A 52,923-nucleotide genomic window follows, 5' to 3' on the forward strand; every position below is an offset into this window, starting at 1 on the left:
TCCACCAGTCACCGGTCGGCTCGACCGCATCAGGCGCGTAGCCGTGGGCAACCTGCAGCGCCTCGTTCCAGAGCACGTGGTTGGTGGCGAGGTTCCAGTCCCAGATCGCATCGTTGGTGGCGCGCGAGGCGAGGCGGTAGCGCTCCTCGGTTTCGCGCAGAACCTGCTCCGCGCGCCGGCTCCCGGTGACATCGCGCGCGGTGCCGATGAGACGCACCGGTCGTCCGCCCTCAAAGAGGGTCTGACCCTTGGCAGACACCCAGCGCTCGGTCCCGTCCTCCGGGGCCACCGTGCGATAGGTGATGTCGTAGATGCCGTCGCCGGCCGGATCGATCGCGGCGCGCACCGCTTCATCCGCCTTGGCATGGTCGTCCGGGTGCACGCGAGCCAGGTGCACGGCCAGGTTGACGGGAGCGTCCGGCGCTAGGCCGTAGAACGAACGGATGCGGTTGTCCCACTTCAGCTCGTCCGAGACGAGGTCATAGTCGAACACGCCCGTCTCGGTCGCCTCGACGGCAAGGCGCAACTGCTCCTGCGCGCTGCGGAGGGCAATCTCAGCCTCCTTGCGGTCGTGGATGTCGATGGCGATGCCGATCCAGCAATCCGGTACGCCGGCAGCATCGCTTATGGGTTTGCCGCGCGCCAGGAACCAGCGGTACTGGCCATCGCTGGCTCGGCGGAACGGGATCTCGACCTCGTAGGGTCCCTCGGTCTCAACCGCATGCCTCCAGACCTCCAGCACACGTTCCTGGTGGTCTGGGTGGATCACGCTGGCCCAGTTTGTGTCACCTGACGGTAGCCCCGTGAACTCGTACCAGATCGGGTTGCAGTAGGTGATGTTGCCGGCGGCATCACCGAACCAGACCACCTGAGGGCTGACCTCGACGAGCGAGCGGAAGCGCAGCTCGCTGGCGTTACGCTCTGCTGCTTCGACGCGCTGTTGGGTGCGATCGCGCAGGATCTTGAGAAAGCCCTGCACGGTGCCGTTCTCGGCTTTGAGAGGCATCAGCTCACCGGTCGCCCAGAACCGCTGACCGCCCTTGCGCAGGTGCCAACGCTCGTCCGGCGCGAAGCCGTCCCGCAGCGCCAGCGCCATCTCGGTCTCCGGTCGACCAGCTTCCCGATCCTCAGGCGTGAAGAACACGTGGGCGGGATCGCCCAGCATCTCCTCTTCACGCCAGCCGAGGATCCGCTCGGCCCCGGCATTCCAGCGGGTGACGCGCCCGCTCCGATCCATCGCAATGATCGCGTAGTCTGTTGCGCTGTCGAGGATGCGCTCGTGCAGGATCCGTTGCGCGCGGTGCGCCCGGGCTGCGCTCCGCACCTCGAGCAGCGTCACCGTCTGGCGGGCCAGGCTCCGCAGACAGTCCTCTTGGACCTGCGTCAGGCCGTCCGGGCGCGCCGCCGGGTCAAACACGGACAGTACGCCCAGGACCGTCCCATCCGCCGATTGCAGAGGAACGGCCGCATAGAAGCGTACCTGTGAACCCTCCGCGAGCCGCGGCAAGCCCTGCCGCTCCGGATCCTCTTGCAGGTCCGGGACAATGAGCAGTTCTTCCGGCACGGCAGCATCAGCGCACACGTCCGGATCCAGCGCTGTGGAGCTACCAGCAGCACTGTAGGAGGCATGCACTTGCAGTCGCTCTCCAGCCTGCAAACAGGTCACTGCATGCGCGACCTGGCAGAGTTCGGCAGCCAGACGCACGACATCATCGAAGCTTTGCTTCGACACAGTGTCGAGGGGATCGTCGGACCAGGGCATCTTCTCTTCAGACTGACATTAGGGTGAGATTACCTTCAGGATTGGAACACCTAAACAGCTTGACACAGTTGTGTGCCTTCCGCGGGCGTCGAGCGAAGCGACACCAAGGTGCCGCTGGCGTTGTAGACGGCGCCCAATACCGCCTCGAAGTGCCGCTTGACTGCGCCATGGCACTCGCAGCTTGCTTCTTCCATCGCCGGACGGCTCTTGATGATGATGCGCCCGCGCCGGATCTGGATCAGGCCCTGCTCCTGCAGGGTCCGGAGCGTGCGCGTCAGGTAGGAGCGCTGCACGCCCAGCAGTTCCGCCAGCACTTCATGTGTGACGGGCAGGACGTCGCTACCGATGCGGTCTTGCAAGCTCAGGAGCCAACGAACACAGCGGGCCTCGATGGTGTGGCTGGCGTTGCAGGCGACCGACTGCAGCACCTGGGCGAGCAGGCAATCCGAGTAGCGGGTCATCAGATTGCGCAGGCCCGGAGAGGTCTGTTTGATCTGCTGCAGCACTGCCGCCTCGATGCGCAGCACCGAGCCGGGAACTTGGACAACAGCCCGGCTGAACGCGGGCAGCGAGCCCTGGCTCACCACACCACCGATCGCTCCCTCGTGGCCAACCGTGGCGGTCTCGACCGCGCGCCCGTCCTGCAGCCCGATGACGAGGGCCGCCACGCACTGGCCGAGCGGAAAAGAGATGAAGCAAACGTCCTCGCCGGCCTCAAACAGCAGTTCGCCGCGCTGGAGCTCTCGCAGCTCTAGGTGGGGCTTCAGCAGCGCCTGATCCGACAGGCGCAGGGCGCTGAGGAGCAGGTTGCCGCGAAGCAGGGCGTCGATGTCGGGGAGCATAACAGGCGGCAGGGAGTTGTCTTGGGTTGCGTTTGCCCCAACCCTTATCGCGACGCTTATCCGCCTGTCTGTCCACAATTGCACAGATGCTGAGAAATTCAGCGGAATTCATTGGGTTGGGTTACCTCATCCCGGATGTGGGCTAGGGCATGCAACCATCTGCATCTGAAGCGCTTCTAGGTTTGTGAAGACCAACATGCTCCAGCGCGCACATTGTCATGCCTCGCTATTTTCTCGATTTTCAGGATGGTGCACTGTGGCTGAAGGACGAGGAAGGCCAGGAGTACGAGAGCCTGCAGGCCGCGCGTGACGCGGCCATTGCGGCGTTGCCGGATGTTGGGCGGGAGGCTCCGCCTCGCGACGGCAAGCGCGATTTCATAGCGTTTGTCCGCGATGAGCACGGAACAGAACTCTGTACCGTACGGCTGGACCTAGCTGCCGAGTGTCACCCCGAACGTCAGACTTCGGAGCTCTGAACTCAGCTGCACGGGCGCTACTCGCCGTCTCCAGCGGCTTCATGATCTCCAGCTTTGAGCACAGCTAGGTTAGCGCGGAGCTCCATGCCTATGACCCGGCGACGGCGGCTCATCGTCCGAAGCATGTCTGCAGTTGCATGATGGCCGTCCTGCGCGAGATCGTGCGCCATCTCAGCGATGTCTCGCGCCATGCCTTCCTGTTCGACGATTTCAAGGATGGTCGCGTCCATACGCTGCCTGCGCCGATCGGGCATCTGTCGCCATCTAAGGGAGTGAGGTGTGTTGGAGGTGGCGATGACTGCCCCTTTCACAAGAGGATGGCTGTTGCGCCCACCTCAACTTGGGTTTTCTCTATTTGCACAACAACTTAGCAGTATCCTGCTGGCGCTGGCCGGTTGGTTCGGCTGACGAGCCCGAGATAACGGTAACGTGTTTGCGGTCAGGAGCATGCGGAGGCACGACGATGACAGACGACGAGTTCCTCGCGCAGTTGGGACGCCTGATCCGGGCCAGCGAGATCCGCGTCTCGGCGCGGATCCAGACGGTACTTTCCCTAACCGGAGCGGGCTTCGACACGAGCGAGGCCGAGCTCACGATGTGGCGTGAGTTGGAAGCGCTGACAGCCTTGCGTCGCCAGAAGCTACGGATCGATCCGTTGGGAAAGCTGTGAGCACCCTGATAATGACGGTGATGGAAGATGACGCCGCGGCGCATTTGGAATGCCAGTTCAGAACGAAGCCAGAGAACCCTTCCCCTTGAAGCGTCAGGCCCCGTCCTGACCTTCTGCTCGTCGGCGAGACCGGGGGTGGCGTAGGTCCCAGGGGAGGGGGATCACCCGCCTGCAGGCGCTTTGCCGAAGGCAGGGGACACCCCTTGACCGCAGCCGGGGGCAGCGCCCCAACCAGAACTCAGTCATACTCCCGGCGTAGACGATCGCGCTCCTCAATCAGGACCTCGTAGATGCGCCGGAACTCAGCCTCCTCGTCACCACGCAGAGGCGTCCGGCCAACCGAGAACGTCCGCCCTCTGATCACATCCAGAATGCGGATTTCAGAGAGGGGCACACTGGGAAGCGCTTGGCTGAGCAGCCAAAGGGCGATCCGCGCCGAGTCGTCGTTGAGCGCAGGCTCTTTAGCAAAATAGGGGTAGATGAAGCGGCATGTGCCAGCCCCATCGGTCACGGACAGGACGTTTTCGACCTTGACCGTTGCGGCAAGCCCCGGGACGCTAAAGCTGGCCCTTTGGACGTCTCCAGCCTGAACCGGCGCGTTGGTTAGCCGCCGCCGCTCGTCCCACCACTGCAGAAAGCCATCCCTAAGCCGTGGGTAAAGAGCAGCTCGTCCCCCATTAGCAGCGATGCGCTCCCGAACGGCCTGCCGTAGATCCCTGGTACCAAGGGCATGTGCCTTGGCGTCCGCCCAGAACGGCACGTAGAAGTCACCGCCACCGCTATCTGCCTGCGCTTCTCGGGCAATTTCCTGTCTGATGTCCGCCCGCAGCTCAGACCTACGCCGGCTTGCATTGGAAAATCCGACTTTGAGGAACTTACGAAGGTGGATGTTCTGGAGCGGCAAGGCCAACCCTCCTGATGAACAAACCTTCAACGTAGGCAGCAACCTTTAGCACAAAAGTGCCAATCAGCGCCTGGCATGCGACTTCCTGTTGAAAACTTCCGCCCCTTCCACCGAAGTCAGATCCCGCACCCTCATCCGCAACGCGGACTGCCCTTTTCCTTGTGACGGCGGCCTTCGTCGCCCTTTGGGGCGTCGAAACCGATGGCAGCCCACCGCCGGACGGCTGGGACGGGGTCAAGGCCAAAGAGCGCAGCGTGCCTTGAGGCCGGCACGGGCGGCTGGCCCTTCGCTAGAGCACTGGAACCGCTACGGTACACAATCAACCATCACATAATCGTATTTTTGGTTTTACAGAAATCTACGTGATGCGGCAGTCGGCTCGCCGAGTGCAATAAGCATGATAGGATGATCGTTCCGACATCCCCGCAACCGGCTTTGAACCGCCTGGACGACTATGCTTGAACTGTCTCCCGAAGAGGTCGAAGCATACCTCCGATTTTTCCCCCGATTTGAAGAAGCGGTGCAAAAAGGCTGGGCGGCGCGCAACCCTCGCGCTAGCAAACCAATCTCAGCTCTTAAGGCACTCGAAACACTCGATGTTTCAGTCAAACGTGAGTACGAGAGAGCACGTGCCGGAGAGGTTTGGTTCAACATCGGCCTATATGGCCGCATTAAGCAAGAATTGAATTTTGCAAATCTTGATTCAGAACTCCAAGCAGATGTTGAACTTGCAGCGATCGCTCATAACCGTATCAGCAAAAACTTCAAATATGGCCGTAATCAGAGCTGGGGCGCAGCATCCTTCTCGAGAGCGGCCAGAAAGGCCAGATCCGATGGCCTTTTCGGGAAAGAGGATCGAAAAGAGCTGTTCTCTGATAAAGTTTTGTTTGAGAATTTTGCTAGCAGGACGATAAATAGAACAGCTAGCGGCGGCAACCAGGGCGAGGCAATCAATAACGCCTACATCCTTGCCGAGTATATGAGTGAGGAAAGAGGCAAGTCTCTCAGCTTTCTCTCTCCATCTGCTTTTGCGGATCGCCTGTTACGGATCACCCGCGCAGGCGCATGGGTATCTCAATCCGTTGGGCAGTGGTATCGTTTCTCCTACTTTAAAAGCAAAACAGAAAAGCTGGTCGCCGAAAACCATGCTCAAGCTGGGATTGTCCAGCTTGAGCATGCAAGACACTGGGAACGACGCAACCGACTGATCAACAATGCGCCGGACTTTGGCTCGGCCAGCAAAGCTCTTGCACTGGCCATAGAACAGTATGGCGCCACTTCCGATCTCATCGATCCGGTTCTGTACCTGAATGCCGCCGATGAATTTCTAGACCGTGGTTACCGGACTACTACGTCCCTAAAGGACCTCGGGGGTATGAATATGAAGGAGCTGCTAGGTGAGGCGGACGCTCGCCTGAGATCTGCGGAATACAACCTCGGATTGGACATGTCCCGGCGGACGCTGACTGCGTCTCGCCTCATGAATGATGGTGATTACCAGGGGGCAGAGCGCCAAATTGCCGAAGCAATTCTCAAGCTCCCCCCCGATTTGTCCGGCGGTGCTGGTCAGATCCATCGAGGCCTGCGCCTAGTGCGCGGAAAAATTGCCCTATTGAGGGGCGAGATTGATAATGAATATTTGGAGAGTTCGCGCCAGATCTGCCTTTCAATGGGCGCCTTTCACAAGGTGCGGGAAATCGACCGCCTGAGGCAGCTTGGAGACATAGAAAGACCCTCCTGAGAGGGTCAATCTGATCGATCGGCAGGTTACTTCCGTACGTTCCCCATGCAGTGCACAGCCACATACGCTTCATTAGCAGCGTTGATCAGCTTTTCGCCGTACATTGCCTTCAACATCGGCATTGAACGGTCGCGAGCAAACTGCATCTGATTGTTAAAGGCAGGTCCGTTCTGATCGAACTCTACCGAGAGTCCGTCCCACATATATCCCAGCACCTGCCTCTCAAACCGATAGGCCTGATAAGCGATCTTGAAGGCGTTCCGCGGCTTCCTTGAAGGGACTCGCCCGGTCCGCATAATCTTCTTCATTCGACGAAAAGACCTGTTGAGATCACGCTCCATCTTAGGGTTGATTGATAAATTCATTGAGATGCTCCAGCTTAATGCTGGTTTTATTGTTGTACTCCGTTTCTATTATTTCAATGCTCTCATACTTCTATTTGAAACCCCTCGCATACCCACGCGAATCAATCCAGGCAGAAGCTTGGTCTTTGTCAATGCCAAAGATTTCCACCGAGTCTTTGGGATCGAACGGCACGCAGGGCTCTGGAACAAGTCTGTCACCCCTGAACGACTGGGATGGCAGACGTCATGAAGACCTCGAAGGCATTCATCCTCGCCCACACCAGCCTGCTCGATGAGCTGCGACTGCCCTATCGGGTCGAAAGGACTCGCAAGCACATCAAGCTGCATGTGCTGCTGCAGACCGGCTGGTGGTTCCTGCTGACCGGATCGACACCGTCGGATCGGCGCGCCCTGAACAACAGCCTGGCCCTGCTGCGCCGGAAGATCCGCAGCGCAGCCGCTCCGACGTGCGTGGCAGCCTGATCCGCGATGCTTGAGGGCTCCCTCGCATGATGACCCGTCATCCATCACCGCTCAAGAGTGCCGCCGCACCCCGGCTGCAGCCGATGCCCTGGGCAGCTCTTGTGGCCCTTGGGGTGATGTCCATCAGCTGCGGCGGCCTGCTGAACGCCCCCGCCGTGGAGCGCCCGCTCACAGCTTCCGAGCACGCGCTGCGCAACGCAGCCTACCGGCAGGCAGGCACGGTTGTTCTCCCTCCGGTTGCGCCCGAGGAACGTGTGGAGGCACTGCTTTCCATGAACCGGCAGGAGCAGCCGCGTGACTTGGTCTGGCTCACGCTCTGGGACGACTGCGCCGAAGATGGAGACATCGTGTCCATCCTCACCGACGAGTTCAGCATCAGCGTTCCGCTGACCCGCCAGCCGATGCGTCTGGCCGTCCCCAGGCCCACGCACAACCTGCTGAGTGTGCATGGTGTGTTCGACGGCGGCGGCGGGATCACCGTGGCGCTGGCGACCGCGTACGGCCCTGTGCCGCTCCCCGTGATGGCGCCTGGCCAGACCGTCGATGTGCCCGTGCGCTGATGGACTGGGAGCTCATCGGCACCGCGGCCCTCTTCACTCTTCTGACCCTGCTCGGTCTCGCGCCTCTGAGAGCCGCGGGACTGGTGAAAGACCACCAACTTCCGGAGCCCCTTGTGAAGATCCTCGATCAGATGACCGACCCCGCGCGGCTGCGTGAGCTGCTCGCGCAGCGGCAGCCCAACCAGAAGATCAAGCCCATCGATGCCGCGACGCTGGCTGAACAGGTCAACAGCCGCGTGATCGGTCAGGAGGCAGTCGTAAACGAGCTCGCTGCCCTGATCGCCAGCCGGTCCGCCAAGGTGCATCGCCGCCGGCCGATCGGCGTCTTCCTGGTCTCGGGGCCGCCCGGAACCGGTAAGTCCGAACTGGGCAAGGCCATCGGAGATGCGTTGCCCGGTTGGGGCGGCCACTACCTGGTCGAGATGAACAAGCTGAAGGACGCTGCATCGCTCAACAGCCTGTTCGGCGCTGCGCCGGGGTTTGTTGGCTCCGACCGGAAGGCTGGTTTGATGAACCACCTGTTGGACAACCCAAACACGGTGATCATCCTCGACGAGTTCGAGAAGGCCTGCCTCGACGCACAGAACGCCTTCCTGGCGGCTTGGCAGGAGGGCTACATCCGCGAGACGACCCAGTCGACCTTAGTCAGCACGACCGACGCCATCTTCATCCTGACGTCCAACGCGAAGGAAAAGGAGATCGCGGCCCTTGCCGCCTATCAGCGCCAGGCGTCCGGGAACCAGAACGCAGGCCTGCTGACCAGCGAGGAGCTGTCCGAGCGTTGCCGGGCGATCCTGCGGCAGGAGCTGCCCTCTCCGGTGCTGTCCCGGATCGATCGGGTCTTCGCCTTCGCCCCTCTCAGCCCGGAAGCCCTGGCCGCGATCACGCTCAAGATCCTGACCGAGGAAGTCGCCGACTACGGCCTGACGCTGAGGCCGGTGCCGCCGCAGATCCTGCTGTCGTACGTCGACCAGTACGACCGCCCGGGCTTCGACACTCGTGACCTCTATCGGCACATCGAGCGCGATTTCGGCACTGCTGCGAGCACGCTCAAGGCAGAGGGCGTGCGGGAGATCGAGATCATCTACGACGCGAAGACGACGGAGATGACCGTGCGTGCGGTGTCCGACAAGTCTCAGGCACCCAAAGCAGCGCCGCGGACCAAGGGAGGCGCGTAGGCACGCCGATGTGGCTGTCGGTGCTCCGCGAGGCGACCGTCGCGATGAGTGCAGCCCACAGCCGCCTGCTGAAAGCCTTCAGCGTCCTGAACCGCTGGTGGTACATCACGGCACTGGTCGTCGCGGGACTCGTCTACGTCCTCTGGTTCCCCAAGCCGGGCCCCTCGCCAAGCCAGGGGCAATACCAGACAGGCCCGCCCCCGGCGCCTCCAGCCAGCAGCAATCCCCCAACCGCGCAACTGCCTCCCAGGCGGGCTCCCTCCCCCTCCCTGCCACCTCAACGTCCGCCGGACAGGATCCGGGTCATTCAGCCTGAGACCTTCCCGGAGCTGGACGGTCTCAAGCCGCCACCTCCAGGCCCCCCTCCCCTCGCCACGCCGCCCTTCGCTACCGTGCGGGGCTACCGGCCGCCATTAATGGATCGCTAACCATGAACGGTATCACGATGCGTGTCGCGAGCCTTGGACTCGCGTTGATGTCCGCCACCTCAGCCACGGCCGAGGCACCAGCGGCACAGCCTGATAACGCTGCGATCATGCGTGCACTCGAGGCCCTGAACCGCCGCCTGGATCAGCTGGAGAGCAAGGAGCGGAAGAGCCCGAACACCAGCGTGGCTGCGCTGCCGGCCGCGAAGCCCGCCGCCCCCAAGGGCAAGGCCGTCCCGGGTTGGTTTGTTCGGCTCATTCCCTGGAGCCAGGACGGCAACAGCGAGGCCGTTGCCGGCTTTCCCGGGCCCATGTTCGACTTCAATTTCGACATGCACTCACGCTACATCACGGGCCAGAACCGCTTCATCTACAACGGCGTCAGCATTCTGAATGCCAAGGAGGACGGGATCTACGTCTTCTCGATGGTCCTGGACCCGGTGCTGACCATCGATCCGCTGTTCCTGTATGGCGCCCTTTGGTTCAACTGCTCCGGGTCGTTCTACGTCGGCGGCAACCGGCTGATCACGGGCACTACGGCGTTCGGTTCGGACCGCCGCCCGGAACGGGATGTGTATCGCTCACAGAGCTACTTTGGCTCGGTGCGGCTGACGCCTGGAACCCACCGGGTCGAGTTCAAGGTCGACTGCGGAATGACGCAGGAGAAGAACCTCGCCGTGTTCGACCAGTGGCTGCCGTACTGGAAGAAGAACCGCTTCAAGGTGATGCTCAAGACGCCCTCGGACACGGCTCCCCGCCCCTTCCTGCCGGAAGAGCTCTACTACGTAGGCCTGCCTCAATAGTGGCGTAAATACGGTTTTACGATTTTACGCCTTTAAGTCAGGCGTCGTGACCGCGCTGTCCTTGCTCCTGACGCCGAATGAGCTCGTACTCGGCATTCCATTGCTGAATATAGCGGTCGTTGGGGTGAAGTCGCTCCACATCTTTGATGAGCTCTGACCAGCTCTGTGGCACCGGCTCACGGCTGAACCAAACAATCCATAGGTCATAAATAAAACTCAACATCCCAACAGTATAGGGCAGATCATTCATGTCCGCAGCTGAAAACGCATCGGCCCCGCCTGGTGGCATCCCGCATGACTACGATGTCCTCGAGCGTGATCTGCGTCTCGGCATCGGCCTGGCGGAGGCCCGTGCTCAGCGGCTGATGGGCGAGATTTTCGTTTACCCGCATCTGGCTGCGCAGGCGTTCCGTAAGCTGAGCCGCCGGCGCGGGTTCGTCCATGCGATTGCGGTGTTTGAGGAGACAGTCCTTCGCCGCGAGCTAACGTTCGGTGTGTTCCGCACGGGGTTCCTGGGCTGGCGCCGCCGGGCGGTCGCTGCGGCAGTCGGTGAACTGCCAGAGGCCCTGCGTGACCTGAAGCACCTCAGTGAGCGGCTTGGCGATGTGCGGAACGCTCGTGCCCACCTGGCGCAGCAGCACCGTCTTCCCCCTCCCGAGCGTGAAATCCGCATTCAGACGCGGACGCAGGGGCGCGGACGCTGAGCACATTTGTGATGCAACAACAGTCACTTAGCTTCTGATTAAACCCACTTTGGAGTAGGCTATGCGCGTGCTTTGGCTGCTCGTCCGTGTTGTGTTCCGCGTGCTCAGGTGGGCCGCTTGGCTGCTGGCTTTCCTGCTCAAGCACGGGTTCCGCCAGGGCCGGAAGGCCTTGCGGTCACGGCCGACGTCGCATGGGTCGGCACGCTGGGCCGGCTTCTATGACCTGGTGCGCGGCGACGCCTTAGGCGGCAGCAAGGGGCTGATCGTCGGCATGGCCTACGGCCAGTTCATCCGCTTCAAGGGCGACGGTGCGGTGCTGTGCGTAGCTCCTCAGGGCAAGGGGAAGGGCGTCGGCGTGGTCGTGCCCAATCTCCTGGACCACAAGGGTTCGGTGATCGTCACTGACCCGAAGGGTGAAAACTTCGCAGTGACGCAGCGGCATCGCTCAACCCTGGGCCCGGTCTGGCGCCTGGACGCGATCCATCCCGAGGAGAGCGACTTCTTCAACCCGCTCTCCATGATCCGCAAGGGCACCTTCCACGAGGACACCGACACGGCGCAGCTGGCCAGCTTTCTGGTCATCCCGGAAAGCCGGGAGGGGCACTGGGACACCAGCGCCAAGAACGTCCTCACGGCGGTGATCCGCCACGTCCTGCACGCGTACCCCGAGGAGCAGCAGACGCTCTCATTAGTGCGCGAGTTGATCGCCGCCGAGGGCGAGACCCTGCGCGGGCTGTTCGAGGAGATGGCCAGCAGCCGGATTCCTTCGATTGCCGAGCAGGGCCGCATCACGCTCAACGGCCTGGAACACCCGGAAACCCAGTCGGTGCTGAACAACACGGCCAAGGGCATGGCGTTCTGGAGCAAGGACCGGGTCGGGGGATGGATCACCCAGGCCTCGGACTTCCGGATGGAGGATCTCAGCCGGGAAGGGATGTCCGTCTACCTGATGGTGCCGGACGACAAGATCGATATCTTCACGCCGTTCCTGCGGGTGATGATGGGCTGTGCCGTCGCCGCGCTGATGCGCAGCAAGGACCGCCCGCCGCCGGCACACAAGCCGATGCTGCTGATCGATGAGGCCAAGGCCCTCGGTCGCCTCGACATTCTGGCCACCGGTATGGGCATGCTCAGGGCTTACTGCCAGACGGTCATCATTTTTCAGGACCTCGGCCAGCTGCGCGCGCTCTATGGTCAGGAGACCGCGACCACGTTCATCGCCGGATCCGGCGCCCAGGTGATGTTCGGGGTGTCCGACACGCGGACGGCCCGTGAGGTAGCCGAAGGCATCGGCCGTCAGACGGTGATGTCGAGCTCCTACGGCACTGCCGCCGGCAATTTGAGCCTGGTCCGGGCGCAGCATCAGGACGGCCAGTCGGAAACCGGCCGGGATCTGCTGGATGCTGCTGAGGTGCGGTTCATGAACCCGAACCAGTGCATCATTATGATGCCCGACCAGGTCGGTGCGCCGATCAAGGGCACCAAGGTCCGCTACTACAAGGAGTGGCGCTGGCGTGGCCTCTACGATGCGTGGCGGCAGGCTGAAGGTGTGGTGGTGACTCTGCCCACCAGCAGGTGGTTCGGTGATGACGACGACATGCCGGACGCACCTACCACAGCAGGTCCCGGCTACGCCCGGGCCGGAGGTTCACGCGCACGCTCGCGTTAGCCCGCGGCAACAGCCGATCCGTGAGGATGCGGCTTCGTCCAAACGCGCGATCCTGCACCTGAAACAGGCCGCTAAGGATCGTGTCGGTCCGCCCCAACAGCAACCGCAGCAGCTGGAGCCGACGCAGTAGATGGGCACGACGATTCAACATGAGGGCCAGGCGATTGGCGCGTTGCGCCGGATCACCCGAGCGCCGGAAGCCTCCACGTTCGCGCGGCAGGTCGCGCAGGCCTTCCTTGGTTGCCCGCAGTGCCTTGAGGTAGCGCCCTTCGATCAGCCTCAGCCGCGCCGTGCGCGCCCGGACGGTTTCGACGTGGCGGGAGACTGCGGCCGCGGCAAGGGCGCCGCGGCGCGCGTTGTAGGCAGCCCGGGAGCCTCGATCGATCTGTGGGTAGGTGATATCGCGCTGCCGGTTCCCGCCAGCCTTCGCGGAGCGCCAGGCGCCGCCTTGGGGGCGGGCGGTCAGATCAGTCCGCGGCAGGCTCTTCGGCTTAGCCCCACGCCTCGCCGCGTTCTGCGCCCGCGGGCCTACGTGGATTTCCGGCGGCCGGTCAAGACTTGCGGCAGCCAGTCGGTCGCCGCGGTTCCGGGCATCCGCCTGCTGAACCGCAAGTGTGCGGTGATCAACCCGCGCTTCATGCTGGCCACGGGCAAGGTAGTGGTTCTGCCAAGTCGCCCAGCTTTCACGCCAGGTGTTGAGCAGAGCGTCCGAGTTCCACTCCCGGGTTTTGACCCGGTACAGACCCGTCGGCGTGGCCTTCCGCAGGGTGAGCATCACGTGGGCGTGATGGTTGCGCGGATCGTTATCGGTCGGTGCGTGGATGGCGAAGTCCGCGACCATGCCGCGGTCGGTGAACGCGGTGCGGATGAAGTTACGCAACAAGGCCAGCCGCTCCTCGGCTGGGAGTTCATGCGGCAGGGCCAGATTGATCTCGCGGGCGAGTTGAGCGTCGCGGCGAGTCTCGATCTGGTGGACGTGGTTCCAGAGGTTCTGTCGGTCGGCCAGCCAGGGTGCAGCCCCGTCTGGCAGCATGATCTCGGTGTGCACGACGCCCTGACGGCGAGTGAAGTCGTGTTCCGCGCCGGTCTGATCGTCTCTCAGCCGTTCGCCAGCACGGTACGCCGCAGCGGCGATTGCCGACCGCCCCTTCGCCCTTCCGATGACCTGGGCCGAGAAGTGGAAAGATGCCACTGCGCCCTCCGTTGCCACCGCAACGCCCACGGCCTGTGGCCGGGGCGCACCTATGTTGGATACCCAATGTATAAGTGCGCCATTACAAAACGCTAGACCTTCTTTTGCAGCTGCCTGTGTCCGCAGCACCCATTCAGCCAACACCCATGCAGAAGGCTCACCTCATGCGCAGCCGTTCCCTCGACGATGATCTGGTCAGTGGCTTGGCCCTGTTTGTGATCGCTGGGGGTACGGTTGCCGGACTGCACTGGCTCGGGTTCGACACCGGGGTCCCGCGTTGGCTCGCCTGCTCGATTGGGCACCCGATCATCAACAGCCTCGGGCCGGGGCTGAGCCAGCTGTTGATGGTGCTTGGAGTCTTCCTCGCCATTTTCCCGTGGACGCGGCCGACCGGAGTGGGCCTGATCTTCGGCGGAATCGGCGGCATGGTTGCCGTGCAGGTGTGGACGGACACTGCAGGGGGTTACTGCGGTTTCACGGGCGCCGTTGGTTTCACGCCCTAAAAAACGATCGCCCCGCTGCGCGGGGCGATGCGGTCGCGCCTACGGCGCGAGCCTTTCCACGCGCTACGCGCGCGGGGGCCTCATTACCGGCCCCCGTACCCCCGCTAGGATTTTCTCGAAGGGATCGGTTTTTTGTGTCAGCATGATCTCACGGTACAGCCAGGGATGGCGATGACCGTGAAGGGATCGGCAGCCATTTCACCTGTGGGATGGCTGTCACCGTTGATGCCATTATATCCACGCCATCCGTGATTACCGCACGCGCGTATGGTCCTTAGCGGCCAATCGGCACCGCTCAACCTCTACCCCATTAGCCATCTCGCACACATAATTCTGCAAATCCTGCAAATCGGATTTACAGAAATACGATTTTGCGGGCGCCCATGTAGAACCTTAGGTGGCACCCGGTTGGTTGGTCTGACCTCCCCAACCTATCGGCCAAGCGCATTGATGATGTACGGTTTTGACAAAACCGGCTGCCAGAACATGGGCCCCCTGGTCCGGTCCTGCGCCGATGTCTCCAGCTTCCTCCATCTCGAGTCAGGCTGGTTCAGCGGTCGCAGAGCGACCGCACCATCATCCTCCCCGCGCAAGGCGCGGGACAAAGCCTCTCAGGAGGGCTGTAGCGGGTTTTTCAAGCCTCTTGCCGCTCTCTGTCGGCTGAGCAGCCCAAAACGTCTCCAGGGGCCACTGAGGTCGATCTGCCACCCACAGTCCCGGCAGCCCCTCTTGTTCGCCGTTAGGCGGACCCATTTTGGAATCAGCCGCCGGAGGCGGCTTCCGCATTGGGTGGGGGAGCGGGTTTTTGGCGGAGCCAAAAAGGGGCGGGCTTTCCGTTGCACTGGATTTGCCAGATAGGTCGAATCGGGCTGCTGCACCAGTTTTCGTAACGGTGCAACCCCGAAGTTATCCACAGAACCGGTGTTTTAGAGTGTTTTAAAAGACTTTAAGAGTTTTAGGCATTAGCGACCTGCCCCTCTGACAAAAAACATTGGTTAAAATCAGTGACTTGAGGCCATCCTTGATTGGCGAAGTACGGCCCTCAGATTTATGATGTACGGCTTGTCATAGGCGAAGTACGGTTTGACATTTATGATGTACGGTTTTTGGTTGATGAAGTACGGCATTGACAAGAATTATCCACAGCGCGGCTGTGGCCTTCGGCCCGCTGCTGCCCCGATTGGCGAAGTACGGTTTTGACAAAAATCGCTGACAAAAACGGAGTCAGTCGAACGGAAGCTCGGGGGCGACCACGGCACCTGCGTGCAAGGTTTCGGTGCCGCGCGCCCGCATGACAAGCACGTCTTCGCGTTTGCCGGGGATGATCTCTAGGTCGTATTCGGGCAACGGCGCGATCTTGGTGCTTTCAACGAATTTGCGCACCTGATGGGCAAACTGCGGCAGAGCTTGTTTGGAGCCGCTGCGCTTGTGGATTTCGGTCATTCCGTAGCGGGCGACGGTTTTGCCGGCAGCACGCTTGGACAGCCGATAAAGGTAGCGGCCAAGCCCCTGTGAAATCAGGAAGTAGTCGGCGTTCAAGGTCAGGATCTGCGGGTTTCCCTTCTGGCGCACCACGCCATCGTAGACCCAATCGGGGATCTCGATTTCGACCTGGTCGACGTTGCCTGTCGTGGTGCGGCTGACTGTCCGGTAGTCCTGGATCAGCGACATCGAGATCATCTCACGGCGATTGCCGTTGCCGAGATTGACCACCTTGACGCTGGTGCCCTTGAGTCGGTCCAGCGCGGCCTCGAGGTCCTTGTACTGTTTGCCGCCGTTGGAGCGACGGCAGAACTTGAGGATGTGCGCAGCATTAGGTCGGTAGACCCGCGCCGGTACATCGATACGAAGTCCTTTCTCCAACGCTCGGCGGTACCGGTTGGCCTCATCGGCGAGGCTCGAAACCATGTGCAGGAAGATGTCGTAGTCGAACACGGTGGCGAGGCCGGCTGAGGCGCTGCCATCGATCGTGATGATGCAGTCCTTCAGCTCGTAACGGATGACCCCTTCCCGCTTGGCCTTGCCGAGCGAGAATGGCGCGACATCCATCAGGTTGACGTCGTCCTTGAGCGGCGCGTCGTAGATGTTGGGCACGAAGAACGCGAGCTGGGCGTCGTCGTCGGGCGCCTCACGCATCACCGGCGCCGGCAGCTCAGAGACCAGCGCGCCGACGATATCGGGTTGGCGCTCGTTGAGCTTGACCGCATCACCGAGCGCTTTGAGGGCGATGCCGATCGGGTCTGTCGGCTCAGGCCCGACCTTGAGGTCAGCCAGGCTGCGCCGGCTGTAGAAGCGCCGGAGGCGGCTCAGCGCGTCCTTGTTGAGGACAAGGGTCTCGCGGCCGGTCCTGGCGCAGAACGTGTCCGCCAGCGCCTGCAGGTAGGCGTTCTTCTCATGCAGCCCGAGGGCCCCGAACGCGTCGAGGGGCATCAGGTCGAGACGGACGGGATCACTCACACCAGGATTTCCGGAAGATCGTAAAAGCGGAATTCTGCATCAGCGGATTTACGATGTCGGGAACTCGCGCTCGAGCAGATCCCGCATCATGTCGGCCATCTTCTGACCGCGTGCCGCGCACTGCATCTTCACACGGCGGTGCAGGCTTTCCGGCACGTCGATGGTGAAGCGGGACATCTTCTCCTTCGGCTCCGGCGCCGGAGCGGCTTCAACAGCCTTGAGGGCGGTCACGGAGCCCCCTTCCCTATCCGTAGTCGTGGGCTCGGCACCGCGGTTGGCGATCCAGGCGTCGGCAGCCGGCGCCAGCTTGGATGCGGGCACCTTGAACGAGACCTGCTTGGCTCCCTTGCTCATGCGGCCTTCCTTTCCTTCTTGGTCTTGGGTTTGGCTTTCATGTCGACAAGCTGGGCGGCCAGCTGGCTGATTTCCTGTGCGGCATCGCTCTTGGGGTCCGTCTCGATCACGGACATGCCTTGGCTGGCGCTCTCGGCGAAGCCGACGCGCTGGCAAATCTCCACCGGCAGGATCGGAAATTCGAACTGGGACAGGGCATTATGCACATCGCGCCCGATCGCCGTATTTACGATTTTGCGGTTCACCACAAAAACGGGTTTGATGTTTTCCTTAAACTGCTGGGCCTCCTTGACCAGTTGCACCGTGTCGGCCGAGGCCCATACGTCGTAGGGCGACGGCTGCACCGGCATGAGCACCACATCGCTGGCCAGGATCGCAGCGCGGCCGAGGTCGTTGACCCTGGGTGCGCCGTCGATAATCACCACATCGTAGTCGGCCGCGATCTCCGGCAGGTCGCGGTGCAGGGTTGGCTTGGCCATGCTGATCACCGGGAACAGCGGCTCGGCCTCGCGCACGGACGACCAAGCCATAGAGCTGCCCTGCGGGTCGGCGTCGACCAGCAGCACACGGTAGCCGGCCTTGGCGATGACCGCCGCCAGGTTGGTGGCGAGGGTCGTTTTACCGACTCCGCCTTTCTGGTTGAGCACCCCGATGATCATGCGCCGCCTTTCTGGATTTGCGTATCGTCGGATTTACGATTTTCTGCAAACCCGTTTCTGTAGGTTCACGATTTCACACAAACACGCCTCTGCCAACGGTTCGTTAACGCTGCGCACGATGCCTGTTACCTCTGGGACACATTTCCAGAAAACCGCAGAGTCGCAAAATCGTATTTAAACATACAGCAGCGCCGCCCTCGAGGCGGCGCACAGAAGCGGGATCATCATCGCGGCCGAACCGCTGAGGCAGGGTCCCTCTGGGATGCCGGCGGCCGTACCCGTAGGGCCTGGTTCCGTAGCGACGTCGTCCGGGGATGAGCCGGGGCCACCTGTCTCTGCCCCTGTATGATCGCCAGCACCTGGCGCACCTGACAGCTGCTCATCAGCGTATAATCGTAAAAGCGGATTTCCGGAAAGGCAGTGTTGCGCCCTGGCAGTGGCTCAATCGCAAAGCACTGGTCTTGATCCCACTCCAGCGAGGCAGGGGCGCGGCTGGCGTATGCCGCGCCCGCCACCGGGCCTCAACGCAAAAGCCCGGCCGGGAACCAGATAAGGAACGGGTGGGCAGCTTTCAGGCGATGTTCTGTGTAGGTTCCTCCATCTCCGGGTGTTACCGGGGAGGGGCATTGTCGTTATCTGGATCCTAGACGCTTTGTCCTTGTAGCGTCAGTCCGCATCCTGACGGTCTGCCCACTAGCGAAACGAGGCGCTGCGCAGCAGAGGACAGGGCGGCCACACGTCTCAGTAGGCTTGCCGAGGACCACGGATATGCCTTAACCAAAGTCACTGACGTAGGCTTGAGCGCAACACGCGATAAAAGTCTTTTGTAGAGCTACGCCGCGCTAAGCTATCCGTTTGATAGGTTCTCCGGTTCTTGAACTCGCGCTGTGCCATCTTGCTTGCCTCAGCATAAGCATCGACATCACTCATGGACTGAAGGTAAGGCCACTTGCGCAGATATTCGGGCAGCGTCGTGTAGCCTCCCGCAAAGGTGGCGATCGGATAATCCTTCTCGGTAGCAACACCAATTTCCCACGGTACCCACCACGAGGTTTTCGTTGCAGCGGACACAACTGCCATCAGCTGGGTGCAAATTGAGAGCTGCTGGCGCAAGTACTCTCCTAGATCGTCTCCCGTTGTTGACGCGTTTGGATCAACAACGTCCAGATAGACGTCAATTTGGTGATAAAGCTTCAATCTAGTTGCGATAATCCCTGCAGTCTCAGAGTCGGCCTTTTGATGAGAAAGGAAGACCTTCATATCCCCTCACTTATCTATATACGCCCAAGGATCGCGAGCTTTCTGTAGTGGGCACCAAGCGCAGAAAGACGACATCCTTTGGAGTCTATCGCAGCATAGTACATGTGCTCAGCATCGACGGGCACGATGAGACCATGCCGATTACAAAGCTGTAGCTCCTTGAAGATACGCTTGTGATCTTCGTCGACCGGGATGTGCTTAACGCGCTCCGGCACATTCTCACGGTCAGGCTCGTAGGATGGATCCAGTTGAAACACGTGCGCCGGGTCTGGAAAGTACTCTGGCAGTCGTCGCAGCACCTCGTGGGGGATCTTTGGAGCCACATTGCGTAGCGTTACAAAGGTTTGCACGTTCGCCTTGTAAACAGGACGCTGTTTCCAAGGCCCAAGCGTCTGATCGATATGGGAGTACACGGATGCCGGCGTAATCCGGCCGATTACATCAGCCGAGCTACCGCTCAAACCATCAAGGAGGATGCTAGTGAAGAGTCCATGCCCATCCTCTTCGGCGGCAGTACCCTCCCGATGTGAAGCGGTCAGGATTGTTACTCCGTTACCGATCACCGACGGTTGGTTCGCTGCCGAACCAAGTCCTTGGATTTCACCAGCATAGCCGGATTGACAGCTGTCTAGGATGATCACGCTCGACTTCACGCGCGGGTACGCTTGGTTGGCCAGATGGAGGATGTCAGATAGCGTGACTCCCCAACTGGGCTTCCGCCCGTCCTGACTGACGATATAGCCGGCATTCGTTTCCGGGTTGATGATCCCATGCCCAGCAAAAAACAGCAGAGCCGTATCGGCATCGCCGCTGAAAAGCTCAGTGATGGCCTGCAGCAGAACCTGTGCATTGACCTCAAGCTTGTCACTGGTGAGCAGCCTGACGGAGAAGTTCGGGGAACCGTCACCATTGCGCTCGAGAAGCTGCGCTACGGAAGATGCATCGTTCACGCACCCTTGCAAAGGTGCGGAATGGTAGTCGTCAATCCCGACAACCAGGGCCTTCTTCATGGCTAGCGAGCTCCACCGATGAGCTTCTTCAGATTATCCCAAGTCCATGCGTAGAGATTGTCCCGGCTCGTTGCGCTCAAAGGCTTTGTACATGTCTTGTCGGCGTACCCTTTGAGTAGGAAGTAGGTCACCCCTTCCTCCTGCGCGATTTTCATTTCTGCATTTACACCAGCAGCTGTGTGGGTGTGCTGGCCACACATGATGATGACGATGTCGACGCTCCTGATCCGTGTGCGGGCCTTAGCCTTCCAGTCACCCGTCAGATGCTCCTTGATTGACCAGTCGGCCAGTTCGAAAGGACTGTCCGCCAGCTTCGCCTGACCGACGATAGCGGTTTTCAGAAATTGATCGTGATCGTAATCGAAGCTGACAAACACACGTTTTTTGGCCATCAGGTCTCATTCTCCACGGTTGATGCGGCTAACGGTCTTCTGGATTGGATCAATTATAATGCAGGATCTACCCTGCTGAAGAGCGTACTCAACAGCATCACCGGTTCCACCCAAACCAGCAGCAGGCTTACCGTCCCAAATAGCCAACAGGAGATCGCAACGCTCAACGATATAACGCCCAGCTGCATAGAAGGCCGGTTCGGGCTCGTCGGTGGTGTTAAGATCGAGCCGCTCACTAGCGGCGAGAAGCTCGCGGTAACGGGCGAGTCCGTCCCCTTCGAAGAAACTCTCATAGTTGTGGATAGGGATCACAGCGAGAACAGGCACATTCATCTCTAGTGCGCATTGTGCAAATATCTGGTCACTTCCGACAGCGAGTGAGGTAAGCGCCTGAGTGATGGTCGAGCACTGAGCCAACTCTGCTCGAACTGCATCAGCTACCCAGTTCCAGTCGATGCCTGGCCGTGCCTGATGCCCGCTGACTCCGACCCTCACTGATTCACCCCCCTGCACGTTCCACTTGCAACACAAGCTAGTGCGTTTCCTGTTTGTTCCGCAAGTGGTTTCGGGCTACATTCACCGCTTAATTCAAGCGTATCAAACCTTTAGGAGTTACATTTGACAGCTCGCCGTCCCGATCGACCTCAACCGAGTCGTCCGACGCAAGCCAATGATGGCTTATCGTCGACGTTGCTGCAGCGTGGGCTGACTTCAGCCAACCTCAGCGGCGCATTGCGTCCCACGCCACCGGCTCCCGCAGCCCCCGCAGCTCCTCCGGCCGCACCACCCCCTCCTCAAAAGAAGGACTAAGCCGACGCTATGATCCCTAAACTGCCCAGGCTTGCCCCCCTGCACGTCGACGATCTGCTCGATCAGCATATGAGTTTCTATGGTGGCATGACATCCGATAACCTGCGCCGCAGCTTGCCACAGCGCTTGCCACAGCGCTTGCTGCAATCGGCGCTGCCCCAGCAGGCACAGCCTGCGCAACCGGCACCGCCGCCAGTGGTTCAGCGTCCCTTGGCAACAGGGAAGTCCTGAGATTGGACTCGGCACTATCGCTGCTCAGCCAGGGCGCAAGCGCAGTCTACGCTCTGCTCGATGAAAAACAGTGGGCTGCACTGTCGGCTGCTGGCACTGCACTACAAGCGCTTATCGCTCTTGCAGCCCTCTTCTACGTCGGTGCTCAACTACGAGCGGGCCGCAAGGCAGGTGATTTGCAGGCCCTGCAAGAGCTGTTCAATGCTGTGACTGAGCGTGAGCAGGCGCTACTTCGTTCTCGTGACAAGCCGGACGAGCAGGATGCTGCCTTCCTGGAGTTTATGAATTTTCTTGAGCTGCGGACAGTTGCCTTGAATGGAGGCCTATTGGGGCGCTATCCCAAAAAGATCCTCCGCGAAAAAATTATCGACTCTCTGGCTGTGATTGAGGGTATGCCGGAGTGGCAGCAGCGCTTTATCGAAGCGAAATCGAGCGCGACAGCATTCGAGCACCTGCAGCGGTTTGCACGGAAGAACCGTAAGGCGATCAATCGGGTGAAGGCCCACATGATGGCCAAAGCTGAAACCGCCCCGGAGGGCGGTTCGGGCAGCGCAGCCGGTTAGTACTCGTCGGCGCGCATCAGCGTGAGGACCCGGACGGTCACCGCCGGATCGGCCGGGTCCGGCGAGTGCATCGCCAACTGGAGGTCGTAGTAGTCGATCTTCCAGAAGTAGCGCGTGCCCTTGTGCTCGACGCTGCCGAAGTCGTGCTCGCCGTGAGGATCGTTGTCCGGCGTGAACGCGCTAAAATCGCGCATCAGGTTCAGCACCGCCAGCCGGTCGAGCGGAGCCAGTTGGCTGACTCCTGGGGTGAGCATCAGCCGACCGCCGGTCAGCTGAGAGCGTAGGGCGTCGTTGAGACGCTGGATCGCGGTGGTGCGGCTCATTGGGCCAGCTCCCCGTCAGTCTTCGGTCGCGGCTTGCGGATGACCAGGCGGCCAGTGAGCGGCAGGCAGCTGAGCTGAAGGTTGAAGCCGTCGCCATCCTCATGTGCCCAGGCGGCGCCGATCCGGGTCCAGAAGGCGTTCTCGCCCTCTCCCTCGACCACGTAGACGGCGTGGCTCGGACGGTTGTTGGTGGTGGTGCGGGTCATGGTGTGGATCTCCCTTTGCTGGTACCGGCCACGCCCATCGCGGCCGGTCGGGAGTTCTGCTGCGCCGCGGGGCTGAGGCCTCCGGCCGGTCCTGGTCATCGGCAACACGGGAGCGCACGCGAACGGAGCGGGCAGCCGCTTGACCGGGACAGCCTCCGGCGCATCTCCCGAACCGCCTGGCCGCAGGGGAGAGGCTGGCTTGCCGGGAGAGGCACACCAGCCCGCTCACACACAGTGCCGCCACAGCCGCCGGCCATTGTGTAGGGGAGGGCGCCCCCGGACCCGATCAGGCTCCTGCCAGGCCCGGGACGGCGATGGTTTCAGCCGCGATCATGACGCCGCCTAAGGCCGCGTTCGTCCGCTCCGCACTGGGCACGGGTTGCAGCCTAGTCCCAAGCCACTCCAATCCGTCGTAAAAGCGGATTTCTGCAGAAGCGGATCAGCTCTGCTGGTCAGTTTGGGGCTTTGCCCCACTGGCAGCCCACCGCCGGTCGGACGGGATGGGGTCAAGGCCGGAGAGCGCAGCGTGCCTTGACGCCGGCACGGCCGACTGGCCCATGCGGCATCAGGATAGAGCCAGTCGCCGCAAAACAGGAAAATCGTATTTCCGGATATCAGGCTGGCAGGAAGGGAATGACAGCTGGCTCGACGCGCAGGTCACCGGCAGCGTTCGGCACAAGCACCGGTACAGCCGGGTAGAGCGCTCCCCAGGCGGACGTCTGGGCGATCCAGGCCGCGGCGGTCGGCGAGAGCCAGCCGGTGAGGGTGGTGAGATTGCCGTAGCGCTGGGCGAGGGGCTGGGTGAGGATCGGCTCGTAGTGGGCGACCCGGTTGCGCAGGTGCCGGAGGTCGCGCAGCTGCCCGGCGATCAGGCCTCGCTGAATGCCCTTGGCCTGGAAGATAGGCCGAAGATGCTGCCACAGGTGCGTCCCGTCACGGCCAAACAGCGAAGTCCAAAATCCGAACGTCAGCTCGGCCACCATCTGCCCGTGGCTGGCGGCTTTGCGCTCGCCCAGCAGCGTGGCGCGGGCCTTGATCACGCAGTCACGCTGATAGCGGCCGGGAAGGGCGACTGGGTCGTCGAGCCAGTCCGGGCCATACACCGTCATCAGTTGGGCATCAGCCCGGTTGCGCAGTGTCACCTCGAGCATGTGCAGCGGCCCATAGAGGGCCGCCGAGAGCTGGACGTTGAAGGTGTAGAGCCGGAGCGCCAGAGCATCATCACCGTCGGCCCAGTGCTGGTAGGTGGCGAAGCGGTCGCTGGAAAGGACGTCAACGAAGGTGGGCACGAAAAGCGGATTTCACTTGAATTTTTCGGTCGGTTGCCCCATAACTTATCACGTAACCCCCGGTCGGTCCCTGCCTAGCATACCGCCGGGGCAAGCTTTTTCTGGACCGCTTTCCTATTAGACCGCCTAGAGCACCTGCTCGGCGGCCTTTTTGCTGTGCCATCAGTCGCAGCAGCGCAACTGGCAGAATGGTCGGGACTCAAACCACTGGCCATCTTACATTTTTTCGGCGGCTAGGCCGACAAGGGCGCCTCCAGCCCTGTGACGACATGGTGGAACGCTGCTTTCTGCGGCTGCACCCTAGTGAGAGGCTGCAAACCCGCATTTCTGTAAAATCGTATTTCATTATTTGCGGATTGAGGGCAAGAAGGCCGTTGCTGTTCCTTATGCCGAAGTCAAAGGAAGTTCGCACTGAGAGTAATCTACGAGCTTCGAGCTACCGATGGCCTTATTGCAGCTAAGGCGACCGCTTGAAATTGCAGCGCCATTAAGCTGTAATCAACATTCGACAACAAGCGTGAATTTAAGATTTTAGGATTAGCAGGATGGACATCTCCAGCGGGCCGCCGAAGCGGGTTACGGAGGCAGACCGGCTTGTCGGGCTTCGGATTGCAGCGCTGCGTAAGGCACGTGGATTGAGTCAGACCGCTCTCGGACTTGCAGTAGGCGTGACCTTCCAGCAGGTTCAAAAGTACGAAAAGGGCCAGAACCGCGTTGGCGCGGGACGCCTGCGCGAGATCGCCCGGTTGCTCGAAGTGCCGGTCTCCACCTTCTTCGAGGATAGCGATAACCCCACTGCTCGGGAGCAAACCGAGCTGCTCGGCTTCCTGCATGCCAAGGGGGCTGTTGAGCTGCTGCGTGCTTACGCCGAGATCGAAGACGACCAGGTGCGTCGTGAGGTTCTGGCGATCGTCCGCAGCACAGCTCAACTCGTCCAGAGCTCCAACGGCGAATAGCCGCCAAGGACGTCATTCATGTCATGCCTCCTTCAGCCTGATAGGCAAGGTCTTCAGGCCATGCTCGATGCTCATAATGCGGAGCGTAAATGGCGGAGGTGGCCCGGTCGCGCGCCAAAGCCCTGTAACGATAATCCTTTCAGGCCCTGGGCGCGTGCCCGGCTGATTTCGGCTGTCGCCCTTGGCGGACTTGCTGCTCTGGCCGCAGCCGTACGTGCCTTCAGTCTATGATCGCTGAACGCTGCCGCGCTCGGTCAAATCGCCAGTTTTTTGCTGCCAAGTTCAAACTGGATAAAAAATTCCACATGGGTGAAGGCCGTTTAAGAAAAATCTTGCTTGCTGCGCTCGGCGGAGATGGATAGATGATCACTTACAAGACACAAAAAAGGCCGCCCCGGTGAGGGGACGGCCCGAAGTCTTGGGAGGAAACGCTCAAGAAGAGCAGCATGACCGCGACGCCATCGCGGTTGCGCATAATCCAAAATTAGATGGTGCGTCGCACAAGGCAACCCCCTTCGAAGGGTTTGCGACGTTGCGTGTACGGCATAGCTTGTACTTCAAGTGCGTGGGCACACCACAGCCCAGGTAGCTAGCCGGCTTGTGTCTGATCCCGATCGCACTCAAGTTGCCGCAGCAGCTCGGCCAGACGTGGATCTAGAACGTCATTCAGCACCGGCTCGTAGATGGCCTGCAGCTGCAGCCCGAGCCGCAGGCGTGTGCGGGCGTCCAGGATTGGCCCATGGTCAGGCGCAGAGTCCGCTGACAGCGGCGTATTCGAGTTGGCGCTCATCAGAAGCATGGGGTGAGATGTAGGCAGGACTGAAGCGGCATGGAAAGCCCTTCAATCAGCCCAAAGCCCCAGACGCGTTCTGGTTTGGCAGAGGCATACGCAGGCATTCGGTCTGCAGATCGAGCAGATACTCGGTCAGCCGGTTGCGGACGCCTGTATCGAGGCAAGAGACAGCCAGAGGCACCGGGAGAGCTTCGCGCGGTATGGCGTAGACAACCGCCTCGGCGTAGCTAGCGGCACTGCGTTCTGAGTTGGCTGCGAGAAGCCGGGTGCCGGTGCGCAGTCCGATCGTGATCGTAATAACGGCCACAACGCTCTCCGTGGCTTTAGCTGCTTGGGTCAACCGCCACGATCGGCTGTGGTTGCCGACCTCGTTCTGAATGTCACCGAGAAGCAGATCGCCACTGTTCCGAATGGTTGAACCACACGGCAGCGGGCGTTCCGTTGGTCAGCCTGCAGCCTGAGCCTCTGGCGGATTGTGGATCAGCGTCAGCTTGGGTCGCCTACGGCCGGTCAGAAACGTCACTCCTGCCCAGGCTTCGTCGCTCCGGACGACATGCACCCGGTAGCCCATCTGCGCGGCGAGGGCTCGAGCCTGCTCAAGTGTGCCGCTGGAGAGCTGCAGCGTGAACTCGCCACGTCCGCTGGCCAAGTTGACGGCCAGGATACCGATCTCGACACCCTCGTTGAACGCTGCATCGCGTCCGGGAAAGCGGAGACGTAGGCCGTCCTCAACATGGATGAAGCGCATTGCGACACAACCTCGAAAGGCTGCATCGCAACGCGCTCATGGTTAAGGATTTCCTAGCATCCCACAAGCGAGCTGCAGGATGCTTAAGAGCTGTGGTATATCAGCCGCGACAAGCGCTTAGCGCTTGTCGGTTGTCGTCCCGCCGGTGCCGGTACGTGTGACGTTCCCACGCTCGTCTTCCACCTCGACCTCGGTGCGCCGCACCTTGTCGGTGATGGTTTCGGTGTGCTGGGTCGCATCCTTGCGCAGGCCCACCTCCTCGACGACGCGGGCGTCCTTGGAGACCACCGCCTCCTCGACACGCTCAGTCGCTTCGATGGTCTTCTCGGCAAACAGTGCCTCGTCGGCGGCCGTTACCGGACGATCAACCCTTTGCCGGTCGACGTGGACCGTCTCCTCACGGAGGCTCACCTGCTCGTTTACCGGCGTCTCGACGGCGTAAGAGCGCAGCCGCACCCGGCCCTGCTCGGTGACCCGCTTGCCGACGTTCAGACGCTCCTCAACGACGGGGATAGTCTCCCGGCTGCCGACTTGCGCATCATGTGCCGCGCCAGTGACACCAGATACCCCACTAGCATAGGAACCTGCGGAACTGGCCCCACCCGCGGCATGCAGACCGGTGGTGCCGGCCGACGCTCCGGTTGCCGGAATACCGCCCGCAGCCTCGGCACCCGTTGCACCTGCGGTGTAGCCGCTCCAGCCCTCCTGCCGCCAGGACGACTCGCGCTCGTCCAGGTCGACCGCGTTGGTCTGCTCAAGGATATCGGCGACTGCACGGATCTTGCTGTCGTCGGCAGAGACCGTCAGCATCGTGCCGCCGCGGTTCAGCCCCTCGCTGTAGGAGTAGCGGTCCTCCTCCGGCAGGAAGAGGTCTTTAAGCGAACCCCAGAAGCCGCCTTCGTCCCGGGTGTGGTCGTAAGCTCCGGTGCTCTGAGCAGTGCTGCCCTCGCGGCCCTGAACGAGGCGGACCGAGGACTCGGGAATGCCGGCGGCGACGAGTTTGCTGAGCGCGTTCTGAGCGTCCTGCCGGTTATCGTACAGGGCTGTGATCGTCTGGGTCATGGTCTGTTTCCTCCGTAGGTGTGGTGGGTTCAGCCCCCTCCGGACCTATGCGTTCGATCACCGCGCGCTGCTTGCGCAGGGTGACCGGAACCTCGACGTCCTCGTTCGTGCTCGTCTCGCGGATGTGCACCTCCTCCTTGAGGATCAGGCGCTTCTCGACGACGAGGACCTCTTCGAGGATTGGGATGATGGTGACGCTGCCTTCCGTGCGCGTCTGAGGAACAGGCTCGCCTTCCTTGATGACGCGGTCGATGGGCAGCCGACTGACGCCCACGGTGTTGCCGTGCAGCGACTCGCGGAGCACCTTTTCGATGGTTTCTGTTTGTGTGCTGACGCGGACGCGACCTTTTTCGCGTAGCCGCTTCTCGATGTGAGCAGTTTCCTCGACGACAGGAAGAACAAGCTCCTCCTCTGCTCGCAGCTCGAGCGGGGTTAGATCTTCGTCTGTACCGCCGTTTTGCGACGGCACTTGCGTGGAAGCACCGTCGTCACTTGCCACAGGAGGTGTTTTGATCATTGTGGCCTGACCTGTTCTGCAGCACGAGAACGGTCCATGCCCTGAGGCAGTTCCGCAGAATGTTAAAGCCGATCACATTGGCTAAGCTTTGCTGAGACGGCGCCTTTCATCCGAAGCGAGAAGAGGGAGGTGCGAACTTGAGCCGGACTCCGTGAAGATCCCGGCCTAGCTGCAGTGGTGGTCATCTGGGCACAACCCGGGCCTTGAGCCGCTGAACGGAAGCCGCCATTGACAACCAAAATCAGGGCGCATCCGCTATCGTGGCCACGTGGGCTCGACGAGCGAAAGGCGCAGTATGAGGCGCCCAGACAAGCTGCTGAGACATGTGTACAAGCACGGCGGCTCCGCAACGTGCTACCCGTTCAGCCGACAGTGGACATCCTGATGGTTAGGTCATCCACGAAGTCAGGCTAAGCCCACCTTATGGCGCGATATCATCCGCACAAGCGCAACCTGGTGGCACAAAACGTTGGTGATCAAGTGCCGCTCAGCCTACAGCAGAAAAAATCCAATCCATTGATAATGAATTCAATCGCAGCCTTGGTCATGCTGTTGCTGTCAACAGCTTACCACACGCCAGTCAACGCCAAAGATAGATCCTCGCCGGTCACTCGTGAATATCTTGTAGGCAGCTGGGGTACGGACGGCTGCAAGCCTCCCGCTGTTGTTTATTCGCAGGACGGGACAACGGATGAAGGCTCTGCTCGATGGAGCCTTAAAGGCGGTCAGCTTGTGGTCGTCGCAGAGGGCACGCGGACGGAGAGCGTCGTCGAACGGCTGGGACGGAACCGGATGAGGCTCAACACGGCGGATGGACCCTTCGACCTAACGCGTTGCAGGTAGTGGCCCATTAGACCTCGGTATGACCCCGCCGGCGTAGGGCAGCTAACACTGCGCCGGGAACAGCCCCGAGCGCGACAATGATCAAAAGCAGCGGGACGACAACAGGCTCAGTTGATCCTCCTGACGGGAAAAGCGTGATCGCGAGAAAAGCGCATGCCGCTCCCGCTAGCGGAACCCCGCAAGCGACGCCGAGAGCAGGAAGACGCATCAGCATCGTCAGGAGAAAAGCGCAGACGAAGCTGGCCAGTACCACTGCCGATATGATCATCGCAGCTGCGCGTCCTTCTGCTTGGCAATTCGTTGAGCTTCCGCACGGCAATCGCTTGGCGTCATGCCATATTGTCTACGGAACAGCCGACTGAGGTGGGCAGCATCGCTGAAGCCGAACCGCTCCGCAATCGCACAGATTGGCTCTGCGGAAGTCGCATCCTCAAGAGTTGCTCGTGCGACTTCAAGACGGCGGCGACGGATATAGTATTGAACGCCGCCTTCTTCCTCAAACAGGCGATAGAGTGTAGCGCGCGAAACTGCCAGAGTACGGCAGAGCCTTGCCGTATTGAGAGAGGGAGAGCCGAGTCCTTCATCGATTGCACCCCGTGCCAGCAGTGCGAGGCCGCGTCGGCCAACGACGGCTTGGGATGCCCTTCCTGTTCCTGCAAGTGCCAGAACAAGGAGATCGATGACTCCACGTGCCAGCATCATCCCACTACTCCTCGGGAGCTCCGGCACGGCACTCCGAAGGCTGAGCAGATGCGTGGTCAGGAACGATGCTGTATGCGAGGCAATGGCAACTCCATGGAGTGCGGCAACGTCAAGACCACGACTAGCAGCAAGGGCGCGAGGCACGATCAGGATAATTGTCTGACTTGCGCTTGAAACGTGGGACGAGGCTTTTGCAAGATCAGCCAGGTGAAGACTTCCCGGGCGGGTTTTAACGTGGATGTCGCCCCATGTTCCCTTTGCCTCTCCCTGGATTGTCAAAGCAACAACAAGAGAGTCCGAGCTCCAGGACTTTATCAAGCCGACGTCGCGCGCCCACTCCTGCGACGTGATCTTGGAGTATATGATTAATATATTATCGAGATAGAGGCGATCCGCAGTGACGTCGAATGGCTCTAGCGGAACACAACGGTAGAACGGCGCGAAGCTTGGCCAATCCTGATGCAGCCATGCCTCATGCCGGTCCCGAACCGGTAGGGCAGTGGTAGAAAATCGCTGCAATTCCAGTTTGAGCACCCCCGTTTCTGGTTTATCTTTCAGCATCGCCTTTCCCCATAGGCAACGACATAAATTGTAAAAACAGGCGTTCCAGATAGGCTTTGTAGTCGCGACAGGCTCGGCAGGCTAAATCCATGGAAACGTTGTTTACAATGACGTCTAGTTGCACTGCAGGTCTAACGCGCTCTCCAGCTCTTGATGCGCTTCTGCACGTGCGTTCCACTTTGTTCCGGGCTTGATACACATGTTCAAGCCGGTGGTACATGCGTTCAAGACCGGTCTGAGAGATGCGTGCTACCGCGGCGATCGGCAGAACGAAGAGCTGCTCGAGTGAGACGCTGGCCCGATGAAGCATCAGACGTCTCCTCGTGGATCGAGGGAGCGTGGTATGGGCAGTCTCGGCACTTGTCGGCGGGGCATAGTGGCGCCATTAATCAGATTGTCAGGGGCAGCGGTCTTCGCAGGATGTGGAATTACATCTGCACTGGTTCAGCCCGTTCAAGCACAGACTGTCGCCGATAAGCGCTTTGTGGTCACTAACCACACGCCTGGTGCAATCATCGACTTCCGTGTTCTGGCACCTGGCAGGCGCTGGAGTGAGAACTGGCTAAAGATACCGATCCCAGGGCGAGGGGGCCGGAACCTCGCATTCAATGCCGACCGCCCCTCGAATTGCATGATGACAGCCCGTGTCATCATTGATTTTGGCTCCCGCGGCATGTCAAACGAGAGGGTTATCGAAGAACCGGTCAACTTCTGCGGACTTGCAGTAATCAACGTCCTGAACGATAGACTTAGGCTTGAAAGTGACACGGGTGCGCCTCAATATGTACCGCGTGTGCCAAATCGGCAGGCTGAATTTGAACCTGTAAGCGAGCCATACCGGCCTGGCGACTGGGTTCTCGGCAGATGGCGGAACGGCGAGCATTGGTACCCTGGCATCGTCGAGAGTGCCGCACGCGCTACAGTGACCATCCGTTATGATGACGGCGATCGAGAAACCGCGCACGTCAGCCGCGTCCGCTCTTACACGTGGTCTGTTGGTACGCGGATCGAGTGCAACTGGAAGGGCAGTGGAACTTGGCATTCAGGTCGCATCACATCATTGAACGGTGATATGCTGAACATTGACTACGATGACGGTGACCGTGAGCGCACGCGCACGGGCAAATGCCGCTCGCGTTAAGAGCTGCGCTCTGCGTGGGGGCTGCTGACCACAAAAGCTGCCCCCGATCCCAACGGTGCCACTTTCCTAGAAGCTCGACGAGAGTCATCTCACGAACTGCAGCCCTCCTTACAGCCAGCAGGGCAGCTTCCGGTGTGCGCCCCAAGGTCAGTACCGGAACGGGTAAGGGCCGAGGAACAGGTCACCGAGGGCCTTCCGGTATCTGTAGGTGAACCAGCGCTGACGCAGGTGTTCCGCCCGATCGTGTAGGATGTGGCAGCGCTGGCAGAGCGCCCGTAGGTTCTTGGGATCGTTGTTGCCTGGATCATGGTCCAGGTGAGCGCAGGCCAGATAGACGCGGGTGGTCCGTAGCGCTGTACCTGCCGGCATGGACTCCACGGGTGTCAGCTTAAGCGGGCGCCCCTTTCCGCTGCGCCAAGTCTGCGTCGCAGCATCCCACCAGCGTCCGTCGCCAAGGTGGAAAACCAATTGCCCATGCGGTCGACCACACTCCTCACAGCAGCCTTTGGCGCGCCCGAAGCGGATCACCTCAGATAGCTGTGACCAATCGATAGGATAGAAGAAGCGATTTTCCGGGCGAATGGGCACGGCGGTTAGCCCCCTGCACGCGCTTGGCTGCGCGTGCGCGCCTGCGGGAAGTACCGGTAGAAGGTGAAGCGGCTCACCCCCAGGCGCTTGGCGATCGCAGCCACCGAGATGTTGCCAGCAGCGAGCAGAGCCCGGGCTACTTCTAGATCAGCCTCGCTCAGCATTTTGGGTCGCCCCCCTTTTCGCCCACGGGCCAGAGCGGCCTTCAAGCCCTCCATGGTGCGCTCGCGGTTGAGGTCGAGGAAGTACTCGGCCATGGCGCCATGCATCTGCAGGGCAAAGCGTCCGTGGGCGGTAGCGCTGTCGAACTGCTCGGTCAGGGAGCGGAAGTGGATCTCCTTGAGCCGCAGGCCATCAATGGTGCGCATCATCTCGACGAGGGAACGGCCTAGGCGATCCAGCTTCCACACCACCAGGACGTCGGTCGGGCGCAGGTAGGCGAGGGCGGCTTCGAACTCCGGGCGCTTGGTCCCAGCCTTACCGCTCTTCTTCTCTTCAAAAATTTTTTCGCAACCTGCCTTCAGAAGCGCATCGCGCTGAAGGTTGAGGTTTTGGTCCTGGGTCGAGACACGCGCATAGCCAACAAGCATGTCACGATAGTCCCACAAGAGGGTTTTTCTGGCAATAGATTTGCTACCATATTTTCGTTACACAAACGGGGCTGTTTCAGGGTTTTGGCCAGCCGCTCCGACTGAGTGTTAGAAAAACGAACGTTTTCTGCACACATGTGATCGCACAACTAGAGGACGCTCGTGATCGCAAGCCAACTTTTCATGCGAATGCGACGAGCCGTTCGCTGGCCTGTGTCGTGTAGCGCGTGCGCATCTCAAGCTTCGTCGACTCTGCCCATTCACTGCCGATCCTCAAATTAGGACTGGACCCGCGCGATCGCTGAGCCAATGTCTGTCTCTAAAACGGAAGTTACCTTCGCTTGATCAATGTTACTGCGCCTCCGGCAGAGCCGATCCACTCGGAAGGCACCATACGCAGCGAGTTACGTATGTCTGATCGGTCCCGCGTTGTTGGGATGATGCTGAAGGCTACGCGCCAAATCGTGGCACGTGAGGAGTTTGTCGAGGATGCGATGTGGTGCGCAGAAATGACCGAGGTCACTGAGAACAACGAGGGCGTCGCCGCGCTCCGCGCCAAGGTGGTTGCGTGCCGGATAAAAGCTGCCCTGATGCGAGATGTCATGGGACAGCTAGCAACCGTACTGACGAGACTGCCACTTGAACCGGCCTAGATAATCAACGCTGGAATTTAAGCGATGCCTCGCTGGCTTTTCGAAATGCTCTGCGTTGCGGCTTTCTCAGCACCCGTCGGGGCTGCTTGGATGTACGCATGGCCGTTAGTTACAGGACGCCAGCTACCATCAGCTCTGAACCCTGAGCTGGCTTTGCTCGCCGCGCTCATTCTTCTCTCTAGCTCGGGTCTTACGATGCTGATGTCCGCACGCATCCAGTCTGACCGCAGATGATCCGCGTTGAGCCCGTAATGCGCTAAGTAGGATGGGCGTGCAGCCACGCATTCGGCAGTGCGGACACCGTCGATCCGTCACAAGCCACGCCTATGAGCTGCAACTATCGACAACAGGATGTTGGGTGAGCCCAGTGCAGACAGTGGCGGAGTGGTGCGCGCAAGGTTATCGCGGTCTGCGTGTCATGTGCTGCCCCGAATGCGGGCAGGAGACGCGCAGCAGTTGGGAGGAGTTAGGCGCCACGTTGGATGATGATGTGGTTGTGGTGGCGCAGCGGGTGTGCTGCGAAGTGTGCTTGAAACCTCTTACTGGGATTGCTGTTGTCACCTACAGGGAGGCGGCATGAGGAGTTGCCAGGCCGTGTACGCTTGAGCATCATCGCATCACGCGGGAAGCATGCCGATGCCGGGTGGGCGACGAAGACGTTTCGACCGACACGCAGCCTTGGTGCTTGCTGGTATCGGCGCGCTTGTGGCGGCCGTGTTCTGGTTCATCACGTCCCAATTCGCTTAGCCGCCTACTAGCGGCCAGCAGCTCTCCGTTACGTTCAGGAGCGACCGGTTTGGGATGGCTTCCTGCCTTAGTGAGCCAGCAGAGCGCGATGCAGCGGGCGCGGTTGGGCCGGGGAACGACTTCGCCTGAGCACACTTCTCATCCGGCCTGTCATAGGCGTCGTAAGCCGGGAGAGTCGAATGGCTAAGGACGTGACCACCTACACCCTCAAGCAAGCCCTCGCCGCAAAGGTTGAGGACCACATCGAGATCGCCGTGGAGGCAGAGGACGGGACGAAGTTCAAGATCCGGGCGACCGCGGATCAGCTCGACGCGCTCACGGGTGATCTGGAGACGATCCTGGACGCTGACGACGCGGACGCTGAGTAATCCGGCAAGGCGGCGCCGACCTCTCCCCCGGCAATCCCAGGACCGAGGGCCGGCGCCGCCACCTACCCGATCCGTCAAACTTAACGAAGGGCCAACCACATCCGAACAGGACGCGGAAACCGTTACGCTAAGACGCGTTAGCCGGACGATCACCCCCACGCAGATGCGGAGCCCATACGATGACCATCACCGTCTTCGACCCCATCCGCGGCCAGATGGTTACGATCCAAGTCCCAGCTCCACGGCCGCGCTGACGCCGGCGCGGCCGTGGAGCTGTGGCGGAGCATCGCGCTTACTCTAAGGATATCTACGCGGCTTGATGGCAGAAGGCCTGCGTACTCGGAACCGTGTTTCTCAGCCTATGTGCCAATACAGTGGTTGGAAAACGGTTGTTTTTCATACATACATGGTTGCACAAATATAGGACCTCATGGGGTGAGTAGCGGCAGTTTAGCGGTTATGAGATGAACGTCTGGACTACAGGTCGAAACGGACGATCCGACAGCGGCAATTTAGCCTATCTCGAACACTTCAAGATCTTGGGACATGGCCTGATCGCGCCGTTGGGCTCCACGCTCGGCACGCAACTCGCGCTCAGCCAAGAGCCAGAACTCGATTTCAAAACCATCCGGACGATGGTTGCGCTCCCATAGCTCATAGGCGCGCTGCCGGATTTCAGCTGGTGTGATCGGACGTTCGTCCTGTGACATTGGTACGAGCTCTATAACATCGACCGGAAACATTTATCCCATGTCTGCGGCGAGGCATACGGCAGCGGTCTGGATCGAATTATTGATCTCGAACAAAAGCCTCATAGTTCAGGTTTTTTCGGCCACTCCATGTCGAGCCTCAGCCGTGTGCGGAACAGGACATGGCCAGCCTCGTCGCGGACCAGCGCTGCGATATACCGCTCCTGCGCCTGCATCATCGCAGCTCGGCGACGAGGACCATGCAGCGCTTCACGCGCGATCTCGGGCAATAGCGACACAGCAGCCGCACAGGCCTCATTCAGATCGAAGAACTCAAGACCATCATCGTCGCGTGTGATAATATCACCATCTGCGACATCAATGTGGAAGAGCATAGGCAGCCTCATACAACCAGATAGCCACGCTGCCATTTACTTCGAATGTTGTCGTTAACCTATCTGATTCGATTGTGCACTGTTCCACTACGGCTAAGGAACTGCTCGAATTGCCTTCCATCGCGAACCGAGGAGGAAAGGCTTACCCTAACAGATTCCGTCGCTTGTAATTTAAAGGTTGATAAGCGGCGTAGCGGCTTGAAGGTCACAACCTACGCCTATGTTAGTGCTGCTCAATTGGTACGCGTGGTCGCGGTCCCTAAAGGGCAGGGAGGACGCGAAATGCAGTTGCTGCGACAGGGAGCGCACGGGCCGCTCGTACGCAAGCTTGAGGCTTTTGCGCCTTTACAGGTAACTGATAGGGTTGCGCTCACCGCGATCGAGACCGCAGGACAGTTCTTCCCGGCAGGTAAAGATCTCATCTGCGAGGGCGACCGGCCACAAGGCATGCTTGTGATTGGACAAGGCTTTGCCTGTCAATACAAGTTGCGGGAGAATGGAACGCGTCAGATCCTCGCCTACCTTTTACCGGGCGATGTCTGTGACCTCGCCACGTCGCGGCTCGACAGAATGGATTATGCTATTGGCACTCTTTCCACATGCCGGGCCGTGTGGGTTGCTCCTTGGATAGTCGCAGATCTCCAGCGGCGGCCCGCCGTGATGCAGGCGCTACAAACAGCAGCGCGCGTCAATGAGGCGACTTTACGTGCGTGGCTTGTAAACATCGGCTGCCGCTCAGCCGTAGAGCGCCTCGCCCATCTTTTCTGCGAGCTGTACGTGCGATTGCGCGCGGTCGGGCTGACCAAGGACCAGACGTTCCTGCTGCCAATTACGCAGGTTGATCTGGCGGACACTGCCGGCATAACACCGGTACACGTCAATCGCTCCTTAGGTACACTCAGGCGTGCGGGCCTTATTGAGCGTAAAGGTAGACATTTTACAATCCTTGACTTGCCACGCCTTGCGGAAATCGCTGAGTTCAAGGCAAATTACCTGCAACTGGACGAGATGGCCTCTGAACGGGATCGTAGCACTTCGCAACAGCTGCGTGCCATTGGTCCCCACCCTCACGTTTCAGAAGCCCAACCTCGTACCTTCTGAAACGCGAGAGCTGGAAGTTCGGTACGCTCTACACGACAAGCTCGTAGCCTATGATCAAGTCGAATTCGCTACTCAGCTGCCTGCCTCTCCGCTCGTCCGCCGGTACGACCTAGACCCAGTTCTTTCGCCAGCGCAGATCGCATGGTTGAATAACCAGGAGCAGTCATCGGGTAGTCCGAGGGAAGGCCATAGCGCTCACGGTAGGAGAAAGGATCGAGGCCATGCACTCCAAGGTGCCGCTTCAGCGTCTTGTAGGGCTTGCCATCGATGAACGAGATCAAGGCATCTGGCGTGATCGACTTGCGGATTTGCGCCGCGGTCGCCTGCTTAACATCGGCTTCGGCTGCAGATGCCGAGCCTGTGATGCTTAGAGATGCAAGTTTGGCATAGACTGCTGGGATGAGTCCGGGCAACTCGGCTGCGGGAACTCGATTGTTGGCGACATATGAGGTGACGATTTCGGCGGCGCGCTCGAGCAGATCCTCACGAGAGAGGGCGCCGATCGTATTGCTCTCCAAGATGATTACCCCTGGTATCTCGATGTCTGACTCCGCCCTACTTACCCAAGTCAGAACGGAATGTCTCGTGGCGAAATCTCGCGCGCGGCACCCGAGCCTGGCATTTGCGGAAGGGCACGCTGGTTAGAATTGTACTTGCCTCCTCGTGCATGAAAGCGACAGGCTGCAGGCGATCCTTGCGCAGCCTAATGTGTGCAAGGCTGATCACAAGGCGGTTTTCCGGCCCGAACCGACTGACGGCGTAGACTCAGCGGCTTCTTGACCGCTCGCTCTCAACCGAGGCGCACACGTCTTGCTGGAGGCAGGCACGCTAGCTCGGCGGTTGCGTGCATAAACCGAGCCTTCTTGAACGCAGAAACGCAGATTACCGTTGGGCTTGGAAACATCCAGGAAGGCTATGGGTCGCCCTTCAGCCTTCACCGTCTCATCAGGAACACGACTGTGACCACCGTTCCTCCTGGCACAAAAGCCGAACCGTGCGCTCGCATCGAGCGCGGTCAGGGGTGTGGCGTTGAGCGCTGTGGGCTCTGCGAAGCTCGTGCAGTCAGCATCTGCAACGCAATCGAGGAGGATCAGCTCAGCGAACTGGCCCGGGCAACCACGGTGGTCGAGCTCGCGCCAGGTGAGGTCTTCCGGAACGAGGGTGCTTCACCGGAGTACCTGTTCAACATCATCTCGGGGTCGGTGAAACTGTTCAAGCTCCTGGCTGATGGTCGTCGCGCGGTCATTGGGTTCCTGACGGTGGGCGATTTCATCGGTTTTGGCCGCCCTGATGCCGTGCCCTGCAGTGCCGAAGCCCTTACGAACGTTCGGCTGTGCCGGTTTGAGCGCGGCAAGTTCCGCGTCCTCCTGGAGACCTATCCAAAGCTCGAGCGTCGTCTCCTCGCTGTAGCATCTGACGAGGTTGCAGCTGGTCAGGAGCACATGACTCTGCTTGGCCGTCTGACGGCGGACGAGCGGGTTGCCCGCTTCCTCCTGGCGCGAGCGGAAGCATCTCAACGGCTGGGGGGCTCTAGCAAGGATCTCGAGCTGCCGATGACGCGCTCTGACATCGCCGACTATCTTGGTCTGACCATCGAGACCGTGAGCCGTGTCTTCACAAGGCTGCGCCGGAAGGGGCTCATCGACTACAAGACGGCAAGATCGGTCACTCTCCAGGATCGACCGGGTCTTCTGGCGATCAGCGAAGGCGGGTAGCCAAAAAACAATCTTTGTGAAGAAGCGCTACGCCGCACTGGCAAGGCAGCATGAGGTGGGTGAGCAGGCCTGCCGCGCTGCCGGCTTGCGGTTGGCTGCCCCGAAACTGCTGCTCTAACAGCAGGTTTTCCGCCCCGTTTGACTCAGATCAATGCGCGCATTGGCTCGCAGGATCATGGTGCCAGATTAAGGGGGATCACCATGCTTGCTGCATCAGAACACTACCGTTGATACGGCGGCCATCTGTTCACGCTCGGCAAGATAGCGCACCAAGCAGGCCGAACATCAGCAAGAGCAGATCAGGCCGAAGGATAGACATCCGCTCCATCACGTCTGCGAACGCCACTGTGCGCTCCTATGCGCGCAATCAGTTTCTGGACGAAATTCCCTAAGAAACCCTTATCCCAGGCTACACTTCGGATGGCGATCGATCACGTTGAAGGGCCTTATCCATCCTCCAATCCGCTGGAGCGCGACGCCCGTTTAGCGAACACTGATCACAAGGTCGCACCTAGTGAGATTGCGATCGGCGTGATTATCGGCCGGACGGCAGAGTATTTCGATTTCTTTGTGTTCGCGATTGCATCTGTGGTGGTGTTTCCAAAGGTGTTCCTGCCTTTTTTGGAGCCCCTGACCGCAACGCTTTATTCCTTCGCGATTTTCGCGCTCGCCTTCATCGCGAGGCCCCTTGGAACAGCCGTCTTCACAGCCATCGATCGTCGGCATGGCCGGGGCGTAAAGCTAACCACGGCGCTGTTTCTGCTCGGCTTTTCTACGATGGCGATCTCCTTCCTGCCCGGCTACGCGCAGATCGGGGTTTGGTCGCTTTACCTCTTGGCTGGACTGCGGATTGGGCAGGGCCTGGCGCTGGGTGGCGCCTGGGACGGCCTTGCCTCGCTGCTAGCGCTGAATGCGCCCATCGAACGACGCGGCTTCTATGCAGCTATCCCTCAGCTCGGTGCGCCGTTCGGCTTCATCGTGGCCGCCGTCATGTTCTCATACCTCCTGCTCAACCTGACAGATGGCGAGTTTTTGGATTGGGGCTGGCGTTACCCCTTCTTCTGCGCCTTTGCCGTCAATGTTGTGGCTTTGTTCTCACGCCTGCGGCTCGTTGCGACGGACGAGTTTTCCCGCCTCCTTGAGCAGCGGCGGCTTGAGCCTTCGCCCATCATCCCGCTGATCCGCAACCACTCACGAGAGCTTCTCATCGGCGCGCTGATACCGCTGGCGAGCTTTGCCCTGTTTCATCTCGTGACCGTGTTCCCGATCAGCTGGATCAACCTCTTCACAGAGCGCTCGCCGGGCGAGTTTCTCATGATCCAGTGCTCGGGCGCCTTTATCTGCGCGGGTGCGGTCATGGCCTCTGGGCTCATCGCCGATCAGATCGGTCGCCGCATGCTGCTGATGATCACGGCAGGCCTGATCGCGGTCTTCGCTCTCGGCAGCATCATCGCGCCGCTGCTCGTCGAAGAGAACGCGATTGGGCAGACGATCTATGTCAACGCGGGTTTTGCCCTGCTTGGGCTGTCCTACGGCCAGTCCTCCGGAGCGGTCACGTCCCGGCTTGAACAGCGCTTCCGCTACACCGGAGCGGCTCTCACAAGCGACCTGGCTTGGCTGCTGGGAGCGGGGTTCGCTCCCCTGATCGTGCTGTTTCTGTCAGCCCGCTACGGCCTCGCCTGCGTGGGTCTGTACCTGCTGTCCGGTGCAATCACGACCTTGCTGGCGCTTGGCAGCTCGCGCTCAGAAATCCGGCAGGTCTGAACCGTGCTCCCTGGTCACCCTCGCGCCATCCGGCCGCGTCCAGCCCGCGCGCCGGCGAGAGATGATGAAGCAAGCCCCATGGTCTCACCGTCTCGCCCTTCCTTTGCTCTCCGCCGCTCGCAAGGCCCGCGGGTGAGCAGCATGCTGCGAAGCCTAGCCGTGCTAGCCGCCTCTAGTCTGCTGGCCGGGTGCAACATGGTTGTCATGAACCCGTCCGGGGACATCGCAACACAGCAGCGCAACCTCATTATCGTGTCCACCGCGCTCATGCTGCTGGTGATTGTGCCGGTGATTGCGCTCACCTTCATCTTCGCGCGCCGGTATCGTGCCTCGAACCCAGACGCGACCTACGATCCGGATTGGCACCACTCGACCCAGCTCGAGGTTGTGATCTGGACGGTGCCGCTGTTGATCATCATGGCACTCGGCGCGATCACCTGGATCTCCACACACACACTCGACCCATTCAAGCCGTTGTCGCGCCTCGGCCCTAACCGCCCGATCCCGGCCGACACCAAGCCACTCGAGGTGCAGGTCGTCGCCCTCGATTGGAAATGGCTGTTCATCTACCCCGAGTACGGGGTTGCAAGCGTCAACGAGATGGCGGCGCCGGTCGACCGGCCGATCACGTTCAGGATCACGTCGTCCTCTGTCTGGAACACGTTCTACGTCCCAGCGCTCGCCGGTATGATCTACGCCATGCCCGGCATGGAGACGAAGCTCCACGCTGTCATGAACAAGGAAGGAACGTTTCGGGGGCTATCGGCTCACTACAGCGGACCCGGGTTCTCCCGGATGAACTTCGGCTTCCGCAGCCTGCCGGCCGCAGGCTTCGACGAGTGGGTTGCGAAGGCCAAAGCGTCCGGCACAAACCTCAACCGCGAGGCTTACCTGGCGCTTGAGAAGCCGAGCGAGGCTGATCCGGTTCGGTTCTTCAGCAGCGTGCAGGCCGGCATCTATGACGTCATCCTTGGCATGTGCCCCGAACCCGGCCTGATGTGCGTCACCGAGATGCACCAGATCGACCGAGCTGGAGGTGGGGGGCGAGCCAGCGAAGAGAACCGCAAGCGGCTCGACTACGACAACCGTCGCCTGGAGTCCGGCACCGAGCCTTCGGGCGCCACCTTCCCGGCCTCGGGTCGTCCGCCGCAAGGCTCAGTCCAGCCGGAAGGCATGGATCCCCGCGACCAGACCCTGAGCCGGGACGGGGTCAACAAGCCAAAAACCGAGCCTGATCAGGGCCAGGGCAACGCCCTGCCGGGCGCCGACCGGACACCTGCGCCGGCCCAGCTCAACACTGCGCCCCCCCAGGGCCGCTAGCATCGACCGATACGGGCATTCCCATGTTCTCGAACATCGATCTCCAGCAGCTTGTCTTCGGGCGCCTGACGCTCGAAGCTATCCCCTATCATGAGCCGATCCTGCTCGTGACCTTTGCAGCTGTTGCGCTGGGCGGCTTGGCTCTCGTTGGCGCCGTCACTTGGTACGGCCAATGGGGCTATCTCTGGCGTGAGTGGTTCACGAGCGTCGATCACAAAAAGATCGGCATCATGTACATCATCCTCGCCATCGTAATGCTGCTGCGCGGCTTTGCCGACGCAATCATGATGGTCACACAAAAGGCTCTCTCGGTCGGAGAGGCACAGGGTTACCTGCCACCGCATCACTACGATCAGATCTTCACCGCCCACGGCACGATCATGATCTTCTTCATGGCGATGCCATTCGTGACCGGGGTGATGAATTACATCATGCCGCTCCAGATCGGAGCGCGCGATGTGGCCTTTCCATTTCTCAACAACTTCAGCTTCTGGATGACGGCAGGCGGCGCCATCCTGACGATGCTGTCGCTGTTTGTGGGCGAGTTTGCCCGTACGGGTTGGCTTGCCTACCCGCCGCTCTCCGGAGCAGCCTACAGCCCGGGCGTCGGTGTCGATTACTACATCTGGAGCCTACAGATCGCCGGCGTCGGCACGACGCTGTCTGCGATCAATTTGATCGCGACCATCGTGAAGATGCGCGCGCCCGGCATGACTATGATGAAGCTGCCGGTGTTCTGCTGGACCACGCTCGCTAGCAATGCAATCATCGTCACGATTTTTCCGGTTCTGACCGCCACGTTGGCTCTTCTGGCCTGTGATCGTTACGTGGGGACACACTTCTTCACGAACGATTACGGCGGCAACTCGATGCTGTACATGAACCTCATCTGGATCTGGGGGCATCCGGAGGTTTACGTACTCGTCCTACCTGCCTTCGGCATCTACTCGGAGATCGTCTCGACGTTCTGCGGAAAGCGGCTGTTTGGCTATACGTCGATGGTCTACGCCACCGCTGTCATCGCGCTCGTGTCATGGCTGACCTGGCTCCACCACTTCTTCACGATGGGTGCCGGCGCCAACGTCAACGCCTTCTTCGGCATCACGACCATGATCATCTCGATCCCGACCGGGGCCAAGGTGTTCAACTGGCTGTTCACCATGTACCGGGGCAAGATCCGCTTCGAGGGCCCCTTCATTTGGGTCATGGGTTTCATCCCGACCTTCGTGCTGGGTGGCCTGACCGGCGTGCTGCTTGCCGTGCCGCCGGCCGACTTTGTCCTCCACAACAGCCTGTTCCTGGTTGCGCATTTCCACAACGTCATCATCGGCGGCGTCGTGTTCGGGCTGCTCGCCGGCGTGCAGTACTGGTTCCCGAAAGCCTTCGGCTTCCGTCTCGACCCCTTCTGGGGAAAGGTCAGCTTCTGGTGCTGGCTGGTTGGCTTCTGGGTCGTGTTCACGCCGATCTATGCCCTCGGTCTAATGGGCGAGACGCGTCGGACCCAGCATTTCGACGATCCGTCGGTGCAGCCCTACCTGATGGTTGCGGCGTTCGGCGCCTTCATCATCATGGCTGGCATCCTGGCCTTTGTCGTGCAGCTTCTCGTGAGCATCCTGCGACGCGAGCAGCTGCGTGACCTTACCGGTGATCCCTGGGGTGGACGGACGCTTGAGTGGTCCACCTCCTCACCCCCACCCCCCTACAACTTCGCGTTCACACCCGTGGTGCACGATCTCGACGCCTGGTGGGACATGAAGAAGCGCGGCCATGAGCGGCCAGCAGGAGGCTTCAGACCCATTCACATGCCCTGCAACACGGCGATGGGCATGACACTGGCCGCTCTGAGCACTGTGCTTGGGTTTGCCTTGGTCTGGTACGTGTGGTGGCTCGCCGCCCTGTCGCTCATTGCCCTGATTGCGGTCTCGATCAGGCACACGTTCAACTACCACACGAGCTTCTATATCCCGGCCGCGGAAGTGAACCGGCTCGAAGCCCAGAGAGCGGCGCAACTGGTGGGACGGGTCTGAGCCATGCATGAAGTGACCGCCCCACCCGGCGCTACGGCTCCGGTCTTCTACGAGCAGGAGGAGCATGCCCACGGTGACGGGGGCACGCTCCTGGGCTTCTGGCTCTACCTGATGAGCGACTGCCTCATTTTTGCGGTGCTCTTCGCCTGCTACGGCGTGCTCGGCCGGAACTACGCGGCAGGCCCATCCGGCGCCGAGCTGTTCGACCTCAAGCTCGTTGCTCTCAACACCAGCCTCCTGCTCCTGTCCTCCATCACCTATGGCTTTGCCATGCTGAAGATGGAGGAGGAGCAGGTGGACGCGGTCCTGCGCTGGCTCGCCGCGACAGGCGTGCTCGGAGCTGGGTTCCTCGCCATCGAGTTCTATGAGTTCGCGCACCTGATCCATGAGGGCGCCACGCCCCAGCGGAGCGCCTTTCTCTCTTCGTTCTTCCTCCTGGTCGGGACGCACGGGCTCCACGTGACATTCGGGATCATCTGGCTCGTGACGCTGATGTTCCAGGTGCGGCAGCACGGGCTGATCGCTGACAACCAGCGTCGCCTCCTATGCCTCTCGATGTTCTGGCATTTCCTCGACGTGGTGTGGATCGGCGTCTTCACCTTTGTGTACCTGATGGGAGCGACGCGATGAGTGCTCCGGCTCACCCTGTACACGGCACTGGTCCACATATGCATGGGACCGGCCACGGCCCTGCTCATGGCACCCGGTCGGGCTACATGACGGGGTTCATCCTCTCAGTCATCCTCACGGCAATACCGTTCTGGCTCGTGATGGGCGATGTTCTCGACAGCAAGCTTAAGACCGATATCGTCATCATGGGCTTTGCCGTCGTGCAGATTTTCGTCCACATGATCTATTTCTTGCACTTAAACATGAAATCCGAGGGCGGATGGACCTTTCTCGCCCTCGTTTTCACGCTGACGCTTGTGCTGATTACCTTGGTTGGATCGATATGGGTGATGTATCACATGGATCAGAACATGATGCCCATGTCGCCCAACGAGGCTCTGCACAAGCCATGATCGCGTGCTTCCGAAGCAAGCAAGACGCAAGACGCCCTATGTGATGCAGCGCATGGGTGTGAATTTGACATGAGTGCTATCGCCTATCCAAGCTTTGCAGTGTCGGTTTGATTGGGGGCCAGCCCCCTCATCATGACCACACCAGGCACGGTGGAAAGCGCAACAGTAGGAAACCAACAAATGGTGTGGGGGTTGATGGGAGACGTCTAGAGCGGCGGCTTGGATGGAGGAGGACTTGCGCGAGGATCACGGAGCGGCGCAGGTTCGTCCCGATCTGGATGTGCTTCTTGCTGCCGTCGAAGCGGCCGGGGAAGCCATCCTCATCACCTCGGCCGATCTCGATGAGCCCGGACCACGCATCGAGTACACCAATTCGGCCTTCACCCGCATGACCGGCTACGAAGCGCACGAGGTCCTCGGGCGATCACCGCGGCTGCTGCAGGGGCCGGAGACCGACGGTGGGGTCCTGCACCGGATGCGCATGGCTCTTGGGGCTGGTAACCCCTTCCAAGGCGAGACCATCAACTACCGCAAGGACGGATCAACCTACGTGGTAGAGTGGCTCATCACGCCAGTGCGTGAGAAGAACGGCTCCATCACGCACTGGGTCTCGGCGCAGCGTGACGTAACAGAGCGTCATGCTTACGAGGAGCGCCAGAAGCTCATGGTGCGCGAGTTGCACCATCGCGTCAAAAATACGCTCGCGACCGTGCAGGCGGTGATGAACGCCACCGTTCGCTCTTCCCTCTCGATCTCAGAGTTCACTCGTGCATTGACCGCTCGGATCAGCTCGCTGGCGCGGACTCACGCGCTGATCACGGAGGATCTCTCACAAGCGGCTTCGTTTGAGGGATTGCTGCGGTCGGAACTCGATCCGTACAACGATCATGGGCGGATTACCTTGGAAGGTCCCAGGGTCATGCTGCCGTCCAACCTTGCCGTGCCGGTAAGCATGGCTCTGCACGAGTTGACGACCAACGCCCTGCAACACGGCGCTCTCGCCGATCCTAAAGGTCGGGTCGAGGTCACTTGGTGGATTGAGGACGGCTCCAGCGGACAGTGCCTGCGATGGAACTGGGACGAGCATGACGGCCCTCCGGTCGGGCATCCTACCCGGGAGGGGTTCGGACACCGCCTCCTGAACAAGGTCCTGGCCGCACAGACAAAGGCTGAGGTCGAGGTTGCCTTCGAACCGGACGGGATCCGCGTTCGCGCTCGCGTACCGCTTCAGTGAGCGAAGTTGCGGGCACTCCGCCTGTCAAGGTCCCCGCCAAGACCCGCTAACGCCAAAGCGATCAGCGTCTCAAGCATCCGCGCGCCGGGCTGCTCCGCTAGCGGGTGACGCGGGATGATAGCTCGCGTGGGCGACAGATAAGGGGTGCTCAGCCCGGGGGTGCCTTCAACCGCTCACGCTCTAACTTCGCTTCCGGACAAGCGCATGGTCCGACGCGGCTCAGAAAGAGGATGACGTGGGTCTGGGAGCCAAGCTGATCATGGCAGCCATTGGTGTGTGCATCGTACTTATGTTGATCGAGGTGCTATCCCCTGCGAAGCACTGTGACGAAGGGCAGGTTCCTGTAGACACGATCGCGGGCATAGCGTGCATGCCGCGCATCAAGAATTAAACCCAAGATTGAACTTCGGGACGGTAACGTAGTCCTGACTGCACCGCCGACACATCCTGGTACTCGGTGCACGCCGGCGCCAGCCATGGGCATTGCCCAATGAGAGTACGGTGCCCGCGCATGAGTTCGGATGCCTGCGACAAAATCGATGCCGCCACAACCGCATGGCTTACACCATTAACCATTAGTTAGGCCTCGATCACGTTTTTGCGAGCAGGAGATTTTGTACGGAAGCCGACAATGCGTCTGACCCTCAAAACAGTTCTAATTGGCTCCATTGGCCTTCTGGCCCTGGCCGCCGTCGGCCAAGGTGCAGCCAGCATCAGCAAAATCACATCTGTAGAGCAAAGCTCATCAGCCGTAACAAAAAATTGGCTCCCTTCAGTAAGCATAATCAACGAGATAAATACCTCAACGCGCGATGTAAGAGTTAAGCTCTACCGCTTCGTTGTCGCGTCCAACACGGTGGAAGGATTTTCCAAGAATGAAGCCGCTTTAATTGAGGCTAATCACAACCTCGAGGCGTTGAAGCGCCGCTATGAGCCGCTGATCAGCTCGGCCGAGGAGAAGGCGCTCTATGATGCTTTTTCTTCGACCTGGCTTCGCTATATCGAGCAGGAGGAACATGTTCGCACGCTCATGAAGCAGGGGAACAAGGCGGAAGCGCTTGCCCTGCTTACCAGCGAGGAAATGGGAAGCCTCAACCGAGCTGCCATGCAAGCCCTCACAAAAGGCGTTGAGCTCAATAAGCGTGGGGCAAATGCAAGCGGAACTGCCGCTGCTGAGAGTGCGGCAGAGGCCATCCTCACAGCCTACGTGATGACAGCGATCTCATTGGTGATCGGTCTTTGTGCCATCCTGTTCAGCCTGTTTGGAGTCGCACGTCCAATCGAGCGTATGACGGCTGCCATGGGCAGACTTGCTGCCGGTGACGCGGCAACGACCGTGCCGAGCACCGACAGGCAGGATGAAATCGGTGCGATGGCTGCGGCCGTTCAGGTGTTCAAGGACAACCTGATCCGCACCCGTGAGCTGGAGCAGGAAACAGCCCAGGCCCGGCTCGCAGCCGAGGAGCAGCGCAAGCTTGGGATGCGCCAGATGGCTGATGATTTCGAGCGTGCCGTAGGCGGCATCATCGGGACAGTCACTGCGGCCGCGACCGAGTTGCAGGCGACTGCTCAGAGCATGGCTGGCACCGCAACCGAGACCGCCAACCAGTCCATCACTGTCGCGACCGCGGCCGAGGAAGCAGCAAGCAATGTCAGCACAGTGGCAGCGGCCGCCGAGGAGCTTAGCTCATCGGTGCATGAAATCGGCCGGCAAGTTGACGGGTCGGCCAGCCTTGCGCAGGTCGCGGTAAGCGAGGCTGATCACAGCGCAGCTCTCGTACAAGAACTGAGCGGTGCCGTGGCCCAGATCGGCGACGTGGTGACAATGATCTCGACAATCGCCGGTCAGACTAACCTGCTCGCCCTGAACGCTACGATCGAGGCAGCCCGTGCTGGCGAAGCTGGCCGTGGCTTCGCAGTCGTTGCAACCGAGGTAAAGGAGCTTGCCAGCCAGACCGCTAAAGCCACCGACGAAATTTCCGGTCACATTGCGCGGATCCAAGGGTCGACCGGTCAGGCCGTAGCAGCCATTGCTGGCATCGCCGAACGCATCAAGGAAATCAGCGGGGTTGCGACCAGCATCGCAGCGGCGGTGGAGGAGCAGGGCGCAGCCACGCAGGAGATCGTGCGCAACGTGGCCCAGGCGGCAACCGGCACGGGCGAGGTCACAGCTAACATCGCTGGCGTAGCTCAGGCTTCCGAGGAGACAGGTGCAGCGGCGAGCCAAGTGCTTGGCGCAGCCTCCGAATTGTCGCGACAGTCTGAGCACCTCTCAACCGAAGTGAACCGGTTTCTGACGACGGTCCGCGCGGCCTGATCTGAGAACCAGCCTGCCCGGGCGCCCTGGCGCGCTCGGGAGGTCGTTCGATTAAGCTTCTGTTTACCTTACCAATAGGTTATCGAACCAAACCCCCGATCGGTTCACTATCTCTACGCCAATCGGGAGACGGGACATGCCACAGCATATGGAGCCGTTAGGTTCGGACACACTCGCTCACATTTCGCACGCGGATTTTACCTTGGCTTGGTGCGCCATCGTAGGTGAGCCCCCAGCTCTTATGCTGGAGAGTCGATCCGAGATGATCCGCCTGCTCGTGGAAAGTATCCCTGTTGCACCATGGAGCTTTGATGAAAAGGCTTTGTGGCCTTCTCCGGAAACACCTGTTTGAAGCTTCCCATCTAACAACGGTAGAAAAAGGAAGCAATCGCCGCAGCATTATCACTCTAAGTTGAACCGCGACCGGCTGAGCCTGTTAATTCGCAGTTCTCCATACGCGATAGAAAGTCCACGACCCTCTCTACAGCTCGATGCTGTAAGGCAACATTTTAGGCGCACAAGGTATGACCGCGCGATAGCGGGCATACGACTCATGATACATCGCCTCACCGGTTACATTGAGACCAAGTTGGTCTTCCTGGCAGCGCTAATCGCATGCCTCTGCATTGCAGCCACGCTAGGGTTCTATCAGCACGTGAACACCGTTCGCGCTGGAACCGATAACCTCATCGCCAGCAATCTCCGCGCGCGACACCTCGTGCAGCTACTCACGCTTGTGCAAAATGCTGAAACTGGACAACGCGGTTACCTTCTGACGGGTCGAGATGAATATCTGCAACCTTATGTTCAGGCGATCTCACAGATTGATCAGAGCCTTCTCACACTGCAGAAAGATTACACCCACAACGATCTCGCGAAGCAGGTCATAATCAGCATCGATCAGCAGGTTCGCGCCAAGTTTTCCGAGATGAAATCTACGATCGAGGCGCGACAACGAGATGGATTAGAAGCCGCCCTCTCAATTGTGCAGCAAGATACGGGTAAGCGCCTCATGGATGCTGTCCACACTGATGTGGGTCACCTCCTTGAGGCCGAGAGAACTGCGATTAATCGCAGCGCTCTGTGGCAGCGCGACGCCGCGAAACGCGACGCCACGTTTTGGGTTTGGATGGCCCCGATGATTTTGCTACCGGTTGCCTCCTGCTTGCTGCTTGCTTTTCGTGACGCGCGGCGAGGTCGGCGTGAGGGCGCGCGTCTAGCCCACGCATCAAGCCACGACCCACTGACAGGCTTGCTCAACCGCTCGGCACTGATCGATCAGCTAGACGCTGCACTGCTCCGCCGGCCTTCCGAAGTTGGGCTGCTCTACCTAGATTTGAACGACTTCAAAGCTGTCAACGACAGCTTAGGCCACGCTGTCGGTGATCGCCTTTTGGTTGCAGCCGCACAGTGCCTCCGGGAGACGTTGCGTCCGGTCGATGCGATCGCACGCATCGGCGGTGACGAGTTCGTAGTGGTGGTAGAACAGTGCTCCTCACCATCGTTCCTGCTTACCCTGGCAAGGCGTGTGGAGGTTGCTCTTGAAGAGATCCAGCTACCTGAACTGAGCAGTCGTCGAATTGGCGGAAGCGTTGGGATAGCCCACAGCGCGGAGGATGCTTCCTCGACTGCACGCCTCCTCGAGGTGGCTGATACGGCCATGTACAAGCGGAAAGGGCAGCTGCGCCAAATACGTGCCAACCCTTCGAGACCACGCCTCAGCATTGTATAAAGCAGGTGACTGTCAACTTCTTATGAGCCCTGCCGGTTGACTTGGAACCGCTGGCTGCCGGATGCTCATATGGAGTTGCCGGAAAACGCCCAAAGACCCATCTGATACTGATGCGCGCCGAGCTCCTTGACCTCACCGACGGCATGCTGCTCGGCGCGGACAGCAGAAAGGGCGCTCCATGGCGCCCTTTCCGCATCCTCAGATTCTTCAGGGCTCAGGTAGCCTTGCGCCCGCCCTTGCCTTTGGTGGTGCCTTCCTCAGCGTCCGTCTCTGAACCTTCGACGTTGATCCGCTCGGCGATCTCGGAAAGCAGCTGATCGGTCTTCTTTTCTTCCTGCAGGGTCTCATCCAGCAGCTTGGCGGCGTCCGCGTAGCCGAGCTGGCTCGCCCAGGTCTTCAGCGTGCCGTAGCGGGCGATCTCGTAGTGCTCGACCGCCTGCGCACAGGCCGCCAGCACAGCGTCCGCCGCCGGGCTATCCTCGAAGTCCTCAAGATCTTCTTCCATTTCCGAGGTCAGGCCCTGCATCGCCTCGCAGGTCTTGGCACGCGCCGGCTTACCGATGATCTCGAACACCTGCTGCAGGCGCTCGACCTGATTGGCGCTTTCCTCGGCATGGGTCTCGAAGGCTTGGCGCAGCTCATCGTGCTCGGCCGCCTTGGCCGACTTCTTCAAAGCCCGGACAGACTGCTTTTCCGCGTAATAGACGTCCTTGAGGGTTTCGTAGAACGCATCCTGCAAGGTTTTCTGCTTGGTGGCCATGTAGTCCTGTCTCCCGTGTGCTATTTAATCGGCTCGCCGGCAGCGTGGCAGCTCCCTGCGTTTTCGTAAGAACGTGCCGCGTGGGAGGCGGGTCCATAAATTGATCTGTTAAAAATTCCTGTGCATGGTGGGGAAGACGTCTTCGTTCAAGGAACCTTATGCGGCCCGCAGCTCGCGCAGGATCTGCTCGACCAGCCCTGAGGAGTAGGGTTTGTCGATGAAGCGGGCTTTGGCAGGTAGGTCCCCGGGTCCTGGCTTGGTCGCACCCGAGCAGACAACAATCAGGATCTCTGGTGACCTTGCCCCCTGGATTGCCCTTGTTCTGAAGCTAGGGTCCGTCGAAGAGGAGACGGACGATGAAGAAGAGCCGGTTCAGCGAAGAGCAGATCATCGGCATCCTGAAGGAGCAGCAGGCCGGGCTACCGGTCGTTGAGATCTGCCGTCGCCACGGCATCAGCGACGCGACGTTCTACACGTGGCGCTCGCGTTTCGGCGGCATGGAGGTCTCTGACGCGCGTCGCCTAAAGGCGCTCGACGAGGAGAACCGCAAGCTCAAGAAGCTCCTGGCCGAGGCGATGCTCGACGTGGCGACGCTGCGTGAGGCGCTGGGAAAAAACTTCTGACGCCCGGCGCACGGAGAACGGCCGTGAACTGGGCCATCGCGGAGAAGGGCTATTCGCAGCGTCGCGCCTGCGGGCTGATCGGCCTGGAGCCGAAGACATACCGCTACGCCTCGACCCGCGGTGACGATGCAGCCGTGCGGGCACGCCTGCGCAGCCTGGCCGGCGAGCGCCGCCGGTTCGGCTACCGGCGCCTGCTCATCCTGATGCAGCGTGAGGGCCTCATACTCAACCACAAGAAGCTCTTCCGCCTCTATCGGGAGGAACGGCTGTCGGTGCGCAAGCGCGGTGGGCGCAAACGAGCCCTTGGCACGCGGGCACCGGCCGCCGTGCCCCAGGAGCCGAACCAGCGCTGGAGCCTGGACTTCGTCTCCGACACGCTCGACGACGGGCGGCGCTTCCGCATCCTCGTCGTGGTCGACGACTGCACGCGGGAGTGTCTCGCGCTGGTGGTCGACACGTCGCTGTCCGGGCAGCGGGTTGCGCGCGAACTCGACCGGATCATCAAGGACCGGGGCAAGCCGCTGATGATCGTCTCGGACAACGGCACCGAGTTGACCTCGCACGCCATCCTGCGCTGGCAGGAGGAGCGTGCGGTCGAGTGGCACTACATCGCCCCCGGCAAGCCGCAGCAGAACGGTTTTGTCGAGAGCCTGAACGGGCGCTTGCGCGACGAGTGCCTGAACGAGCATCTGTTCAGGAGCCTGCCGGCGGCCCGGACCATCATCGAGGTGTGGCGGGTCGACTACAACACCTGCCGCCCCCACACGAGCCTTGGCGGGCTCACCCCGAACGCGTTTGCAACCCGGTCCAAGCAGGACCAGAACCAGAACAGACTCTGGTTATGAACGGGGGCAAACAGGGGGCAAGGTCACTGGCCAGCGGGCAGCAACTTCACGGGCCAAGTCGAAACCATTGAGGTCACCCGGCATGTTCACATCGGTGAACAGCAAGTCGACACCGTCCTTCTCCTGGAGGTAGCGCAGCGCTGCGTCAGCGGTGGCGACCTCCAAGACCTTGAACCCGGCATCGGCCAGGGTGTCGGCCGCCTCCATACGTAGAATAAATTCATCCTCGGCAACCAAGGCGACAGCGGGAGGCGACGCAGTATGCAATTCCATTCAAACAGAAGGGGGAAGCTGCGGGAAAGGTTTCAGCTTGGCTGAAGCCTAATCACCAAAACCTACCGCTATGCTGCGATTTCGCTACGCTGCTCCTGCATCGAGGCAAGGGGCGCCTCCAGGCGGCAGATTAGCCCGGTCGGTGCATAGGTCTGCCTAACCTCACCACCGACCTCGGCGGCGAAGCTGCGCTCGATCAGGCGTGAGCCGAACCCGCGCCGCGCAGGCTGGGCGAGAATGGGCGGCCCACCCTGCTCGGACCAGGTAAGGCAGAACCGGGGCGCTTCGCCCTCGTGCACAATGTGCCAGCGCAGCTCCACGATCCCGCTTTCGTTCGAAAGAGCGCCGTACTTGGCCGCGTTGGTGGCCAGCTCGTGCAGAGCCAGAGCCAGTGAGAGGGCTGATTTCGCACCGAGCAGCACGTTCGGGCCGCTAACCCGGATCCGTGCAGGTCCGGCCTGGGCATGCACACTCAGGGCCCCCTGGACCACCTCCATGATCGGGGCAGCCTTCCAGCTGGCCTGCGTGAGAATGTCATGCGCGCGGCCGAGTGAGATTAGGCGGGCGGCAAAAGCCTCACGCGCTTCGTCGATGTCCGCCGCCCCTCGCAGCGTCTGACTGGCAATCGCCTGCACCATCGCCAGCGTGTTCTTGACCCGGTGCTGCAGCTCACCCGTCAGCAGGCGCTGCTGCTCTTCCGCCTGCTTGCGCTCGGTGATGTCCAGCATCGCCCCAATCATGCGCGTCGCTTTTCCCTGCGCGTCGCGGATGACGGAACCGCGGTCGAGGATGTCGGCATAGGAGCCGTCGGCCCGCAGGAAGCGGTACTCGTCGCTCCAGACAGTACCCGTCCCATCGATAACAGCATGGATGGAGGCATCGATGCGGGCGCGGTCGTCGGGATGGATGTGGCTGATCCACCAGTCACCGGTCGGCTCGACCGCATCAGGCGCGTAGCCGTGGGCAACCTGCAGCGCCTCGTTCCAGAGCACGTGGTTGGTGGCGAGGTTCCAGTCCCAGATCGCAT

General features: G+C 60.6%; 54 protein-coding genes. 24 read left to right on the top strand and 30 right to left on the bottom strand.

What is annotated here, in order from left to right; all coding sequences use genetic code 11:
* Both MFF24_RS24040 and MFF24_RS24045 read right to left on the bottom strand, forming a co-directional pair.
* A partial coding sequence (locus tag MFF24_RS24040; RefSeq protein WP_238228575.1) for a PAS domain S-box protein occupies positions 1–1,762 on the bottom strand: 1,762 nt, incomplete at its 3' end.
* A 50-nt stretch (positions 1,763–1,812) separates the two neighbouring features.
* Positions 1,813–2,604, bottom strand: a complete 792-nt coding sequence (locus MFF24_RS24045) for a Crp/Fnr family transcriptional regulator (RefSeq protein WP_182556805.1) — start codon at positions 2,602–2,604, stop codon at positions 1,813–1,815.
* Between the two features lie 218 nt (positions 2,605–2,822).
* Between MFF24_RS24045 and MFF24_RS24050 the strand changes: the two genes are divergently transcribed.
* Positions 2,823–3,080 (top strand): DUF6894 family protein, encoded by a 258-nt coding sequence (locus MFF24_RS24050; protein WP_182556804.1) that lies wholly within the window; start codon positions 2,823–2,825, stop codon positions 3,078–3,080.
* Positions 3,081–3,097: 17 nt separating this feature from the next.
* Here MFF24_RS24050 and MFF24_RS24055 read toward each other — a convergent pair whose 3' ends face one another.
* The gene (locus MFF24_RS24055; RefSeq protein ID WP_182556803.1) at positions 3,098–3,310 is read right to left on the bottom strand and encodes a hypothetical protein; all 213 of its coding nucleotides are present in this window, start codon (positions 3,308–3,310) and stop codon (positions 3,098–3,100) included.
* A 233-nt stretch (positions 3,311–3,543) separates the two neighbouring features.
* Between MFF24_RS24055 and MFF24_RS24060 the strand changes: the two genes are divergently transcribed.
* Positions 3,544–3,750, top strand: coding sequence for a hypothetical protein (locus MFF24_RS24060; RefSeq protein WP_182556802.1), 207 nt, complete (start codon positions 3,544–3,546; stop codon positions 3,748–3,750).
* A 238-nt stretch (positions 3,751–3,988) separates the two neighbouring features.
* Here MFF24_RS24060 and MFF24_RS24065 read toward each other — a convergent pair whose 3' ends face one another.
* The gene (locus MFF24_RS24065; protein WP_182556801.1) at positions 3,989–4,654 is read right to left on the bottom strand and encodes a hypothetical protein; all 666 of its coding nucleotides are present in this window, start codon (positions 4,652–4,654) and stop codon (positions 3,989–3,991) included.
* Between the two features lie 454 nt (positions 4,655–5,108).
* Between MFF24_RS24065 and MFF24_RS24070 the strand changes: the two genes are divergently transcribed.
* The 5 genes from MFF24_RS24070 to MFF24_RS24090 all read left to right on the top strand — a co-directional run bounded on the left by MFF24_RS24070 (position 5,109) and on the right by MFF24_RS24090 (position 10,188).
* Positions 5,109–6,395 (top strand): hypothetical protein, encoded by a 1,287-nt coding sequence (locus tag MFF24_RS24070; RefSeq protein ID WP_182556800.1) that lies wholly within the window; start codon positions 5,109–5,111, stop codon positions 6,393–6,395.
* A gap of 590 nt (positions 6,396–6,985) precedes the next feature.
* On the top strand, positions 6,986–7,222 hold the full coding sequence (locus MFF24_RS24075; RefSeq protein WP_182556799.1) for a hypothetical protein: 237 nt from the start codon (positions 6,986–6,988) through the stop codon (positions 7,220–7,222).
* A 26-nt stretch (positions 7,223–7,248) separates the two neighbouring features.
* On the top strand, positions 7,249–7,782 hold the full coding sequence (locus tag MFF24_RS24080; RefSeq protein WP_182556798.1) for a hypothetical protein: 534 nt from the start codon (positions 7,249–7,251) through the stop codon (positions 7,780–7,782).
* Positions 7,782–8,960 (top strand): AAA family ATPase, encoded by a 1,179-nt coding sequence (locus tag MFF24_RS24085; RefSeq protein WP_182556797.1) that lies wholly within the window; start codon positions 7,782–7,784, stop codon positions 8,958–8,960. The genes MFF24_RS24080 and MFF24_RS24085 overlap by 1 nt, the downstream gene beginning before the upstream one ends.
* A gap of 430 nt (positions 8,961–9,390) precedes the next feature.
* Positions 9,391–10,188 carry a hypothetical protein gene (locus MFF24_RS24090; RefSeq protein ID WP_182556796.1) on the top strand — a complete coding sequence of 266 codons (798 nt, stop codon included), beginning with the start codon at positions 9,391–9,393 and terminating at the stop codon, positions 10,186–10,188.
* 37 nt (positions 10,189–10,225) lie between these two features.
* Here the strand turns inward: MFF24_RS24090 and MFF24_RS24095 are convergent, their stop codons facing one another.
* On the bottom strand, positions 10,226–10,438 hold the full coding sequence (locus MFF24_RS24095; RefSeq protein WP_182556795.1) for a hypothetical protein: 213 nt from the start codon (positions 10,436–10,438) through the stop codon (positions 10,226–10,228).
* Between MFF24_RS24095 and MFF24_RS24100 the strand changes: the two genes are divergently transcribed.
* Positions 10,437–10,892, top strand: a complete 456-nt coding sequence (locus MFF24_RS24100; RefSeq protein WP_182556794.1) for a hypothetical protein — start codon at positions 10,437–10,439, stop codon at positions 10,890–10,892. The genes MFF24_RS24095 and MFF24_RS24100 overlap by 2 nt on opposite strands.
* A 61-nt stretch (positions 10,893–10,953) precedes the next feature.
* A complete protein-coding gene (locus MFF24_RS24105; RefSeq protein WP_231347156.1) occupies positions 10,954–12,561 on the top strand; it encodes a type IV secretory system conjugative DNA transfer family protein in 1,608 nt (535 codons plus the stop codon).
* Here MFF24_RS24105 and mobQ read toward each other — a convergent pair.
* Positions 12,503–13,753, bottom strand: coding sequence for a MobQ family relaxase (gene mobQ / locus MFF24_RS24110; protein WP_182556792.1), 1,251 nt, complete (start codon positions 13,751–13,753; stop codon positions 12,503–12,505). The genes MFF24_RS24105 and mobQ overlap by 59 nt on opposite strands.
* A 164-nt stretch (positions 13,754–13,917) precedes the next feature.
* Here mobQ and MFF24_RS24115 point away from each other — a divergent pair, with 164 nt between their 5' ends.
* On the top strand, positions 13,918–14,256 hold the full coding sequence (locus tag MFF24_RS24115) for a hypothetical protein (RefSeq protein WP_182556791.1): 339 nt from the start codon (positions 13,918–13,920) through the stop codon (positions 14,254–14,256).
* Between the two features lie 1,224 nt (positions 14,257–15,480).
* Here MFF24_RS24115 and MFF24_RS24120 read toward each other — a convergent pair.
* The 7 genes from MFF24_RS24120 to MFF24_RS24150 form a co-directional block, all read right to left on the bottom strand.
* Entirely contained in the window at positions 15,481–16,713 is a 1,233-nt protein-coding gene (locus tag MFF24_RS24120) for a replication initiator protein A (protein WP_238228577.1), read from the bottom strand.
* A gap of 48 nt (positions 16,714–16,761) precedes the next feature.
* Positions 16,762–17,067 carry a hypothetical protein gene (locus tag MFF24_RS24125; protein WP_182556790.1) on the bottom strand — a complete coding sequence of 102 codons (306 nt, stop codon included), beginning with the start codon at positions 17,065–17,067 and terminating at the stop codon, positions 16,762–16,764.
* Positions 17,064–17,726: a ParA family partition ATPase gene (gene parA, locus MFF24_RS24130; RefSeq protein WP_182556789.1), complete on the bottom strand. Its 663-nt coding sequence runs from the start codon at positions 17,724–17,726 to the stop codon at positions 17,064–17,066. Before parA ends, MFF24_RS24125 begins: the two co-directional genes overlap by 4 nt.
* Positions 17,727–18,509: 783 nt before the next feature.
* On the bottom strand, positions 18,510–18,986 hold the full coding sequence (locus tag MFF24_RS24135) for a toll/interleukin-1 receptor domain-containing protein (protein ID WP_182556788.1): 477 nt from the start codon (positions 18,984–18,986) through the stop codon (positions 18,510–18,512).
* Positions 18,987–19,000: 14 nt separating this feature from the next.
* A complete protein-coding gene (locus MFF24_RS24140) occupies positions 19,001–19,996 on the bottom strand; it encodes a caspase family protein (RefSeq protein ID WP_182556787.1) in 996 nt (331 codons plus the stop codon).
* Positions 19,997–19,998: 2 nt separating this feature from the next.
* Entirely contained in the window at positions 19,999–20,388 is a 390-nt protein-coding gene (locus tag MFF24_RS24145; protein WP_182556786.1) for a TIR domain-containing protein, read from the bottom strand.
* A gap of 6 nt (positions 20,389–20,394) precedes the next feature.
* Positions 20,395–20,883 (bottom strand): hypothetical protein, encoded by a 489-nt coding sequence (locus MFF24_RS24150; RefSeq protein ID WP_182556785.1) that lies wholly within the window; start codon positions 20,881–20,883, stop codon positions 20,395–20,397.
* 548 nt (positions 20,884–21,431) lie between these two features.
* Here MFF24_RS24150 and MFF24_RS24155 point away from each other — a divergent pair.
* Positions 21,432–21,992: a hypothetical protein gene (locus MFF24_RS24155; protein WP_182556784.1), complete on the top strand. Its 561-nt coding sequence runs from the start codon at positions 21,432–21,434 to the stop codon at positions 21,990–21,992.
* On the opposite strand, the gene MFF24_RS24160 is transcribed toward MFF24_RS24155, so the two are convergent.
* The 3 genes from MFF24_RS24160 to MFF24_RS24170 form a co-directional block, all read right to left on the bottom strand.
* Complete coding sequence (locus MFF24_RS24160; protein WP_182556783.1) at positions 21,989–22,315, bottom strand: DUF3768 domain-containing protein; 327 nt, start codon at positions 22,313–22,315, stop codon at positions 21,989–21,991. The two genes, MFF24_RS24155 and MFF24_RS24160, sit on opposite strands and share 4 nt — an antisense overlap.
* On the bottom strand, positions 22,312–22,521 hold the full coding sequence (locus MFF24_RS24165; protein ID WP_182556782.1) for a hypothetical protein: 210 nt from the start codon (positions 22,519–22,521) through the stop codon (positions 22,312–22,314). Before MFF24_RS24165 ends, MFF24_RS24160 begins: the two co-directional genes overlap by 4 nt.
* A 614-nt stretch (positions 22,522–23,135) precedes the next feature.
* On the bottom strand, positions 23,136–23,810 hold the full coding sequence (locus tag MFF24_RS24170; RefSeq protein ID WP_182556781.1) for a hypothetical protein: 675 nt from the start codon (positions 23,808–23,810) through the stop codon (positions 23,136–23,138).
* A gap of 545 nt (positions 23,811–24,355) precedes the next feature.
* On the opposite strand from MFF24_RS24170, the gene MFF24_RS24175 reads away from it, so the two are divergent.
* Positions 24,356–24,766 (top strand): helix-turn-helix domain-containing protein, encoded by a 411-nt coding sequence (locus MFF24_RS24175; RefSeq protein WP_182556780.1) that lies wholly within the window; start codon positions 24,356–24,358, stop codon positions 24,764–24,766.
* Between the two features lie 845 nt (positions 24,767–25,611).
* Here MFF24_RS24175 and MFF24_RS24180 read toward each other — a convergent pair.
* The 8 genes from MFF24_RS24180 to MFF24_RS24215 all read right to left on the bottom strand — a co-directional run bounded on the left by MFF24_RS24180 (position 25,612) and on the right by MFF24_RS24215 (position 32,311).
* Entirely contained in the window at positions 25,612–25,899 is a 288-nt protein-coding gene (locus tag MFF24_RS24180; protein ID WP_210280252.1) for a hypothetical protein, read from the bottom strand.
* Between the two features lie 105 nt (positions 25,900–26,004).
* Positions 26,005–26,307, bottom strand: a complete 303-nt coding sequence (locus MFF24_RS24185) for a hypothetical protein (RefSeq protein ID WP_182556779.1) — start codon at positions 26,305–26,307, stop codon at positions 26,005–26,007.
* Positions 26,308–26,424: 117 nt separating this feature from the next.
* Positions 26,425–27,369: a YsnF/AvaK domain-containing protein gene (locus MFF24_RS24190; RefSeq protein ID WP_182556778.1), complete on the bottom strand. Its 945-nt coding sequence runs from the start codon at positions 27,367–27,369 to the stop codon at positions 26,425–26,427.
* A complete protein-coding gene (locus MFF24_RS24195) occupies positions 27,338–27,886 on the bottom strand; it encodes a YsnF/AvaK domain-containing protein (protein WP_182556777.1) in 549 nt (182 codons plus the stop codon). Before MFF24_RS24195 ends, MFF24_RS24190 begins: the two co-directional genes overlap by 32 nt.
* A gap of 1,107 nt (positions 27,887–28,993) precedes the next feature.
* A complete protein-coding gene (locus MFF24_RS24200) occupies positions 28,994–29,992 on the bottom strand; it encodes a helix-turn-helix domain-containing protein (RefSeq protein ID WP_182556776.1) in 999 nt (332 codons plus the stop codon).
* Positions 29,979–30,302, bottom strand: a complete 324-nt coding sequence (locus MFF24_RS24205) for a hypothetical protein (RefSeq protein ID WP_231347164.1) — start codon at positions 30,300–30,302, stop codon at positions 29,979–29,981. Before MFF24_RS24205 ends, MFF24_RS24200 begins: the two co-directional genes overlap by 14 nt.
* Before the next feature lie 978 nt (positions 30,303–31,280).
* Complete coding sequence (locus tag MFF24_RS24210; protein ID WP_231347163.1) at positions 31,281–31,721, bottom strand: HNH endonuclease signature motif containing protein; 441 nt, start codon at positions 31,719–31,721, stop codon at positions 31,281–31,283.
* A 5-nt stretch (positions 31,722–31,726) separates the two neighbouring features.
* Positions 31,727–32,311: a recombinase family protein gene (locus tag MFF24_RS24215; RefSeq protein WP_182556775.1), complete on the bottom strand. Its 585-nt coding sequence runs from the start codon at positions 32,309–32,311 to the stop codon at positions 31,727–31,729.
* Between the two features lie 1,579 nt (positions 32,312–33,890).
* On the opposite strand from MFF24_RS24215, the gene MFF24_RS24220 reads away from it, so the two are divergent.
* Positions 33,891–34,079, top strand: a complete 189-nt coding sequence (locus tag MFF24_RS24220) for a hypothetical protein (protein ID WP_182556774.1) — start codon at positions 33,891–33,893, stop codon at positions 34,077–34,079.
* A 512-nt stretch (positions 34,080–34,591) separates the two neighbouring features.
* Here the strand turns inward: MFF24_RS24220 and MFF24_RS24225 are convergent.
* Both MFF24_RS24225 and MFF24_RS24230 read right to left on the bottom strand, forming a co-directional pair.
* Entirely contained in the window at positions 34,592–34,789 is a 198-nt protein-coding gene (locus tag MFF24_RS24225) for a DUF2934 domain-containing protein (protein ID WP_182556773.1), read from the bottom strand.
* Positions 34,790–34,890: 101 nt separating this feature from the next.
* Positions 34,891–35,163 (bottom strand): DUF6894 family protein, encoded by a 273-nt coding sequence (locus MFF24_RS24230; protein WP_182556772.1) that lies wholly within the window; start codon positions 35,161–35,163, stop codon positions 34,891–34,893.
* A 198-nt stretch (positions 35,164–35,361) separates the two neighbouring features.
* On the opposite strand from MFF24_RS24230, the gene MFF24_RS24235 reads away from it, so the two are divergent.
* Entirely contained in the window at positions 35,362–36,264 is a 903-nt protein-coding gene (locus tag MFF24_RS24235) for a Crp/Fnr family transcriptional regulator (protein ID WP_306424270.1), read from the top strand.
* A gap of 68 nt (positions 36,265–36,332) precedes the next feature.
* Here the strand turns inward: MFF24_RS24235 and MFF24_RS24240 are convergent, their stop codons facing one another.
* Entirely contained in the window at positions 36,333–36,782 is a 450-nt protein-coding gene (locus tag MFF24_RS24240) for a Ros/MucR family transcriptional regulator (RefSeq protein ID WP_210280251.1), read from the bottom strand.
* 345 nt (positions 36,783–37,127) lie between these two features.
* Between MFF24_RS24240 and MFF24_RS24245 the strand changes: the two genes are divergently transcribed.
* The 9 genes from MFF24_RS24245 to MFF24_RS24285 all read left to right on the top strand — a co-directional run bounded on the left by MFF24_RS24245 (position 37,128) and on the right by MFF24_RS24285 (position 49,395).
* Positions 37,128–37,979: a Crp/Fnr family transcriptional regulator gene (locus MFF24_RS24245; protein ID WP_182556771.1), complete on the top strand. Its 852-nt coding sequence runs from the start codon at positions 37,128–37,130 to the stop codon at positions 37,977–37,979.
* Positions 37,980–38,399: 420 nt separating this feature from the next.
* Positions 38,400–39,743, top strand: a complete 1,344-nt coding sequence (locus MFF24_RS24250) for an MFS transporter (RefSeq protein WP_182556770.1) — start codon at positions 38,400–38,402, stop codon at positions 39,741–39,743.
* 141 nt (positions 39,744–39,884) lie between these two features.
* The gene (gene cyoA / locus MFF24_RS24255; protein WP_231347168.1) at positions 39,885–41,063 is read left to right on the top strand and encodes a ubiquinol oxidase subunit II; all 1,179 of its coding nucleotides are present in this window, start codon (positions 39,885–39,887) and stop codon (positions 41,061–41,063) included.
* Positions 41,064–41,086: 23 nt separating this feature from the next.
* Positions 41,087–43,090: a cytochrome o ubiquinol oxidase subunit I gene (gene cyoB, locus MFF24_RS24260; protein WP_182556768.1), complete on the top strand. Its 2,004-nt coding sequence runs from the start codon at positions 41,087–41,089 to the stop codon at positions 43,088–43,090.
* Positions 43,091–43,093: 3 nt separating this feature from the next.
* Positions 43,094–43,720, top strand: a complete 627-nt coding sequence (cyoC, locus tag MFF24_RS24265) for a cytochrome o ubiquinol oxidase subunit III (RefSeq protein WP_182556767.1) — start codon at positions 43,094–43,096, stop codon at positions 43,718–43,720.
* Positions 43,717–44,112 (top strand): cytochrome o ubiquinol oxidase subunit IV, encoded by a 396-nt coding sequence (gene cyoD, locus MFF24_RS24270; RefSeq protein ID WP_182556766.1) that lies wholly within the window; start codon positions 43,717–43,719, stop codon positions 44,110–44,112. The genes cyoC and cyoD overlap by 4 nt, the downstream gene beginning before the upstream one ends.
* Before the next feature lie 235 nt (positions 44,113–44,347).
* The gene (locus MFF24_RS24275) at positions 44,348–45,346 is read left to right on the top strand and encodes an HWE histidine kinase domain-containing protein (protein WP_238228579.1); all 999 of its coding nucleotides are present in this window, start codon (positions 44,348–44,350) and stop codon (positions 45,344–45,346) included.
* A gap of 631 nt (positions 45,347–45,977) precedes the next feature.
* A complete protein-coding gene (locus MFF24_RS24280; protein WP_182556764.1) occupies positions 45,978–47,663 on the top strand; it encodes a methyl-accepting chemotaxis protein in 1,686 nt (561 codons plus the stop codon).
* Positions 47,664–48,318: 655 nt separating this feature from the next.
* Positions 48,319–49,395 (top strand): diguanylate cyclase domain-containing protein, encoded by a 1,077-nt coding sequence (locus tag MFF24_RS24285; protein ID WP_182556763.1) that lies wholly within the window; start codon positions 48,319–48,321, stop codon positions 49,393–49,395.
* Between the two features lie 214 nt (positions 49,396–49,609).
* On the opposite strand, the gene MFF24_RS24290 is transcribed toward MFF24_RS24285, so the two are convergent.
* Positions 49,610–50,155 (bottom strand): YciE/YciF ferroxidase family protein, encoded by a 546-nt coding sequence (locus MFF24_RS24290; RefSeq protein ID WP_182556762.1) that lies wholly within the window; start codon positions 50,153–50,155, stop codon positions 49,610–49,612.
* A gap of 356 nt (positions 50,156–50,511) precedes the next feature.
* Between MFF24_RS24290 and MFF24_RS24295 the strand changes: the two genes are divergently transcribed.
* Positions 50,512–51,623, top strand: a protein-coding gene (locus tag MFF24_RS24295; RefSeq protein WP_238228581.1) for an IS3 family transposase whose coding sequence is annotated in 2 segments (ribosomal slippage) — positions 50,512–50,761 and positions 50,761–51,623 — 1,113 coding nt in all. Because the reading frame shifts where the segments join, the coding sequence is not laid out codon by codon here.
* Here the strand turns inward: MFF24_RS24295 and MFF24_RS24300 are convergent.
* Positions 51,618–51,860: a response regulator gene (locus tag MFF24_RS24300; protein WP_238228583.1), complete on the bottom strand. Its 243-nt coding sequence runs from the start codon at positions 51,858–51,860 to the stop codon at positions 51,618–51,620. The genes MFF24_RS24295 and MFF24_RS24300 overlap by 6 nt on opposite strands.
* A gap of 104 nt (positions 51,861–51,964) precedes the next feature.
* Positions 51,965–52,923: sensor histidine kinase (locus MFF24_RS24305; protein WP_238228585.1), on the bottom strand; the 959-nt coding region annotated here is incomplete at its 5' end.

Origin of the sequence: Methylorubrum aminovorans, assembly GCF_022179725.1 — a bacterium.
Classification (GTDB): Bacteria; Pseudomonadota; Alphaproteobacteria; order Rhizobiales; family Beijerinckiaceae; genus Methylobacterium; species Methylobacterium aminovorans.

Coding starts and splice junctions, on each gene's coding strand:
- MFF24_RS24045 (WP_182556805.1), bottom strand. CDS start 2,604: ATGCTCCCCGACATCGACGCCCTGCTTCGCGGCAACCTGCTCCTCAGC.
- MFF24_RS24050 (WP_182556804.1), top strand. CDS start 2,823: ATGCCTCGCTATTTTCTCGATTTTCAGGATGGTGCACTGTGGCTGAAG.
- MFF24_RS24055 (WP_182556803.1), bottom strand. CDS start 3,310: ATGGACGCGACCATCCTTGAAATCGTCGAACAGGAAGGCATGGCGCGA.
- MFF24_RS24060 (WP_182556802.1), top strand. CDS start 3,544: ATGACAGACGACGAGTTCCTCGCGCAGTTGGGACGCCTGATCCGGGCC.
- MFF24_RS24070 (WP_182556800.1), top strand. CDS start 5,109: ATGCTTGAACTGTCTCCCGAAGAGGTCGAAGCATACCTCCGATTTTTC.
- MFF24_RS24075 (WP_182556799.1), top strand. CDS start 6,986: ATGAAGACCTCGAAGGCATTCATCCTCGCCCACACCAGCCTGCTCGAT.
- MFF24_RS24080 (WP_182556798.1), top strand. CDS start 7,249: ATGATGACCCGTCATCCATCACCGCTCAAGAGTGCCGCCGCACCCCGG.
- MFF24_RS24085 (WP_182556797.1), top strand. CDS start 7,782: ATGGACTGGGAGCTCATCGGCACCGCGGCCCTCTTCACTCTTCTGACC.
- MFF24_RS24090 (WP_182556796.1), top strand. CDS start 9,391: ATGAACGGTATCACGATGCGTGTCGCGAGCCTTGGACTCGCGTTGATG.
- MFF24_RS24100 (WP_182556794.1), top strand. CDS start 10,437: ATGTCCGCAGCTGAAAACGCATCGGCCCCGCCTGGTGGCATCCCGCAT.
- MFF24_RS24095 (WP_182556795.1), bottom strand. CDS start 10,438: ATGAATGATCTGCCCTATACTGTTGGGATGTTGAGTTTTATTTATGAC.
- MFF24_RS24105 (WP_231347156.1), top strand. CDS start 10,954: ATGCGCGTGCTTTGGCTGCTCGTCCGTGTTGTGTTCCGCGTGCTCAGG.
- MFF24_RS24115 (WP_182556791.1), top strand. CDS start 13,918: ATGCGCAGCCGTTCCCTCGACGATGATCTGGTCAGTGGCTTGGCCCTG.
- MFF24_RS24125 (WP_182556790.1), bottom strand. CDS start 17,067: ATGAGCAAGGGAGCCAAGCAGGTCTCGTTCAAGGTGCCCGCATCCAAG.
- parA (WP_182556789.1), bottom strand. CDS start 17,726: ATGATCATCGGGGTGCTCAACCAGAAAGGCGGAGTCGGTAAAACGACC.
- MFF24_RS24135 (WP_182556788.1), bottom strand. CDS start 18,986: ATGAAGGTCTTCCTTTCTCATCAAAAGGCCGACTCTGAGACTGCAGGG.
- MFF24_RS24140 (WP_182556787.1), bottom strand. CDS start 19,996: ATGAAGAAGGCCCTGGTTGTCGGGATTGACGACTACCATTCCGCACCT.
- MFF24_RS24145 (WP_182556786.1), bottom strand. CDS start 20,388: ATGGCCAAAAAACGTGTGTTTGTCAGCTTCGATTACGATCACGATCAA.
- MFF24_RS24160 (WP_182556783.1), bottom strand. CDS start 22,315: ATGAGCCGCACCACCGCGATCCAGCGTCTCAACGACGCCCTACGCTCT.
- MFF24_RS24165 (WP_182556782.1), bottom strand. CDS start 22,521: ATGACCCGCACCACCACCAACAACCGTCCGAGCCACGCCGTCTACGTG.
- MFF24_RS24175 (WP_182556780.1), top strand. CDS start 24,356: ATGGACATCTCCAGCGGGCCGCCGAAGCGGGTTACGGAGGCAGACCGG.
- MFF24_RS24185 (WP_182556779.1), bottom strand. CDS start 26,307: ATGCGCTTCATCCATGTTGAGGACGGCCTACGTCTCCGCTTTCCCGGA.
- MFF24_RS24190 (WP_182556778.1), bottom strand. CDS start 27,369: ATGACCCAGACGATCACAGCCCTGTACGATAACCGGCAGGACGCTCAG.
- MFF24_RS24195 (WP_182556777.1), bottom strand. CDS start 27,886: ATGATCAAAACACCTCCTGTGGCAAGTGACGACGGTGCTTCCACGCAA.
- MFF24_RS24200 (WP_182556776.1), bottom strand. CDS start 29,992: ATGCTGAAAGATAAACCAGAAACGGGGGTGCTCAAACTGGAATTGCAG.
- MFF24_RS24205 (WP_231347164.1), bottom strand. CDS start 30,302: ATGCTTCATCGGGCCAGCGTCTCACTCGAGCAGCTCTTCGTTCTGCCG.
- MFF24_RS24215 (WP_182556775.1), bottom strand. CDS start 32,311: ATGCTTGTTGGCTATGCGCGTGTCTCGACCCAGGACCAAAACCTCAAC.
- MFF24_RS24220 (WP_182556774.1), top strand. CDS start 33,891: ATGGCTAAGGACGTGACCACCTACACCCTCAAGCAAGCCCTCGCCGCA.
- MFF24_RS24225 (WP_182556773.1), bottom strand. CDS start 34,789: ATGTCACAGGACGAACGTCCGATCACACCAGCTGAAATCCGGCAGCGC.
- MFF24_RS24230 (WP_182556772.1), bottom strand. CDS start 35,163: ATGCTCTTCCACATTGATGTCGCAGATGGTGATATTATCACACGCGAC.
- MFF24_RS24250 (WP_182556770.1), top strand. CDS start 38,400: ATGGCGATCGATCACGTTGAAGGGCCTTATCCATCCTCCAATCCGCTG.
- cyoA (WP_231347168.1), top strand. CDS start 39,885: ATGCTGCGAAGCCTAGCCGTGCTAGCCGCCTCTAGTCTGCTGGCCGGG.
- cyoB (WP_182556768.1), top strand. CDS start 41,087: ATGTTCTCGAACATCGATCTCCAGCAGCTTGTCTTCGGGCGCCTGACG.
- cyoC (WP_182556767.1), top strand. CDS start 43,094: ATGCATGAAGTGACCGCCCCACCCGGCGCTACGGCTCCGGTCTTCTAC.
- cyoD (WP_182556766.1), top strand. CDS start 43,717: ATGAGTGCTCCGGCTCACCCTGTACACGGCACTGGTCCACATATGCAT.
- MFF24_RS24280 (WP_182556764.1), top strand. CDS start 45,978: ATGCGTCTGACCCTCAAAACAGTTCTAATTGGCTCCATTGGCCTTCTG.
- MFF24_RS24290 (WP_182556762.1), bottom strand. CDS start 50,155: ATGGCCACCAAGCAGAAAACCTTGCAGGATGCGTTCTACGAAACCCTC.